The 54,841-nt window shown below is 62.3% G+C and carries 60 protein-coding genes and 1 riboswitch (2 of these 61 only partly in view); of the genes, 20 read left to right on the plus strand and 40 right to left on the minus strand.

Annotated elements, in window-relative coordinates; genetic code table 11:
• Positions 1-19: the end of an isochorismatase family protein gene (locus tag RN347_RS10020; RefSeq protein ID WP_311958102.1), read on the plus strand. It extends 563 nt beyond the left edge of the window; only the last 19 of its 582 coding nucleotides appear in the window; its start codon lies beyond the left edge, outside the window; it ends in the stop codon at positions 17-19.
• A 61-nt stretch (positions 20-80) separates the two neighbouring features.
• Positions 81-1,040, plus strand: coding sequence for a helix-turn-helix domain-containing protein (locus tag RN347_RS10025; protein ID WP_311958103.1), 960 nt, complete (start codon positions 81-83; stop codon positions 1,038-1,040).
• On the opposite strand, the gene RN347_RS10030 is transcribed toward RN347_RS10025, so the two are convergent.
• Positions 1,009-1,428 carry an MAPEG family protein gene (locus RN347_RS10030; protein WP_263586935.1) on the minus strand — a complete coding sequence of 140 codons (420 nt, stop codon included), beginning with the start codon at positions 1,426-1,428 and terminating at the stop codon, positions 1,009-1,011. The genes RN347_RS10025 and RN347_RS10030 overlap by 32 nt on opposite strands.
• 282 nt (positions 1,429-1,710) lie before the next feature.
• On the opposite strand from RN347_RS10030, the gene RN347_RS10035 reads away from it, so the two are divergent.
• Positions 1,711-2,454: a class I SAM-dependent methyltransferase gene (locus RN347_RS10035; RefSeq protein ID WP_263586934.1), complete on the plus strand. Its 744-nt coding sequence runs from the start codon at positions 1,711-1,713 to the stop codon at positions 2,452-2,454.
• Between the two features lie 34 nt (positions 2,455-2,488).
• Here the strand turns inward: RN347_RS10035 and RN347_RS10040 are convergent, their stop codons facing one another.
• Positions 2,489-2,896: a DUF4019 domain-containing protein gene (locus RN347_RS10040; protein WP_311958105.1), complete on the minus strand. Its 408-nt coding sequence runs from the start codon at positions 2,894-2,896 to the stop codon at positions 2,489-2,491.
• Positions 2,897-3,192: 296 nt separating this feature from the next.
• Here RN347_RS10040 and RN347_RS10045 point away from each other — a divergent pair, with 296 nt between their 5' ends.
• Positions 3,193-4,635, plus strand: coding sequence for a hypothetical protein (locus tag RN347_RS10045; RefSeq protein ID WP_311958108.1), 1,443 nt, complete (start codon positions 3,193-3,195; stop codon positions 4,633-4,635).
• 78 nt (positions 4,636-4,713) lie between these two features.
• Here RN347_RS10045 and RN347_RS10050 read toward each other — a convergent pair whose 3' ends face one another.
• From RN347_RS10050 to RN347_RS10075, 6 genes are all read right to left on the minus strand, one after another.
• The gene (locus RN347_RS10050) at positions 4,714-5,187 is read right to left on the minus strand and encodes a DUF1456 family protein (protein ID WP_311958109.1); all 474 of its coding nucleotides are present in this window, start codon (positions 5,185-5,187) and stop codon (positions 4,714-4,716) included.
• 9 nt (positions 5,188-5,196) lie between these two features.
• Entirely contained in the window at positions 5,197-5,619 is a 423-nt protein-coding gene (locus tag RN347_RS10055) for a tetratricopeptide repeat protein (RefSeq protein WP_311958110.1), read from the minus strand.
• Positions 5,620-5,729: 110 nt separating this feature from the next.
• Positions 5,730-6,344 carry a DNA-3-methyladenine glycosylase I gene (locus RN347_RS10060; protein ID WP_311958111.1) on the minus strand — a complete coding sequence of 205 codons (615 nt, stop codon included), beginning with the start codon at positions 6,342-6,344 and terminating at the stop codon, positions 5,730-5,732.
• 162 nt (positions 6,345-6,506) lie between these two features.
• On the minus strand, positions 6,507-7,037 hold the full coding sequence (locus tag RN347_RS10065; protein WP_311958112.1) for a GNAT family N-acetyltransferase: 531 nt from the start codon (positions 7,035-7,037) through the stop codon (positions 6,507-6,509).
• Positions 7,038-7,165: 128 nt separating this feature from the next.
• Complete coding sequence (locus RN347_RS10070; RefSeq protein WP_263586927.1) at positions 7,166-7,615, minus strand: GNAT family N-acetyltransferase; 450 nt, start codon at positions 7,613-7,615, stop codon at positions 7,166-7,168.
• A 46-nt stretch (positions 7,616-7,661) separates the two neighbouring features.
• Positions 7,662-8,405, minus strand: a complete 744-nt coding sequence (locus tag RN347_RS10075; RefSeq protein WP_263586926.1) for a class I SAM-dependent methyltransferase — start codon at positions 8,403-8,405, stop codon at positions 7,662-7,664.
• Between the two features lie 257 nt (positions 8,406-8,662).
• Between RN347_RS10075 and RN347_RS10080 the strand changes: the two genes are divergently transcribed.
• From RN347_RS10080 to RN347_RS10095, 4 genes are all read left to right on the plus strand, one after another.
• Positions 8,663-8,920: a helix-turn-helix domain-containing protein gene (locus tag RN347_RS10080; RefSeq protein ID WP_263586925.1), complete on the plus strand. Its 258-nt coding sequence runs from the start codon at positions 8,663-8,665 to the stop codon at positions 8,918-8,920.
• Positions 8,917-10,191: a HipA domain-containing protein gene (locus tag RN347_RS10085; protein WP_311958115.1), complete on the plus strand. Its 1,275-nt coding sequence runs from the start codon at positions 8,917-8,919 to the stop codon at positions 10,189-10,191. The genes RN347_RS10080 and RN347_RS10085 overlap by 4 nt, the downstream gene beginning before the upstream one ends.
• Before the next feature lie 106 nt (positions 10,192-10,297).
• Positions 10,298-11,782 (plus strand): mechanosensitive ion channel family protein, encoded by a 1,485-nt coding sequence (locus tag RN347_RS10090; RefSeq protein WP_311958116.1) that lies wholly within the window; start codon positions 10,298-10,300, stop codon positions 11,780-11,782.
• Positions 11,783-11,891: 109 nt separating this feature from the next.
• Positions 11,892-12,389, plus strand: a complete 498-nt coding sequence (locus tag RN347_RS10095; RefSeq protein ID WP_311958118.1) for a type VI secretion system-associated protein TagO — start codon at positions 11,892-11,894, stop codon at positions 12,387-12,389.
• A gap of 8 nt (positions 12,390-12,397) precedes the next feature.
• Here RN347_RS10095 and RN347_RS10100 read toward each other — a convergent pair whose 3' ends face one another.
• Positions 12,398-12,727, minus strand: a complete 330-nt coding sequence (locus tag RN347_RS10100; protein ID WP_311958119.1) for a hypothetical protein — start codon at positions 12,725-12,727, stop codon at positions 12,398-12,400.
• 18 nt (positions 12,728-12,745) lie between these two features.
• A complete protein-coding gene (gene sugE, locus RN347_RS10105; RefSeq protein WP_311958120.1) occupies positions 12,746-13,063 on the minus strand; it encodes a quaternary ammonium compound efflux SMR transporter SugE in 318 nt (105 codons plus the stop codon).
• Positions 13,064-13,303: 240 nt separating this feature from the next.
• Between sugE and RN347_RS10110 the strand changes: the two genes are divergently transcribed.
• Positions 13,304-14,500, plus strand: a complete 1,197-nt coding sequence (locus RN347_RS10110; protein ID WP_311958121.1) for a DEAD/DEAH box helicase — start codon at positions 13,304-13,306, stop codon at positions 14,498-14,500.
• Positions 14,501-14,626: 126 nt separating this feature from the next.
• Here RN347_RS10110 and rho read toward each other — a convergent pair whose 3' ends face one another.
• Both rho and RN347_RS10120 read right to left on the minus strand, forming a co-directional pair.
• A complete protein-coding gene (gene rho / locus RN347_RS10115) occupies positions 14,627-15,580 on the minus strand; it encodes a transcription termination factor Rho (RefSeq protein ID WP_311958122.1) in 954 nt (317 codons plus the stop codon).
• Positions 15,581-15,666: 86 nt separating this feature from the next.
• Positions 15,667-16,065 carry a GFA family protein gene (locus RN347_RS10120; protein WP_311958123.1) on the minus strand — a complete coding sequence of 133 codons (399 nt, stop codon included), beginning with the start codon at positions 16,063-16,065 and terminating at the stop codon, positions 15,667-15,669.
• Between the two features lie 147 nt (positions 16,066-16,212).
• Between RN347_RS10120 and RN347_RS10125 the strand changes: the two genes are divergently transcribed.
• Together RN347_RS10125 and RN347_RS10130 are read left to right on the plus strand one after the other, a co-directional pair.
• Entirely contained in the window at positions 16,213-16,485 is a 273-nt protein-coding gene (locus RN347_RS10125) for a type II toxin-antitoxin system Phd/YefM family antitoxin (RefSeq protein WP_106375433.1), read from the plus strand.
• A 28-nt stretch (positions 16,486-16,513) separates the two neighbouring features.
• Complete coding sequence (locus RN347_RS10130) at positions 16,514-16,738, plus strand: Txe/YoeB family addiction module toxin (protein WP_311960846.1); 225 nt, start codon at positions 16,514-16,516, stop codon at positions 16,736-16,738.
• A gap of 114 nt (positions 16,739-16,852) precedes the next feature.
• On the opposite strand, the gene RN347_RS10135 is transcribed toward RN347_RS10130, so the two are convergent.
• The 7 genes from RN347_RS10135 to cbiE form a co-directional block, all read right to left on the minus strand.
• Positions 16,853-17,407 carry a hypothetical protein gene (locus RN347_RS10135; RefSeq protein WP_311958125.1) on the minus strand — a complete coding sequence of 185 codons (555 nt, stop codon included), beginning with the start codon at positions 17,405-17,407 and terminating at the stop codon, positions 16,853-16,855.
• A 90-nt stretch (positions 17,408-17,497) separates the two neighbouring features.
• Positions 17,498-18,787, minus strand: a complete 1,290-nt coding sequence (locus RN347_RS10140; protein ID WP_311958126.1) for a hypothetical protein — start codon at positions 18,785-18,787, stop codon at positions 17,498-17,500.
• Positions 18,788-19,278: 491 nt separating this feature from the next.
• Positions 19,279-19,719 (minus strand): YtoQ family protein, encoded by a 441-nt coding sequence (locus tag RN347_RS10145; RefSeq protein WP_311958127.1) that lies wholly within the window; start codon positions 19,717-19,719, stop codon positions 19,279-19,281.
• 69 nt (positions 19,720-19,788) lie between these two features.
• Positions 19,789-20,553: a precorrin-6A synthase (deacetylating) gene (gene cobF / locus RN347_RS10150; protein WP_311958128.1), complete on the minus strand. Its 765-nt coding sequence runs from the start codon at positions 20,551-20,553 to the stop codon at positions 19,789-19,791.
• Positions 20,550-21,344: a precorrin-4 C(11)-methyltransferase gene (gene cobM / locus RN347_RS10155; protein WP_311958129.1), complete on the minus strand. Its 795-nt coding sequence runs from the start codon at positions 21,342-21,344 to the stop codon at positions 20,550-20,552. Before cobM ends, cobF begins: the two co-directional genes overlap by 4 nt.
• Positions 21,344-21,748, minus strand: coding sequence for a cobalamin biosynthesis protein (locus RN347_RS10160; protein WP_311958130.1), 405 nt, complete (start codon positions 21,746-21,748; stop codon positions 21,344-21,346). Before RN347_RS10160 ends, cobM begins: the two co-directional genes overlap by 1 nt.
• Positions 21,745-22,953 carry a precorrin-6y C5,15-methyltransferase (decarboxylating) subunit CbiE gene (cbiE, locus tag RN347_RS10165; protein WP_311958131.1) on the minus strand — a complete coding sequence of 403 codons (1,209 nt, stop codon included), beginning with the start codon at positions 22,951-22,953 and terminating at the stop codon, positions 21,745-21,747. The genes RN347_RS10160 and cbiE overlap by 4 nt, the downstream gene beginning before the upstream one ends.
• Between cbiE and RN347_RS10170 the strand changes: the two genes are divergently transcribed.
• Positions 22,952-23,686, plus strand: coding sequence for a cobalt-precorrin-6A reductase (locus RN347_RS10170; RefSeq protein ID WP_311958132.1), 735 nt, complete (start codon positions 22,952-22,954; stop codon positions 23,684-23,686). The genes cbiE and RN347_RS10170 overlap by 2 nt on opposite strands.
• Here RN347_RS10170 and cobJ read toward each other — a convergent pair whose 3' ends face one another.
• The 19 genes from cobJ to cobT form a co-directional block, all read right to left on the minus strand.
• Positions 23,687-24,436 carry a precorrin-3B C(17)-methyltransferase gene (gene cobJ, locus RN347_RS10175; protein ID WP_311958133.1) on the minus strand — a complete coding sequence of 250 codons (750 nt, stop codon included), beginning with the start codon at positions 24,434-24,436 and terminating at the stop codon, positions 23,687-23,689.
• Positions 24,433-25,158 (minus strand): precorrin-2 C(20)-methyltransferase, encoded by a 726-nt coding sequence (gene cobI, locus RN347_RS10180; RefSeq protein WP_311958134.1) that lies wholly within the window; start codon positions 25,156-25,158, stop codon positions 24,433-24,435. The genes cobJ and cobI overlap by 4 nt, the downstream gene beginning before the upstream one ends.
• Complete coding sequence (locus RN347_RS10185; RefSeq protein ID WP_311958135.1) at positions 25,155-25,784, minus strand: precorrin-8X methylmutase; 630 nt, start codon at positions 25,782-25,784, stop codon at positions 25,155-25,157. The genes cobI and RN347_RS10185 overlap by 4 nt, the downstream gene beginning before the upstream one ends.
• Positions 25,768-26,925: a cobalamin biosynthesis protein CobG gene (locus RN347_RS10190; protein ID WP_311958137.1), complete on the minus strand. Its 1,158-nt coding sequence runs from the start codon at positions 26,923-26,925 to the stop codon at positions 25,768-25,770. Before RN347_RS10190 ends, RN347_RS10185 begins: the two co-directional genes overlap by 17 nt.
• Positions 26,922-30,737: a cobaltochelatase subunit CobN gene (cobN, locus tag RN347_RS10195; RefSeq protein WP_311958138.1), complete on the minus strand. Its 3,816-nt coding sequence runs from the start codon at positions 30,735-30,737 to the stop codon at positions 26,922-26,924. Before cobN ends, RN347_RS10190 begins: the two co-directional genes overlap by 4 nt.
• Positions 30,737-31,837 carry a cobalamin biosynthesis protein CobW gene (cobW, locus tag RN347_RS10200; RefSeq protein WP_311958139.1) on the minus strand — a complete coding sequence of 367 codons (1,101 nt, stop codon included), beginning with the start codon at positions 31,835-31,837 and terminating at the stop codon, positions 30,737-30,739. Before cobW ends, cobN begins: the two co-directional genes overlap by 1 nt.
• Positions 31,824-33,212, minus strand: coding sequence for a cobyrinate a,c-diamide synthase (locus tag RN347_RS10205; protein WP_311958141.1), 1,389 nt, complete (start codon positions 33,210-33,212; stop codon positions 31,824-31,826). Before RN347_RS10205 ends, cobW begins: the two co-directional genes overlap by 14 nt.
• A complete protein-coding gene (gene cobO, locus RN347_RS10210) occupies positions 33,212-33,799 on the minus strand; it encodes a cob(I)yrinic acid a,c-diamide adenosyltransferase (protein WP_311958143.1) in 588 nt (195 codons plus the stop codon). Before cobO ends, RN347_RS10205 begins: the two co-directional genes overlap by 1 nt.
• Positions 33,796-35,517 (minus strand): ATP-binding protein, encoded by a 1,722-nt coding sequence (locus RN347_RS10215; RefSeq protein ID WP_311958145.1) that lies wholly within the window; start codon positions 35,515-35,517, stop codon positions 33,796-33,798. The genes cobO and RN347_RS10215 overlap by 4 nt, the downstream gene beginning before the upstream one ends.
• The gene (locus tag RN347_RS10220) at positions 35,514-36,368 is read right to left on the minus strand and encodes an ABC transporter ATP-binding protein (protein WP_311958146.1); all 855 of its coding nucleotides are present in this window, start codon (positions 36,366-36,368) and stop codon (positions 35,514-35,516) included. Before RN347_RS10220 ends, RN347_RS10215 begins: the two co-directional genes overlap by 4 nt.
• Positions 36,365-37,342: an iron ABC transporter permease gene (locus RN347_RS10225; RefSeq protein ID WP_311958148.1), complete on the minus strand. Its 978-nt coding sequence runs from the start codon at positions 37,340-37,342 to the stop codon at positions 36,365-36,367. Before RN347_RS10225 ends, RN347_RS10220 begins: the two co-directional genes overlap by 4 nt.
• A complete protein-coding gene (locus RN347_RS10230) occupies positions 37,339-38,220 on the minus strand; it encodes a cobalamin-binding protein (protein WP_409365752.1) in 882 nt (293 codons plus the stop codon). The genes RN347_RS10225 and RN347_RS10230 overlap by 4 nt, the downstream gene beginning before the upstream one ends.
• Complete coding sequence (locus RN347_RS10235; protein WP_311958150.1) at positions 38,210-40,021, minus strand: TonB-dependent receptor domain-containing protein; 1,812 nt, start codon at positions 40,019-40,021, stop codon at positions 38,210-38,212. The genes RN347_RS10230 and RN347_RS10235 overlap by 11 nt, the downstream gene beginning before the upstream one ends.
• Positions 40,022-40,156: 135 nt before the next feature.
• Positions 40,157-40,362, minus strand: a riboswitch (cobalamin riboswitch).
• A 20-nt stretch (positions 40,363-40,382) separates the two neighbouring features.
• Positions 40,383-40,850 (minus strand): bifunctional adenosylcobinamide kinase/adenosylcobinamide-phosphate guanylyltransferase, encoded by a 468-nt coding sequence (locus tag RN347_RS10240; RefSeq protein ID WP_311958151.1) that lies wholly within the window; start codon positions 40,848-40,850, stop codon positions 40,383-40,385.
• The gene (locus RN347_RS10245; RefSeq protein WP_263586888.1) at positions 40,802-41,446 is read right to left on the minus strand and encodes a histidine phosphatase family protein; all 645 of its coding nucleotides are present in this window, start codon (positions 41,444-41,446) and stop codon (positions 40,802-40,804) included. Before RN347_RS10245 ends, RN347_RS10240 begins: the two co-directional genes overlap by 49 nt.
• Positions 41,398-42,159, minus strand: coding sequence for an adenosylcobinamide-GDP ribazoletransferase (locus RN347_RS10250; RefSeq protein WP_311958152.1), 762 nt, complete (start codon positions 42,157-42,159; stop codon positions 41,398-41,400). Before RN347_RS10250 ends, RN347_RS10245 begins: the two co-directional genes overlap by 49 nt.
• Positions 42,156-42,746, minus strand: coding sequence for a bifunctional adenosylcobinamide kinase/adenosylcobinamide-phosphate guanylyltransferase (locus RN347_RS10255; protein WP_311958153.1), 591 nt, complete (start codon positions 42,744-42,746; stop codon positions 42,156-42,158). The genes RN347_RS10250 and RN347_RS10255 overlap by 4 nt, the downstream gene beginning before the upstream one ends.
• An 82-nt stretch (positions 42,747-42,828) precedes the next feature.
• On the minus strand, positions 42,829-43,776 hold the full coding sequence (cbiB, locus tag RN347_RS10260; RefSeq protein ID WP_311958154.1) for an adenosylcobinamide-phosphate synthase CbiB: 948 nt from the start codon (positions 43,774-43,776) through the stop codon (positions 42,829-42,831).
• A 20-nt stretch (positions 43,777-43,796) separates the two neighbouring features.
• A complete protein-coding gene (cobT, locus tag RN347_RS10265; RefSeq protein ID WP_311958155.1) occupies positions 43,797-44,831 on the minus strand; it encodes a nicotinate-nucleotide--dimethylbenzimidazole phosphoribosyltransferase in 1,035 nt (344 codons plus the stop codon).
• Between the two features lie 451 nt (positions 44,832-45,282).
• On the opposite strand from cobT, the gene edd reads away from it, so the two are divergent.
• The 8 genes from edd (at position 45,283) to RN347_RS10305 (ending at position 53,653) form a co-directional block, all read left to right on the plus strand.
• A complete protein-coding gene (edd, locus tag RN347_RS10270; RefSeq protein ID WP_263586882.1) occupies positions 45,283-47,172 on the plus strand; it encodes a phosphogluconate dehydratase in 1,890 nt (629 codons plus the stop codon).
• Positions 47,172-48,137 (plus strand): glucokinase, encoded by a 966-nt coding sequence (gene glk, locus RN347_RS10275; protein WP_311958156.1) that lies wholly within the window; start codon positions 47,172-47,174, stop codon positions 48,135-48,137. Before edd ends, glk begins: the two co-directional genes overlap by 1 nt.
• A 76-nt stretch (positions 48,138-48,213) precedes the next feature.
• The gene (locus RN347_RS10280; protein WP_311958157.1) at positions 48,214-49,167 is read left to right on the plus strand and encodes a carbohydrate kinase; all 954 of its coding nucleotides are present in this window, start codon (positions 48,214-48,216) and stop codon (positions 49,165-49,167) included.
• 84 nt (positions 49,168-49,251) lie between these two features.
• Positions 49,252-50,022, plus strand: coding sequence for an FCD domain-containing protein (locus RN347_RS10285; protein WP_311958158.1), 771 nt, complete (start codon positions 49,252-49,254; stop codon positions 50,020-50,022).
• The gene (gene dgoD / locus RN347_RS10290; protein ID WP_311958159.1) at positions 50,019-51,167 is read left to right on the plus strand and encodes a galactonate dehydratase; all 1,149 of its coding nucleotides are present in this window, start codon (positions 50,019-50,021) and stop codon (positions 51,165-51,167) included. Before RN347_RS10285 ends, dgoD begins: the two co-directional genes overlap by 4 nt.
• A gap of 10 nt (positions 51,168-51,177) precedes the next feature.
• Positions 51,178-52,140, plus strand: a complete 963-nt coding sequence (locus tag RN347_RS10295; RefSeq protein ID WP_311958160.1) for a 2-dehydro-3-deoxygalactonokinase — start codon at positions 51,178-51,180, stop codon at positions 52,138-52,140.
• Between the two features lie 24 nt (positions 52,141-52,164).
• A complete protein-coding gene (locus RN347_RS10300) occupies positions 52,165-52,779 on the plus strand; it encodes a 2-dehydro-3-deoxy-6-phosphogalactonate aldolase (protein ID WP_311958161.1) in 615 nt (204 codons plus the stop codon).
• The gene (locus RN347_RS10305) at positions 52,772-53,653 is read left to right on the plus strand and encodes an SMP-30/gluconolactonase/LRE family protein (protein ID WP_311958162.1); all 882 of its coding nucleotides are present in this window, start codon (positions 52,772-52,774) and stop codon (positions 53,651-53,653) included. Before RN347_RS10300 ends, RN347_RS10305 begins: the two co-directional genes overlap by 8 nt.
• A gap of 127 nt (positions 53,654-53,780) precedes the next feature.
• On the opposite strand, the gene RN347_RS10310 is transcribed toward RN347_RS10305, so the two are convergent.
• Both RN347_RS10310 and pgl read right to left on the minus strand, forming a co-directional pair.
• On the minus strand, positions 53,781-54,443 hold the full coding sequence (locus tag RN347_RS10310; protein WP_311958163.1) for a bifunctional 4-hydroxy-2-oxoglutarate aldolase/2-dehydro-3-deoxy-phosphogluconate aldolase: 663 nt from the start codon (positions 54,441-54,443) through the stop codon (positions 53,781-53,783).
• Between the two features lie 38 nt (positions 54,444-54,481).
• On the minus strand, positions 54,482-54,841 hold the 3' portion of the coding sequence (gene pgl, locus RN347_RS10315) for a 6-phosphogluconolactonase (protein WP_311958164.1). The gene runs 306 nt beyond the window's last position; 360 of the gene's 666 nt are visible here — the last part of the coding sequence; the start codon falls outside the window, past its right edge; its stop codon occupies positions 54,482-54,484.

The raw sequence follows: 54,841 nt of genomic DNA on the forward strand, positions 1-54,841 counted from the left end.
GCAAACCCGGCGTGACTAGCTTTCGACCCCTGAATTCGCCGCCCGCACGTGGGAATGCCCCACTACGGGTGGCAGTGCTGATGATGCCAGACCAAGTGCCGCTCGATCTGATCGGCCCGCTTCAGGTACTGCACTGCGCTGAGCGCCTCTCCTTGAGAATCGAGATCAGCTACCTGGGACCGAGCACGGCGCTCGAGTGGCTAGGGCCTCTTACCCTCGGCGGCATCGCGCCGCTGCCGACCGCGCTTTCGCACCACGACCTGCTACTAATCCCCGGTCAGTATCGCAGCGCGGTCGACCCGTTAGCTCAGCGGGCGTGTATCGAGTGGCTGAGAGCCAACGTTAACCAGGTCGATACCATGATGACGGTGTGCTCCGGTACGCTGTTGCTGGCCGAGGCCGGCCTGCTCGACGGCCGCCGCTGCACCACCCACCATACCCTTTTGGATCAGCTGCGCGAGAAGGCGCCTGGGGCCCGCGTGCAGGGCGATTGTATCTTCATCGAAGACGGGCGCTACTTGACCAGCGCGGGCATTTCCACGGGCATCGATACCATGCTGCACTGGTTGACCCGTATGGGCGGCCACGCACTGGGGCTTTCGGTGGCGCGCGAGATGGTTCTTTATTTGCGCCGCAGCGGTCAGGAGCCCCAGCTCGGCGCCTGGCTCGAAGGCCGTAATCACGTGGATGAGCGTATTCACCGTGTGCAGGACGCTATATGCGCCGCCCCCGCGAAGGCCTGGCGGGCGGAGGTGCTGGCGTCCCAAGCCGCCATGAGCGAGCGACATTTCCGGCGTCAGTTCAAACAGCTGACCGGCATGCAGATGAGCGACTACATCAGCGGTTTGCGGCTACAGCGAGCCAAAACCCTAATGATTGAAACCGCCTGGACACTCGACCGCATCGCCGAAGAGTCCGGCTTTGGCGACGAACGGCAACTTCGCCGCTGCTGGGCGCGCGTGGAGACACGCCCGCCCGGCGAGTGGCGCCGCGACCAGCCAATGGCGATTACAGCGCCAACAGAATTTGAATCGCCATAACGATCATACACACAAGCCCCACGCCGTAGGCGATGGTGCGCCAGGGCTGAAGGCGTGCAAGATAGGCGAGCGTATGCGCGTAGCGCGCCGCGGTGAATACCATGAACAACCACATGGCAAGCCCGGGCGACGCCCCGACCAGCACGTAGGCTACGCCCAAGGCCAAAAAGATGGGGATATTCTCCAGGTCGTTGGACCAGGCCTTACTCGCCTGCTGCACCTGAGGAAGTTCCTCCCTGGACGGCTCCTTCCCCGCCATGCGCGCGTCTTCCGGGGTCTTGAACGTCATTTTGGTAATACGGTGATACCCCTGGTACAGCCCGGTCGCCCACATCTTCACAAACAGCAGCACCGTCGCCACGGCGTACCAGTAAACGGCGTCATCCATGATGACCTCCTTGGGTCGGTTGATGGCCGCCGCGGCAAACCCCACCACGGCTCAAAGCCACTGTAAGCATAGCTGACCCTGGCACCAGCGGAGAAAACACCGCTGGTGTTTAGAGGTGATCGCCATGAACGGCTGGAACCGGCTCGCGGTCAGCATGCGCTTCACACCAAATATGGGAACGTAAGCGGCGATTGCCCATTCTGAGGGCCTTTTGACACCGCCCTTCTCAAATCCAAAGCGCTCGTTTACCATGCGCCACCCCCTTTTCGAGCGCTGCCTGTCATGTCTGCCAACGCCCTGTATACCGACCTCTCCCGTTACTACGACGTCATGTGCGAGGAGATCGACTACCCGGCGCAGAGCCGCGCCGTACAGCGCTTGAATCAGCTTTTCGGCAACGGCGGGCGTCGCCATCTGGATCTGGCCTGCGGCACCGGCCCCCACGTGCGCCACTTTCTCGACGCAGGCTTTGATAGCATCGGACTCGACCTCAACCCGCCCATGCTGGCGCAGGCCGCCAGGCGCTGCCCCGAGGCGCGTTTCAGCCATCAGGACATGGGCGACTTCGTCGTCGGTGAGCCGCAGGATCTGATCACCTGTTTTCTCTACTCGATTCACTACAACGCGGATGTCGAGCGCCTAAAGGCGTGCATCGAAAGCGCCTGGCGCGCGCTCGAGGCGGGCGGCGTAATCTGCTTCAATGCCGTGGACAAGGAGAAGATCGACAACGCCCTTTCGGTCAAACACACCGCGCGCCGGGAAGAGGAGACGTTCACGTTCAGCTCGGGCTGGCACTACCCGGGTAAAGGCGAGCGTCAGTCGCTAAAACTCTGTATCGAGAAAACCACCGCCGGACAGAGCGAGCGCTGGGTCGACGAACACGCCATGGTCGCCGTGAGCTTCAAAGAGCTTATTGCGCTGCTAACGCCCTACTTTACCGTCGAGGTGTTCGAGCATGATTTCCAGGCGATCACGCCCTGGAACGGCGAAACGGGCAACGCGCTGTTCGTGTGCGTCAAGAACTAACCATGTATGCCAAGGGCGAACCCGAGAATATCGGCTACTGCACGTAGTAGCCGCTCACCCGCCAGGCCCCATCCTCGAAGTGCGGCGTGACGGTCTCGGTCACCTGCTTGTTGGCGAAGCTGGTTTGAAAGGTAAAGATCTTGAGATCCCCGCGCGGCGCACCAGGCATGGAGGTGTCGCTGACCACGCGCAGCGGGTGGCGCGACTCCACCGGCCCCATGTCTTTTCGCGCAAGCTCAACGGTGCGCGCCAGCATATCCGGCGATAGCGGGCGCTGTAGAAGCGGCGACGCCGACTCCCAGGCTTTCTCGAACTCTCCGCTGTCGATGCTGGCAAGCCAGGCCATCACCGCGGTTTCGGCCGGGTCGCTATGGGCAACGGCGTGGGCGGGTAGTATGGATAAAGCGAAAGCCGCCATTAAGGTACGGTGCGAAGTAGGCATAAAGGGGGCTCGTGTGGAAAAGGGTGTCTTCTGTTTATCGGTCGTGCGGCGTCGGGCTTTAGCTCGTGACAACGCCTTTCAACGTGCAAAGCGTTGACCCTGTTTAATTCAGCCGGCGCAGGTGGCGCTGGCAAGCGCCGTATTTGCTTTAGCCAAGCGTTGTCACTAGGGTATTGAGCGGGCAGCGCCTCTCACGCCTTCTCGCATACCGCTTTCGGTGATCGGCGGTATGTAACCCAGCCAGCCTTCAATAATTAAAAAACGGCATATAAAACGACACTCGCAAGGAAATCATCATGTCATACCCACGCGTATGCCAGTTCAAGCGACTGGCACTCGGGCTTAGCGTCTCTGCGGCCATGCTCTCCAGCGCCCAGGCACAAACCAGTGACTCGCAAACCATCGACGAGCTGCGCGCCCAGCTCAACCAGATGCAGCAGCGCATCGAGCAGCTCGAACGCCAGCAGTCCTACGGCGCATCAAACAACGACCAATCGATGGCATCGAATCAGGGCACTTCCAGCCAGAGCGGCGCTGGCCAGAGCGGTTCCAATCAAAGCGGTTCCAGTCAAAGCAACGCCAGCAAGGACGCTTATGGTGAGGGCACCGCCACGGGCACCTCGGCCAACGGCGAAGAGGCCCAGCTCGCCCAGCAGAACCAGCAAACGCTTCAAGAGATGCAGCAGGTCGAAATCGGTGGGCTGCTCGAACTCAGCGGCAGCGTCAACGACTGGGATAGCCAGAGCAAGGATACCTCGGGCGATCTCGACTTCGGCAAGTTCGTCGTGACCGTTCAGGGTGAAACCGGCGCTATCGACTACTCGCTGGCCTACCGCTTCTACGACGACTACCATTTTTTGCAGCACGGCTGGATCGGCTACAACCCCACCGAGGAAGACTCGTTCAAGCTGGGCCTGGTGCAGACGCCCTTTGGCAACATGGATTACGGCTACCTGGGCTGGTACGGCAACCTGGGCTATCTGGCGGGCTTCAACGATAACCAGAACGCCGGCATCAAGTGGGATCACTCCGCCGGGCCCTGGGACACCTCGCTTGCGTTTTTCAAAAGCGACAGTCTGGGCGATGGCAACGAGCACTACGGCGCCAACGCCGTGGGCGATGGCGCCCAGGGCAACAGCGAAGAGAACCAGGTCGCGGCGCGCCTAGGCTACACCTTCGGCCATGACACCGATTACGCCACCCAGGTGAACGTCTCGGCGAAGGGCGGTCAGCTCTACAACCGCAACACCGAACGCAGCGGCGACAATTGGTCGGCGGCACTCGGCGTGGACGGAAGCTACGGCAACTGGCGCACGCTGGTCCAGGCTACCACCTACGAGTACAACGCTAAAAATCCCGATGAGGCGACCTCGGGCATTTCCGATAACGCCCTGCAGATCGGCGCGTTCAACTTCAACTACCTGATTCCCGCTCAGGGCGAAATCTACTCGGCGAGCGTCGGTTACAACATGGACGTGGACTGGGGCCCGGTTGAAAGCCTCTATTTCTTCAACGACTTCAGCGTGATCGACCCTTCAAACGACTTTACCAGCCTCAACGGCGGCTTCGGCGATCAGCAAAACCCGATGGTCAACGATCTGGGCGTGCAGATGACCGCCGGGCCGTTTTTCGCCTGGTTCGATATCGTCTCGAACAAGAACGGGCTGAACTACTTCGGCTCGCCGGTCGACGACGGCTGGAACACCGCATTCTTGACCAACTTTGGCGTCGAGTTCTGATCAAAGCGCCCACGCAAAAGGCCACCTGTCGAGGTGGCCTTTTTTGTATCGAGCGTCGCGCTCAGCGGTCAACGCCGGTCAGGATGCCGGCGGCGTTGGGCGGTGCTGATGCTGCAGGCCCATCAGGAAGGTGCGCAGCACCTGGTCCTTACACTCGCGGTAGTTCTTGTGGCTGGGTTTGCGAAAGAACGCGCTCAGCTCGTGGGAGCTGATCGGTAGGCCTTCACTCTCGAACAGCGCCAGAATGTCCTCGGCTTGCAGGTTCAAGGCGATACGCAGCTTCTGAAATACCTGATTATTGGTGAGTTTGGACTCCGGTGTCGGTGCCGGGCCTTCACGCTTGCCGCGCTTGTAGCTGATGAAGCCGTTCAGAAACCCCGCCAGATCCTTGTCTCGCATTGATTTGAAGGCCTCGTCGTCATCCTTTTTGAGCCAGGCAGTGACCTGCTCCTGGGACACCTCGACGTCAGCCAGCTTGAAAATGGTGACGATGGCGGTGTCCTTCAAATCGAAGGCGTAACGTAGGCGGCGGAAAATATCGTTATTGGTCAAGATTGAATCCTAACGGGGGGTCAGCGTGGTTAAAAGCGCGTCGATCTCGGCTTTCAGCTCGTCATCTTCGATGTGCGCGGCGCTGGCCTTGGCCTGGCGCAGGCTCTTGAGAGCGGCATCCGACTCATCGAGTTCCACCTGAAGCGTCGCCATGGAGTAGCCGATCGAGGCGACATAGTCTGGCAAGGGCCGGGCCGCGGCTTTATCCAGCGCTTTCTGGTAAAGCGCCAGCGCCTCATCCGACTCCTCGGTGAAGTCCGCCAGCGTCTCCCACTGCTCCGGGTGATCCTTTTCAGTGTACTCGTTGTCGATACAGATCGCCTCGAGCTCGCCATAAAGCGCCTCGAAGCTCTCACGGTCCTCGTGGTGAGCGGCCTTCATCAGCTTCTCGGCCAGCTCATAAACCGCCTTATGGATTTTGGTGTTGATCACAGCACTACCTTGAAAATCGAATGAATGGACGCGGCTGTCTTACCGGGCGGCCTTTTCGCCATTGTAACGCGCGTGGCCGCTGCGAGCTTTGCTATTTATAGTCTCACGCGTTAATGAGCGGGTCGGATAAATGTTCGGCGGGCTTCTTCGATATGAGGACGTAAAAAACACGTCTCGGCGTGATCGTTGATCATCCCCATCGCCTGCATGAAGGCGAACACCGTAGTCGGCCCCACGAATTTCCAGCCCCGCTTCTTGAGATCTTTCGAGAGTGCTACGGAGGTTGGCGAGGTCGAGACGCTCTGCGGCACGGCCACTTCATCGGCCTCGGGCTCGAAGCGCCAAAAGTACGCCGTGAGCGAGCCCTCCTGCTCGACCATCTCAACCGCGCGCCGGGCGTTATTGATCACCGCCTCGATCTTGCCGCGATGGCGAACGATGCCGGCGTCCTTGAGCAGGCGCTCGACGTCACGTTCATCGAAAGCGGCCACCCGATAAAAATCGAACCCGGCAAACGCCGCGCGAAAATGCTCGCGCTTGGCCAGGATCGTGCGCCAGCTCAGCCCCGCCTGAAACCCTTCCAGGCTGATCTTCTCGAACAGTCGCTGATCATCGGCGACCGGAAAGCCCCACTCAGAATCGTGATAAGGCTCGAGTTCGTCAGGTGCTACCGCGCACCAAGCGCAGCGGCGTTTTCCGTCCAGGCTTTGAGTAGTCTTGTCCATCAACTCGGCATCCGATCAGTCAAAACGAGTGAGCAGCTTAAAAGTGGCGGCTTGATGTGTTGTGCTTTGGCGTGCACGACGGCCTCACAGTAGCCTATAAGCAGGTGAAAAAACCTTGAAGACCCGTAAGCGATCAGCGCTACGATGCAAGTCCACTCTCTGTCATGTTTCCTTTACTAGAGCACCACTGTTCCCGCGTCTGACGATACATTCGCAACGTGCAGCCGTGATATTCCTGAATCTCGAAATGATCGAATCCTGCTTTCGCGGCGACCTTTTGCGAGCCGTATGTTCTGGCTCGATCAGGGCAACGACTGAGGGCAGCGACTTCTCGTTGAACGCTTGATCGAGCACTGCCTTTACCGCCTCGGGAGCAAAGCCCTGATTCCAGTAGCGCGCGGCCAGCCGGTATCCCAGCATGATCTCTTCAACGCCACCGATTTCTTCAGGGCTGACGCCGCAAAAACCGATCAGCAGGTTAGTATCCTTCTCCACCAGCGCCATTGGGCCCATTCCGTGGGCTGCATAGCACGTACAGCACCACTCGATGAATTGGCGTGTGGCCACTTCATCGAACACACCGCGCATGGAATATTTCATGACCTCTGGGTCACCCAGAATTGAAGTGAGAGCCGACAAATCGTTTAGAGAAAGCGGACGAAGCCGCAGCCTGTGAGTTTCAAGGTAGCGCATCCCTTTTCCTCGTATCGCTTGCGATGTTGATAAGCTATTGCTTATTAAGTTATCACATAGCGGCACGCCATTTGACAGAGCCTGGCGGGGCCACAATGATGCCACTCGCAGAGTGAGAACATCTGGTGTCAATCGAGTACACGATATAGTCTCAACGCATCCAGGTGCTGCAGGCCATTTTCGATGATCGGTTCGGAATAATTTTCCAGGAAATGATTTTTCAAGACTCGATCGACTCTGAACCCGTGGCGCTGATAATAGGTCAGTTGATAGCCGAACGCCCCGGTATTGAGTTCTACCCGCTGCATGTTCCTGGCTTTAAGCTCACCTAGCGTATAGCTCAGCAAGCCAGAGCCTATCCCCTGCTTCTGAAACGGCGGGCATACCGCGATATTGACAATTTCGGCGGTCTTCACGCCGATCGGTTTAACGATACATGCGCCAATCGTTTCACCGGCGCTGTGCACAGCGAAGCACCACGCGTTCTTCCGATAGGATGCAATGCTGCGCTCGGAGGGATCCGCTTCAAGTAAAAGCGGAAGGGGAACCTCGCCGGCGCACACCTCTTTGTAGTCCACGTTCACCTCGAACGAAATTCGCCAAGTGATTGTGCGGCAGTCTTGATTAGCGCCCGGCGTACTGCAGAATCTCGTAGGAGTAGGCGTACTGGAAGGTGCCGGTCAGATCAATACAGGAAAGGTCTTCGCGTAGTTCGGACACAATGGCGTTCAGGTCCCTGCCCTTTCGAACGGCGTCTTCAATATTCGACTGCGTGGTGAGATACCCCACCAGAGAGTCGAGCGAGAATGTTATCGGCAGCCAGCCCTTTTCGCTTGCAAGAGTGCAGAGTTCGGGGTCGTCGGTGAGCTTCATGTTTTCGTAGCGCGTACGTGGCGGTGATGGATATCGTGTCAGATAGTCGTTACGAAACCATTCATTGAACAGGTGCGATGTCGCATGCCCCAAAAATGAGAAATTGTAAACGATCCAGACAGCCCCAGGCTGGGACGCAGCTTTATAAACAGCCACCGCTTGTGCAACGTCGAACCAGTGAAAGGCCATGCACGTGGAGATAAGGTCAAAACGGCCCAGCTCGGCAAGCGCGGTGTAATCCGCTTTTCTGACCGCAAGACCACGCTCTTGTGCAATGTTCAACATTTCGCTCGATGAATCGATACCGACGACATCCCGGGCTATATCCAGCAGGGGAATGGTAGAGTCGCCAGTACCGCACGCGACATCCACCGCTCGTTCAAAACGCTCGACAGGTAGATGACGCTTCATGATCTGAAAAAGTGCCTGATGGGCTTTCGGACGATATCGATCATATCGCTGCCCAACGCCTTTATCGGCGAAATACCCGGTCATTTCGGCTTCCCTAAACAACGGCTTTTCAACCTGGTGTCATTTTCAGCATCTATTTAAATAATTAAATCTGCATGGCCCAAGAGAACAAGCCTTTTTTTGCCCTCGACGCGTTCTCTCGCCCACTCTCAAAATCTTCCCTACAAGGATAAAAACAGAGCATTGACACTTTGATGAATACGTATTTTCCCAATAGGGATAAAAACGCTACACTGACCGGTATCCGACCCATTTTTTCCTTAAAGGGAAAAATATAACTCATGAACGCTTCTGAAAATACCGCCGCCGCTATGCCCTTGACCGTTACCCGCGCAGAAGACCTGGGCCGGCTCATACGCCAAACGCGCAAACGCCAAGCGCTGACCCTCGAAACGCTGGCGGGGCTTTGCGGAGTGAGCATGCGCTTTCTGAGCGAGCTGGAAAACGGCCGAGCCTCCTGCGGCCTGGGCCGGGTTCTACTGGTATTGGAAACGCTGGGAATCGAGCTTTCGGCACAACCTACGGATATCGATACATGATAGTTGATCACTTGAACGTATGGTCCGGCCGAAAGCGGGTTGGCGCGCTGTGGCGCGGTGACGATGGACGTCTGATGGGGTTCGAATACGATGCTCAATGGCAGGCCAACGGGCACGCCATCTCCAACAGTTTACCCCTTGATCAACGCCTCTGGCCGCCCGAGACGCTGACGGCCCACCACTGGTTCGGCAACCTGCTTCCCGAAGAGCAGGCACGGGCCGCGTTGATCCGCCAGCTGGGCATTCCCGATGACGATTTTGCGCTACTGGCCGCGATCGGCGGTGATTGCGCCGGCGCGCTTTTGGTTCTGCCGCCTCACCTCACCCCTGAAGCGCTAGAGACACAATCAGAAAGCGTGCCTCTTTCACCCACCGATCTAAACGAATGGGCGGGCTTCAAACAGCGCTACGCGCTTTTTCATCCATCTCCAGGCAGTGTTCAGCCGCGCCTGTCACTGGCCGGTGCGCAGGATAAGATACCGGTCATCTGGCAAAACGAACGTTTTCACTTACCTCAGGGGTTGTCGTCTTCGTCCCACATCGTCAAATTCGCGGTCGAGGGGCGCGACCTGATCATTTATAACGAGCTGTATCTCAATACGCTCGCAAGCCTGGTAGGTCTGCCCTGCCCGGCCACGTTCGTACGCCATACGGGAAAACACGCGCTGCTGATCGTCGAACGCTTTGATCGCAGCAACGTAAACGGGCAGCGCGTGCGAATACATCAGGAAGATTTATGCCAAGCCCTGGGCCTTGCCCGTACACATAAATACCAGGAGCACGGCGGGCCGCACTTTAGCGAGTGCATACAGCGCATCAGGGAAGTCTGCAAACCGCCGGCCCCAGCGCTTACGCAGCTGCTTCGCTGGCAAATTTTCAACGCGCTCGTCGGCAATAGCGATGGACACGCAAAGAACGTGTCCCTGCTTCAGGATGATAAAGGCAAGTGGCACATGGCCCCGGCCTATGACCTGGTCGGAACGGTGGTATTGGGGTTCGATCCGCATATCGCTTTTTCCATCGGCGAACAAACCAACGCTCAACAACTTTTGCCACGTGACTGGCAAAAGCTGGCCGCACAAAGTCGCATGAGCTACCCCTTCATCAAGCGCGAAATCGAGCGGCTGCATCAACGTATTATGGCATGCAGCAATTCAAACGAGCTCAAGAGCCGCTTGTTGACGGCCGGCCTGCCCGAAAAAGCCTGGATGCGTCTTCAGCAGCAGCGCCAGCATATCGCTAAACAGTGCCGGAAGGCCGAGCGCTGGTGAACATTTAGCGCATCGATGTATTTGAGCACCCGGCCACGTTGAGCCAGAAAAACCCACTAGACTTGGCTAACACGCTCCGCTTTCGATGACGACACCAGGGATGGTCATGGCCGCTTATTTTCACCCTCTCCGCACACTTCGTGTACTTCGCTTCCCTGCCACAATACTGCTGCTGGGTATGCTGCTGAGCGCCTTCGCCTACGCCAGCGACGATGCTACTGCCCCGGTAGAGCCGAGTGGCGAATCGCCAGCAGGGCAAATCGAAACCACGCCCTCGCCGCAAAAGGATGCGGAGATCGCCCAGCGCATTGGCGGCATCTTTTCCGAGATCGACGGGCTTTCCGCAGTCGATGTTAGCGTGACCCAAGGGATCGTGACGCTCTCTGGTGAAACGGCCAACGAGCGCAAGGCGCAGCAGGCGGTGGGGCTGGCCAATCGGCTGACCGACGTGGTCATGGTGGATGATCAGATCGACCGTACGCTGGATGTTCAGGACAACGTTGCAACTGCTTACCAAGGGCTACGCGCCAAGAGCCAGAGCCTTTTGCGCGCGCTACCGCTGATCGTGGTGGGCTTTCTGATTTTTGGCGTAGTGGCCTGGTTCGGGGCGTGGCTCTCGAATCGCACGCACCTGTGGCAGCGAGTCACGCCCAACCCCTTCGTCGCAGAGCTGGTGGGGCAAACGATCAAGGTCGTGTTCATCGTACTGGGGCTGATCATGGCGTTGAGCCTGGTGGGCGCCGAGACCATCATCGGCACCCTTCTGGGGGGTGCCGGGGTGATCGGCATCGCGATCGGCTTTGCGGTCAAGGACACCATCGAGAACTACATCGCCTCACTCATGCTCAGCATCCGCCAGCCCTTTCAGGCCCGCGATCACGTGGTCATCAACGACCGTGAAGGCATCGTGGTGCGCCTGACCTCGCGCGCGACCATTCTGATGACGCTGGAAGGCAACCAGCTGCGCATTCCCAACGCCGACGTGTTCAAGGGCATCATCCTCAACTACACCCAAAACCCGGAGCGCCGCTTCGATTTCGAGCTGGGCGTGGATGCCAACGACGACCCGCTGGCCGCCATCAAGGTGGGCCTCGATGCTCTGAACGGGCTGCCCTTCGTGCTGGGCGAACCCAAGGCCGTGGGGGTCATCACCAACGTGGGGGATTCCAACATCGTGCTGGAGTTTCAGGGCTGGGTGAACCAGTCCACCACGGATTTCGGCAAGGCGCGCAGCATCGCCATTCGCGAAACCAAGCACGCGCTGGAGCACCACGGCTTCACCCTGCCCGAGCCGATCTATCGGCTCAGCTTTCGCCCCGAACTCGAAGAGTCGCTGATGCGTATTCAAAGCGGGAAGTCTAACGAGCGAGATTCGGCCCTGCCAGCAGCGGCCGCACCGGCCTTTGATACCGCCGCAGACAAGGAGAAACAGCAGGCGAAAGCGCGCGCTCAGCAAATACTCGAAGGCGAACAGACCGACGGCGTGTTCGACGCGCGGCCCGACGAGAAGCTGATGAAGAAAGTTGAAGAAGAGATCGCCCAGACCTCCAGCGAAACGGATCTGTTGAGCAAACGCCCGGCGAAGGAGTAGCGTTATCGAGTACGGCAAAGGCACCGCTCGACGTTTTATCGTTTAATATCGAGAAACCGAGAAATGATAACGCTCCCCCATCGAAACGAACGCGCTCGAAGGACAATGCATGAAGATCGATAAAACCCTGCTCGCCCTTTTAACCCTCATACCCGCCATGGCCCTCGCCCAGGACGAACCCGCCGGCTCGCAGTGGCAAACCGAAGAGCATCACGACGAGGAGCTGGATCTCCACTTCGTCGTGCTCAAGACCCACGCGACCGGACTTGCCTACCCGACGGTGGTGTTTCGCTGCTTCGAGGACACGACCGTGGCCTACTTCAACCTGTTCGATCAGGACGAAAGCGAGGCCTACGAGTACGAAAGCGTCACGGTAGCGCTCGATGATGCTGAGCCAAAGCCGGTCGATATGGCGCCGATCGACGACGGCCACGCGCTGGGCTTCTGGCAGGGCGACGAGGCCATCCCGTTCATCGAAAGCCTGTTCGGTGCGCAAACGCTGAGCCTCAACGCGACGCCGGCCGAGGGCGACCCCATCGAGCTCACGTTCAACATCGAAGGTATCGAAGAGCGCATCGAATCGGTGCGGGGTTCGTGCGGCTGGTAGCGGTAGAATTACCCGCCAAGTGATCGCGCGTTCAGCGCGGCTTCGAGCGCTGACAGCGGATACGCCTCGCCCTCTACGATAGCGATGGCCTCAGCCGGGGCCACCTCGACGACGTACTCGCGGTCGCTTTCGGGAAAGCGCGCCAGCGTCAGGAGGATTCGCCCCAGGCGCTCGTTGACCCGGCGCAGATCCCAAAGGCCGCTCGAGAGATCGAGTACGACGCGGCCCGTGGCGCGCTCCCGAATGACCGGCGAATAGACCCAAAGCGACATGCGCGGCTCGAAAGCGACGGTCGTGATTTCGTACTGCCCGTCGAGCAAGTAGTGCGGTGTTTCCATTCTACCCCCTACCCTTCGTCACGCGTGGGAAAGCTTGAGCCCCACCAGCCCCGCCACGATCAGCGTCAAACTCACCAGCTTGAGTACGCCCACGGATTCACCAAACAGCACGATGCCCAAAACCGCGGTGCCCACCGCCCCGACGCCCACCCAAATGGCGTAAGCGGTGCCGACGGGCAGGCTCTTGAGCGCGAGGCCCAGCAGTAGAAAACTCGCGGCCAGCGAGAATACCGTCCATGCGGTCGGCCAGAGTTTCGTAAAGCCTTCGGAGTACTTGAGCCCGATGGCCCAGCCGATTTCCAGAAGACCCGCGATAAACAGAATGACCCAGCTCATCTATTCCTCTTGGCCTGTTACTCGATCAATGTTCCACTGATGGATACTCAGCGTGTTCATGCCCAACGGCGCAATTATCACACGGCGGCACCCGTCATTTAGAACCACGAGGCTCGGTCGATATTGGCGAGCGCCTTTAAAGCCATCACAAGGCGATAAATCGGCACCGTAACAAGCTCTGCGCTATACTGCGCCACTTTTCTTTTCGACCCCATCCAAGACGATCCGTCAGAGCCCCTCATGCCCTTTGCAAAACTCGGCTTATCCATCCCTCTGGTTCAAGCGATTACCGAACTCGGCTACACAACGCCCACGCCCATCCAGGAACAAGCGATTCCTGTCATTCTCGCGGGCAAGGACCTGGTCGCCACCGCGCAGACCGGAACGGGCAAAACTGCGGCCTTCGTTCTGCCGCTGCTTGAACGCTTCAGCACCGCGGGCGAACTACGCGGCAAACGCATTCGCGCGCTGATTCTGGTGCCGACCCGGGAGCTGGCGGTGCAGGTCGAGGCCAGCGTGGCGCAATACGCCAAGCATTTTCCGCTGACCTCCATGGCCGCGTACGGGGGCGTGGATACTGCGCCGCAGAAAGAGCGCCTGATCGAAGGGGTCGATATTCTCGTCGCCACGCCAGGCAGGCTGCTGGATTTAGCGCATCAGCGGGCGGTGCACTTCGATGAACTCGAAGCCATGGTGCTGGACGAAGCGGACAGAATGGTCGATATGGGCTTTGTCGATGACATTCACAAGATCCTCGTGCGCCTGCCGGAAAAGCGTCAGAACCTGCTGTTCACGGCCACCATGACCAATGAAGTTCGGGCGCTGGCTTTTGACTTTTCAGACAGCAAGAAGACCGAGCTGGCAGCGGACATCTCCATTACCCCGAACGTGCGCGCCGCCGCCAGCATCGAGCAGTGGCTCATCACGGTCGATAAGGACACCAAGTCGGCGCTGCTGAGCCACTTGATCACCGAGAATGCGTGGGATCAGGCGCTGATTTTCGTCGAGAAAAAACACAGCGCCGCCAAGTTGGTCGCCCAGCTCGAAAAGCGCGGCATCAAGGCGGACTCCATCCACGGCGGCCGAAGCCAGGCGATGCGCGAAACGGTGTTGGGCCAGTTCAAATCCGGCGAACTCAAGTATCTGGTCGCTACGGGGGTTGCCGCGCGGGGGCTGGATATTGGCGAACTGAGCCGCGTGGTGAACTACGATTTACCCTTTCCGGCAGAAGAGTACATTCACCGTATTGGCCGAACCGGCCGTGCGGGGGCCACGGGTGAAGCCATCTCCCTGGTCGATATCAGCGACTTCAAGAACCTTTGCGCCATTGAAAAGCGGCTGAACAGTCTCATCGAGCGCCGGGAAGTTGAAGGCTTCCCGGTCAAGAAAGCAGTACCCGTTTCACACCTGAACCACGGTAAAAAAGCCAAGCGCTAGCACGACGCCAGAAGCTCACGCCTTGAACGAATCCAAGAGTGAGCTTCGCAACGACCGCTTTGGCGATCAGGCCTCATCACCGCCGCCCAGGAGTAAACGCTGAGCCATCAACGTTTACTCTCACCTTCAGGCGGGTGAAAACGCGTCCAGCAGCTCGGCATTGGTTGGGTATTTCTGCAATAGCTCAGATAGCTTCTGGGCGCCTTCGACGGGTTTGAGCGGGGTCAATGCGCGCCGCAGTGAGCGCACCTTTTCGATATCTTTGGCATCGATCAAAAGCTCTTCCCGGCGGGTGCTGCTCCTGGCGATATCGATGGCCGGGAAGATCCGCTGGCTGGCCACCTCGCGTGACAGCACGATCTCCATATTGCCCGTGCCCTTGAACTCCTCGAAAATTACCTGATCCATCCGGCTGCCCGTGTCCACCAGCACGGTGGCCAGTATGGTCAGCGACCCACCGTTTTCGATCTTTCGCGCCGCACCAAACAGCTTGCGCGGTATTTCCATCGCCCGGCTATCCAGCCCACCGGACATGGTGCGGCCATTGCCCCGCTGCTCGGCGTTATGCACACGCGAAAGCCTGGTGAGGGAATCGATCACGATCATCACATCGTGCCCTTCGCCGGCTTGCCTGCGCGCCGCTGCAAGCAGTTTATCGGCCATTTGCACGTGGTGGGTGTAGCTTTCATCTGACGAGGAGGCATGAACCTCTGCCGACACGCTGCGCTTGAAGTCCGTCACTTCTTCCGGGCGCTCATCGATCAGCAAGGCATACAGCTTGATCGCCGGGTGCGCCTCGGCCACGGCCTGGCAAATGTGTTTGAGCAGTGTCGTTTTGCCGGAACCGGGCGGTGCCACGATCAAGCCCCGCTGGCCCATCCCGATGGGCGTGATCAAATCCATCGCCCGCACGCTGCGCTCGGTGGAACCGGCTTCCAGCCCAATGCGTGGACACGGATGAATCGCAACGCCATTTAGAAACCGTTTTTCGGGATCATCAAGGAATTGATCTTCAACGACGTCGGCGGGTTTGGCCTCTTGCTGCCGTTTGACCTTCAAGCCTAGTGTTTTTCTCGTCATAAGATCGATGGAGCGCCTTGGGTAAGCTGGATGCATAGAGTAATGGCTGGGCTTGGAAAATGATATTAAGCCCGAGCAGCACTGCTTTAGCCATTTTCAGTGAACTGGGGCAAATCATCGGTAATCTCGAACCACGGCGCCCTGTTGCCCACGAACACATGGCGGTTTGGACGCACACCGGGATCAACATCAAGAGTACCAAGGGGAAGCGCGTAAACCTCCGGTTTTTCAGTGAACCGGGTATGAATGCTGGACCCGCAGGTCGAGCAGAACACCTTGAACTCCCCCGGCGACGACTCATAGGTTTTGAGCAGCTCTTCGCCTTTGACGGTTCGCCAGTCACAAGCCTGCACCTTGGCGCAGGTTCGAAACGCGGCCGCATGGAGCTTGCGACACATGGAGCAGTGGCAGTGGTACACGCCGGTCAGGGGGCCGGTTATTTCGTATTGGATGGCGCCGCAGAGGCAGCTGCCGGATAGGGTCATTTTTAAGCTCGTTGTTTTATAATGCTGCTAGCCTGCGCGGCTACGGAATGGAAACGAAGCTGCAATGTAGTAGACGTAGCCGTGACTGGTCTTGTTAAGGCTATTGCGATACAGTTGTACGGAGTTTCCGTACGTAATGGTGGAATTATGGATATCATCAGTGTAAACAAATTTAGAGACAACCTAAAAAGCCTTGTAGAGCAGGTTGTTAACAACCATGAACCCCTCAAGGTGACACGTCGCGCCGGAGAGGCTTTCGTCATAATGAGTGCTGAAGACTGGGAAAGAGAACAGGAAACCCTGCAGGTGCTCCAGAACCGAGACCTGATGCAGCAAATTGCGACCTCTCTCGAGACTCACAGCCGTGGCCAAGGATACACACCCAATGATGAGCAGATGAATGAGATCACTGGTATTTGAGGGCAGCACTTGGGAAGCCTATGAAACGATGCGAGAGAAAGACAAGAAGCTGCACAAAGCGCTCTGCAAAGTGCTGAAAGAAATGCTCCGCTCCGACGACCCCTCCACTGGAATAGGCAAACCGGAACCGCTGAAACACAATTTGTCAGGCCTGTGGTCACGACGCATCTCACAGAAAGACAGGCTTATATACCGGTTCGATGACACCTCCATATACGTTTTTGCCATTGGAGGGCATTACGATCAGCCTTAACGCCCTGTTAAGGGGTAAGCAACGCAATACCGAAGCCGCAGCAAACCACCTTAATCACTTAAACCAACGCATAGTGAAAATGCCATGCGTTGCGAATCCCACTTAAGCAGTTTGTTAGGCATTTTTTGCCAACTTTTCCTGAGCTTTTCTAATTTTTTCAAGTTCTTCTACGATAGGATTTCTTTCTCCTTCGCTTTGTGCAAATGGGCGTAAATCAATATGACTTCTTTCAACTACTTCCTTGTCCATATAGTTGTAAGATGCTGTGACTACAAACTTTTCGGGCAATGAATGTTTTGACTCACCAAAGATAAGCCAACCTTGACCAAGAGCAAAAAATAATTCTTGGTTTGGCGCAAAACTATCAAAAGTAGATGAAAACGCGCTTGCTTCCTTCAAATTTTTATCAGACTCATCAAACTGATAAAAGTCTTTATCCAGTTCTAGTTTTACGTTTAATGCAGGTGTCTTACCACTATTGTAGATTTTTAAATACAAGAAAGGTGTATGGGGTCTTACAACAGGTTGAACTACCAAATGGGGGCGAGACATCGCTTCGGTTTGCTCTTTCATCATCTGTACAGAACGTTCACTTATATTCGACATTTTATATGTCAAATACGCGTAAATCCCAGTGACAACGACTAGAATCGCTGTCAGTATTTCCATGATCATAATTTCTCCTGATGCTTAATGCCCGCATTTGCGGCTGGTTTGGAGCACAGCGGAAACCAGTCCGACAACATGCGCTTGTTAGTTTCATGCAACACTCGACGTCGCAAAAATAATTTGTTCCGAGATAAATCTAATTAAAGGAACATCTTTTACTAAAGTTTTATCGTCACGAAATGGCATATACTTGGATTTCTCTGACTCTTTACTATGAACTATAGAATTCCTGTTTTTGTATATTCTACCAGCAAGATTTTTGAATATCAGATCCTCGTCATCCCCTTCTAAATCAACAACTGGCGCTGAAGAAAAAGCAACCGGTGATGTTTTGTAATACGAAACTAAAGAATCATCATAGTCATTTAACTTTTGGTTTAAATCAGCCAAATCCACATGTCTTACTAGCGTTAACCTGAGACCTTCTTGCTCACTAAAAGTCATGCTATCGTCCCGCATCTTTATGGATTTTGCAATATCTTTAATTAGCGACGATATATCTTTCTTTCGTTTATACGAAAAGTCTGGATGCGTAAGCTTATTCCTAACCGTCTCCACTAAAGCCTCATTGAAAATAGACTCAAAAAAGTGTTCAACAATGTGGTAATAGGAAATATATTCCAGCATAGGGTTTTCAGTTCCTACCGCAAGCTGATAATGATGTATCAAATCTGGAATATAAGTTCTTCTTGGTGGGTCGATTTCGTCAAGGCTTGACCTTCGAGAGCGAGTGATTCTGCCTGTTCTTAGCAGCTCATCAAAATCTCGCTGTTGTACGAGTGATGTGTCTGTATTGTAAGTGATATTAAAAAGGAATGCTGATGAAAACTTATCGAATTCAGATACACTCTTTTTCGTTTCGGAGGTTAACTTTAAGGTTAAGCGACCAGCTATACATTTTTTAACCAGTTCCAGCACACAAGTCTGTTCCTCTAAAACCCTTCTCATAACTAAACTGGGCATTCCGGGACGTGATAAAGCTCTAGGCTCGCCATATTGCGCAGCATTTTTTATTAAGTAGAGGCAGAACTGATTTGATGGGCGGCCCAAAGTATAAGTAATCCTATTATCTGGGTCTCCGATTTCTAAAACAACATCCTCTCCTCTACTTCTAGGTAAAAACCTATGGAAGTGACCTTCCTCCCTAACTAATATTTCATAAGATTTATCATCAGATAACACAGTCTCTGAGGTGGCGTCGTAGGCTTTCAAGCTCTCGACTTCGCTCTCCAATTTTTCTTTGGTTAACGTAAGGCTAATATCTTCAATCGAGCTGAACCTAGGCGCGTATAAAAAAGAATCTTTGGTTTCTTCCAAGTCAAACCTAAGTATCTCTGCAATCCATAGAGCGAAGGCGTTTATATTAATATCTAAATCCATTTTATCTCCATTGGTACGGTAAGAAACTAACAGTGATTACATAGCCGGTTACATAACATCAATAAACGCCCCAGCACATTCACTGATGTTATAACGCCGATAAAAAATAATCGTAACCGACTGATTTTTTATATTTTTCTTTAAAATCCTAGGCAGCACATTCATTATTCGCATGCCCGCTCGTTATGCCCGTTTCAATCATACTCTATTCGCAAATTTATCTTCGGTCACGTGGTAATTTCATGACATTGTCCAGCAATAGGTCATAAGGCTGCGAGAAATTCAGGTAGGCGATGCTTCGGAAGAAATGCCAAGGAATGAGCTTAAGCCAGTTTTATGAAGGGAAGTGAAGTCTGCGACGATATCGGGGCAGCTGGCGCTGCCCTTCGCGCGCTGAAGCGTGCTCCTACGAGTGCTCTATACTGTTGTGGCTCATTAGGAGCATTGGCACTTGCAGGCTCCATTGGCCTGCAAGTATTTCTCAGGCCGGCTTAGTCTTTAAGCACGTACTTCAGCGTCTCAACGACCTGCTCAGTCGTCGTACACCAAGCCTGCGCTCCCGCATCCACTTCCTTCAGCGGATGAACGATATCCTCACTATGCAGCGTGATATACGGCTTGGCCAGCGCCGAGCAGTAACCCGCATCAAACGCGGCGTTCCACTGCTTGTACTTGTCGCCGAAGCGCACGACAACCAAATCTGCCTGCTCGATCAGCGTGCGGGTGCGAATGGCGTTGACCTTGGAGGATTGGTGGTCGCGCCAGAAGCCGTTTTCCGGCTTGCCCAGGTGGTCACCGGCGGCGTCACTGGCGTCGTGGTCGGTGACCGGGGCGGTGAAGAAGATGTCCAGGCCGGCGGCTTCGGCGCCGCGCTGAATTTCGTCGCGCCAGTCGGTGTGAATCTCGCCGGAGAGGTAAACGTAAAAACTCATGGCGTGCTCCTTCGTGGAAAAAGATGTGTCAATTCATTTTATGGAAAAACCTTCCATATTCCTACCGGCTTATAACAGCGGCTGGCGGGCCAGCAGGTAGCAGTCCATGATCCAGCCGTGTTTTTCACGCAATGCGTTGCGGCGCTCGATGATCTCGTTGCTTACCTCATCAAGCTTACCCTCGATCAGGCACTGCTTCTCCATTCCCAGGTACGCCCCCCACCAGATGTAAGTGCCCTGCGGCTCTATCGCGGTGAACGCCCCGCCGCTGTCGAGCATCACGGCAACGGTGGCGGCATCATTCGGCCAGCCCTTCTCGCGCAGCCGACGGCCGGTGGTGATGTGAACCGCACCCGCCAAAGCGTTGAGCGGGATGCGGTGCTCGGCGGTGAGTACCTGCAGGCTGGTGATGCCGGGGATAACGTTGACCTTGAGCGCGTGCCCGGCGTCCGGCAAGCGCTTTGCGATGCGCAGGCTGCTGTCGTAAAGCGATGGGTCGCCCCAGACCAGCAGGGCGGCGCGACCGCCGTTGGGCAGGTGGTGGTCCAGAAGCTGCGCCCATGTTGAGGCAATCGCGGCGTGCCAATCGTTCACCGCGCCCAGGTACGGCGCCTCGCCATCGCGGGTGGGCAGGTCGAACTCGACGATGCGCGTGGAGCTCTCTTTCTCCAACAGCTCGTCGCAGAGCAGGCGGCGCAGGTCGATGAGGTCCGCTTTTGATTCGCCCTTGCGCGGCAGCAGAATCACGTCCGCCGCGTTCAGCGCGCGCACGGCGGCGAGCGTCACGTGCGCCGGGTTGCCGGTGCCGATGCCGATAAAGGCGAGCTCGATCACAGCGTGCCCTCCTCGCCGCCGGCAAACGGTGAATCCGCGGACTGGGGCCGAAAACGGCGGTCGTAACCTACCGCGTACAGGCTGCTTTCCTTGAAGTCGTTGGATTCGAGGACTGGCCCTACCAGAATCAGCGCCGTGCGCTGGAGCGTGTGATCAATCAGCGATTCCACCGTGGACAGGCGAGCGCGCACCACGTGCTCGTCCGGCCAGCTGGCCCGCCAGACGATGGCCACCGGGCACTCTTTACCGTAATGCGGCGTCAGGTTTTCCACCACCTGGGCCAGGTTGTGAATGGAGAGGTGAATGGCGAGCGTTGCCCCGGTGCGGGCGAAGTGGGCAAGCGTTTCCCCTTCCGGCATGGCGCTTGCTCGGCCCGGCGTGCGGGTCAGCACCACGGATTGCGCCACGCCGGGCAGCGTGAGCTCCTGGCCAAGCGTTGCGGCTGCGGCGGCAAATGAGGGCACGCCGGGGGTGACGCTATAGGGAATAGCAAGCGCCCGCAGGCGGCGCAGCTGTTCGCCCATGGCCGACCACACCGAGAGATCGCCGGAGTGCAGCCGGGCCACGTCATGACCTTCTGCGTGGGCGGTCTGGATTTCCTGCATGATCTCATCGAGCGACAGCGGCGCGGTATTGATGATGCGCGCATCAAATGGGCAGTGCTCGAGAATTTCTTCGGGGACGAGCGACCCCGCATACAGGCACACCGGGCAGGCGGCAATCAAATCGCGCCCGCGCAGCGTGAGTAGATCCGGCGCGCCGGGGCCTGCGCCAATAAAATGAACCGTCATCATCCAACTCCTTGCAACGCTTTAGTGGCCACCGCGGCCGTGGCCTTTCTATCGTCTGAAACTGTGCGCGGGCCCAAGAGCCGCGCCCCGTGGCCCGCGGCCAGCAGCGCCACGGCTTCGGCCACGCTGCCGGTGCCTTTTTCGCGCAGGCTGTAGGCGGAATGCGTCAGCGTGGTGGCGCCGGGGAGTGCTGCGTCCGCCACGCCTATTACCGGGATGTGGCGGGCGCTTCCCAGCGCCTGAACCAGGGGCAGCATGCTGTGCGCCGCCGCCAGCCGGCCGATGGGGCCGTACTCGGCGATCAGCTGATCCAGCGCCTGCTCAAGCGACGCCTGCGTTGCCCGCGAACGAAAGCCGAACCCGGCAATGGTGCGCGCGGGGCTGGCGGCTTTTTGAATGGTCATCGAGCGCCGCGCCACTGCACGATCGGGTAGCTGGCTTTCCAGCCCCGCCGCGTGCCCATGGGGGCGGCGTGGGCCAGCTCCAGGCGCAGCAGTTCGCCGCCGGCCTGTTGCTGCCAGTGGGCAAGCAGAGCTTCGGATTCCAGCGTGACCGCGTTGACCACTACCCGCGTGCCGCTTGGTAGCACCTGCCATAAGGCGTCCAGCAGTGTTTGGGAAAGCCCGCCGCCGATAAACACCGCATCGGGCAGCGGCGCGTTCTCGAGTACCTCCGGGGCGCGGCCTTCGTTGACGCTGAGCCAGTCGACGCCCAGGTTGTGCGCATTGCGCCGCGCCCGCGCGGCGCGATCAAAATGCTGTTCGAAGCCGATGGCCTGGTTATCCGGGTGGGCCAGCAGCCACTCGATGGCAATCGAGCCAGAGCCCGCGCCGATATCCCACAGCCGCTCACCGGCTCTGGGAGCCAGGGCAGCAAGGGTGAGCGCGCGCACGGCCTGTTTGGTGATCTGGCCGTCGTGCTCGAAGAAATTATCGGCAAGGCCCGGCGTGAGCGGTAGCGCGGGGCCGGAACCTGCCACCTCGATACCCACCGCCACCGGGTGGGCGATATCTTCGGGAAGCGCGTCATCCACGCCCAGCGTGCGGATGCGCTCCTCCGCGCCGCCCAGCGCTTCCAGCACATGTAGCCGGGATTCCGCAAAGCCGAATGTTTTAACCAGCGCGGCCAGTTCCGCCACGGCGGCGCCATCGCGCAGCAGCACCAGCAGGCGCCGGCCGCTTTGAAGGTAGGGCCGAAGGCGGGTCAGGGGCTTGGCGTGCAGGCCAAGGCAAGTGCAGCGCTCAAGCGGCCAGCCCAGCCGCGCCGCCGCCAGGCTGAAGGTCGAGGGCGACGGTACGGCGCTCCACTCCCACGCCTCCAGGTGGCGCGTGAGACTTGAGCCCGCGCCAAACCAGAACGGGTCATTGGAGACCAGCATGACCACCCGGCGGCCGCGCTCGGCCAGAAGGGCGGGGATGCCCTCAATAAACGGCACCGGCCACTCGCGTATCTGCGCGTTCAGCGGGGGCAGCAGACGCAGGTGGCGGCGGGCGCCAAACACGATCTCGGCACTCTCCAACAGTTCGCGGCTTGCCGCTGTCAGGCCCGCTGTGCCACTCTCCCCCCACCCAAGCAATGTGAGCCAGCAAGCCTTGTCAACTAACGCCATGATAAATGTCCTGATTCTTGGGGGTACCAGTGAGGCCAGCGCCCTGGCTTGCGCCATAAGCAAGCGCGGTATTGCCGCCATCTTCAGCTATGCAGGCCGCGTCAAAACGCCTAAAGCGCAGCCGCTGCCCACCCGCGTGGGCGGTTTTGGCGGCGCCGAGGGTTTGGCGGCTTTTATCACCCAACAGCGCATCACCCATATTATTGATGCGACCCACCCGTTTGCCTCACAAATGAGCCTTAACGTGCTGGCCGCCGCCCGGCAAACCGGCGTACCGGCGATTGCCCTGACGCGCCCGGCATGGCGGCGTGGCGCTCATGATAACTGGCAGCACGTCGCGAGTATCGAAGCGGCGGCAAGCGCCCTGGAAGGCCCGCCCCAGCGCGTGCTGCTCGCCATTGGCCGCATGCATCTGGCCGCGTTTACCGCCACGCCCCAGCACCACTATGTACTTCGCCTGGTCGACGCGCCCACCGCCCCGCCGCCGCTTGCCCACTTCACCACCACCGTGGATAGAGGTCCCTTCACGCTGGAAGGCGATTTAGCCCTGCTCAAGCACCAGCGAATCGAGCGCATCGTATGCAAGAACGCCGGCGGCGACGGCGCCCGCGCCAAGCTCGATGCCGCCCGCGCGCTTGGCGTGCCGGTCATCATGATTGACCGCCCCCAGCTTCCCGCCCGGCTTGAAGTGCACGGCGTCGATGAGGTGCTGGTCTGGCTCGACCGCGCTTGATCAAAGCGCTGAGCGCGGCGTGTACACCAGCGGCGCGCCCTCTCGCTCGATCAATCGCGTCTGTGTTGATCCCACGATCACCAGCGTGCGCATGTCCGCCATGTCGGGCGTGGCCTCACCCAGCGTCGTCACGCGGATAGACTCGTCCGGCGTGGACACCGCCCGGGCGAAGATGATCAGGCGCTCGGGCTCGCACGCTTCACGCAGCACGTCCAGGGTGCGCTCGAACCCCACCGGGCGCGATTTGGAGCGCGGGTTGTAGAACGCCATGGCAAAATCCGCTTGTGCCGCCAGGCGCAGGCGCTTTTCGATCAGCGCCCAGGGCTTCAGGTTGTCGGATAGATTGATGCAGCAGAAGTCGTGCCCCAGCGGCGCGCCCGCGCGGGCGCTGGCGGCCAGCATCGCGGAAATCCCCGGCAGTACCTGAATATCGAGCGCCCGCCACACGGCGTCGCCCGCTTCCAGCGCCTCGAATACGGCGCTTGCCATGGCAAACACGCCGGGGTCGCCGGAAGACACCACCACCACTCGGCGGCCCTCGTGCGCCATGCGCAGCGCGGCCCCGGCGCGGCGAATCTCTTCACGGTTGTCCGAGCCGTGGCGGGTCAGGCCCTCGCGCGGGGCGACGCGCTCGACGTAGGGCACGTAGCCCACCACGTCCGTGGCCTGGTCGAGCGCGGCCGTGACTTCCGGGGTAATCATCGATTCCGCACCCGGCCCCAGCCCGACGATTTTGACCCAACCGCTCATGGGCGCCTCCCGTGTCCGTGAATCAGCACGATAGAAAAGTACGGCACTTTGTCGCCGGCATCCTTCAGCGGCACCACGCGCTGGTTCTCCATGGCGGCGTACTCGATCAGCCAGGCGTCGGCTTCGCGCCCGGCACTTTTCAGCGCCCGGCGCAGCTTGCCCAGGTGGCGGCCGATCTTCATCACCACCAGCGCGTCGGTTTGGCGGATGCGCTCGACAAGCGTGTCTTCCGGGAGTGTCGCCATCGCCACGGTGAGCACGTCATCGCCCCAGGTAATGGGGGTCCCAGAAGCGGTCCACGCCGCCGACATGCCGGTAATTCCCGGCACCACGGAAACCGGCACGCGGTTGCGCAAGCGCGTATACAGATGCATGAACGAGCCGTAGAAGAACGGGTCGCCTTCGCACAGCACGACGACATTGCACCCGGCCTCGGTCATCTCGATCAGCTGCGCCACGCTGTGTTCGTAAAACGTCGAGAGCAGTTGATTGTAGCGCGGGTCATCGAAGGGAATTTCCGTGGTGACCGGGTACTCCATAGGCATCTCGACCACGCCGGGCGCCAGCAGGCCCTCGACGATGCTGCGCGCGTGCCCGCGGCGGCCCTTCTTGCGGAAATAGGCGATATGCGTCGCACCACGGATCAGCCGGTCGGCGCGCACGCTCATCAGATCCTGGCTGCCGGGCCCGAGGCCCACCCCAAACACGCAACCCTTGCTCATTCGACACGATCCGCCAGGGCGTTGATGGCGGCCACCGTCACGGCACTGCCGCCCAGGCGCCCACGCACGATGCAGCTGGGAAGCTTTGGCGTGGCAAGCAGCGCCTCCTTGGACTCCGCCGCGCCTACAAAGCCCACCGGGCAGCCGATGATGGCCGCCGGGCGCGGGCAGTCCGGGTCTTCGAGCATGTTGAGCAGGTGAAACAGCGCCGTAGGCGCGTTGCCAATCGCCACCACCGCGCCTTCAAGGTGCGGGCGCCACAGTTCGAGCGCCGCCGCCGAGCGGGTGTTGGCCATCTCAAGGGCAAGCGCGGGGGTGCGCTCGTCATTGAGGGTGCAGATAATCGCGTTATCCGCCGGCAGGCGCTTGCGGGTAATGCCTTCGGATACCATGCGCGCATCGCACAGAATCGGCGCGCCCGCCTCTAGAGCGGCGCGCGCCTTGTTGACCACGTCATATTGAAAATGGATATGCGCGGCCAACTCGACAAGCCCCGCGGCGTGAATCATGCGCACGGCCACGGTCTCTTCCTCTGCAGAAAAGCGGGCAAGCTCGGCCTCGCGGCGAATGATCGCAAAGGACTCCCGGTAAATCGCCGGGCCGTGGGTTTCATAGGTGTAAGGCACCCAAACTCTCCAGATAAATGAAAACGTCAGACTCGCTCAGCCCGGTAGCCACCGGCGCGCTATCGGCGCGGCCGTCGGTAATGACATCAAAACGCCCGTTGCGGCCGGTCAGGCAAATGGCTGCCGGTTGCCGCCGGGCGCAGCCCTTGGCGCAGCCGGAAATATGCACGCTGGCGGCGTCCACTTCCTTCAGCCGCTCGGCCAAGGAGTGGGTGGCGACACTGGCCTGCTGGCAAAAAGGCGCGCCAGGGCAGGCGTCCATCATCAGCCGTGGGTCGTCATTCTGACCAATGACCTCGCCAAGCGCTGGCAAGGCGGCGGCGCCCGGCTGCTTGATCATTAGCCTGCGCCAAGGCGTTACCCGCAGGGCGCTCACCGCCTTCGAGGCGACCAGCGCGCGCAGCGTCTGGGCGCTTACCCGCCCAAACGGCAGGCCAGCCACCACGCCCCCCTCATGCTTGCCAATGGCCAGTTTCGCGCCGGGCGGGGCCGGGGGCGTATTCGCCACTGCCCAGGCGGGCAGCGGTGCGTGGTGCCTGGCCATACGCCCCACCGCCGCGCCGCCGCTTTGCATGAACCAGTGGGTCAGGCGAATCAAGAGCGCCACGGCGGCCTCGGCATCGGTCACCGCCGTGCCCAGTGTGTGGCCCTCCAGGCGTACCAGCAGGCCACCGTCTGCCGAGCGCTCGATGCGAAAATCCGCGGGGCTATCGCACAGCACCGGCGCGGCGCCCGCGTCGATGGCGATGCCTATCTTGGCGGGCATTTCGGCAAGTTCCGCGCCCCGTGCCTGCAACTGCCGGGCGATGGTGTGGGTGGCGTCCCCCGCTTGCCACGCCGGGGCCAGCATCAGTTGGGGCTGGCGTTCAGCATCACTGCTGTCGCTCACCAGCTGATGCTCGATGAGAAACGCCATCAGCGGTGGCCAGCTGGCCTCGGTCACGCCGCGCAGCTGGATATTGGCCCGGCGGGTCAGTTCGAGCAAACCGCTGCCGAAGCGCTCGGCGGCGTCACACAGCGCCAGTGCCTGTGTGCGGGTCAGCTCGCCCAGCGGCGGGCGCACGCGCACAAGCCAGCCGTCACCGGTGGCCATGGGCCGCCAGGCGCCGGGGCACCAGCCCTTTACTTGCGGCTCGCTCATGGGCCGCCCCGCTCTCGGGCTTCGTCCATTTCCAGCAGCAGGTCTTCAAGGGCGGCGCCGTGTTCGCCGGGCGCCTGCCACATGCCGCGCTGGGCGGCTTCCAGCAGGCGCTCGGCCATCTCTTCAAGGGCTGCCGGGTTATGGTCGCGCAAAAACTGCTGGTTGGCGGGGTCGAGCACCAGGGCGTCGCTGACCTGGGCGTACTGGTAGTCGGCCACCAGGTCGGTGGTCGCGTCATAGGCAAACAGGTAATCCACCGTGGCGGCCATTTCAAACGCGCCTTTATAGCCGTGTTCGCGCATGGCGTTGATCCACTTGGGGTTGAGCACCCGCGAGCGGATCACCCGGGCAAGCTCTTCTTTCAGCGTGCGAATCCTGGGTACCGCCGGGTTGGCGTGGTCCGCGTGGTAGATCACCGGCGCTTGACCGGCAAGCGCGCGGCTGGCATTGGCCATGCCGCCCTGAAAGGCGTAGTAGCTGTTGGAATCAAGGATATCGTGCTCGCGGTTATCCTGGTTCTGCATTACGGCGTCCAGCCCCTGAAGCTGCTGCTCGAAGGCGCCTCGCGCGGCGGTGCCGGAATCCGCAAACTGGCCGTAGGCGTAGGCCCCGGCGCCCAGGTAGGCCTCGGCCAGGTCATCGGCATTTTCCCAGCTGCGGTTCTCGATCAGCCGGTTAAGGCCCGCGCCGTACTCGCCGGGCTTGCTGCCGAAAATGCGATAGCGGGCTTCTTGCGCCGCCTGCTCGGCACTCAGGCCTTCGTCTTGCAGCGTTTTCTGACGCGCCATCACCGCATGGCAGATGGTGTTGCTGTCGCCGGGCTCTTCGAAGTTCGCCACCGCCTGCACGGCGGCATCGAACAGGCGAATCACATTAGGAAACGCATCGCGGAAAAAGCCGGACACCCGCAGCGTCACATCCACCCGCGGCCGATTCAGCAGCATCGAAGGAATCACCTCGAAATCGATCACCCGCTGGGAGCCCAGCGACCACCGGGGGCGCACCCCCATCAGCGCAAAGGCCTGGGCGATGTCGTCGCCGCCGGTGCGCATGGTGGCGGTGCCCCAGATGGAGAGCCCCAGCCGGCGCGGGTAGTCGCCGTTATCCTGCAGGTAGCGCTCGACGAACGCCTGGGCGGACTTTTCGCCCAAGCGCCAGGCGGCGGGCGATGGAATCGAGCGGTTGTCCACGCTGAAGAAGTTGCGCCCGGTGGGCAGCGTATCCAGCCGCCCGCGGCTGGGGGCGCCGCTGGGGCCGGCGGGTACGAAAAGCCCGTCAAGGCCATCGAGCAGGGACTGAATTTCCAGCGTCACGCCGCGCTGCATGGTCGCCCACAGCGTGCGGGCAAAGCGCAGCTGCTCCGCCGTGGCGGGGTAATTTGAGGTAAGGGCTTCAAGGGGGCGGTCACCCAGCACGTACTCATTGACCCAGCGCTCGGCCAGAAGCTCCAGGCGCTCGCGGGTGTCCGCGCCGGTGCGCCAGGGGGCACCCAACTGCTCGGCAAGAATAGCGGGCCTGGCGCCCTGCCACGGCTCGCTGCCGGCGGCCAGCGGGTCGATATCGAGGGCCAGGTCGCGGGCCAGGTTGTGCAGCAGGCCGCGGCTTGCCACGCCCTCGCCTCTCGGCAGGCGCAGCAGCGCCACCAGTGTGCCCGCGCGCTTTTCACGCGGTGGCGGCGTGCCCAGAATGTGCAGCCCGTGGCGGATCTGGGCTTCCTTGATATCGCACAAGAAGGTATCCAGGGCGTTGAGTATCTCGGCCTCGCACTCACCGTTCACCGCGTGGGCGAGCTCCCGGTCGATGCCGGTGTCGCGCAGGTGCGCAAGAATCTGGCTGCGAATCAGCGCCTCGCGTCGCGGGTCCATATCCAGCGCCTGGTAGTACTCGTCACACAGCGCTTCCAACTCCGCCATGGGGCCGTACAGCTCGGCGCGGGCCAGCGGCGGCATCAGGTGGTCGATGATCACCGCCTGGCTTCTGCGCTTGGCTTGTGCCCCTTCGCCGGGGTCGTTGACGATGAACGGATAGAAGTGCGGCAGCGGCCCCAGCGCAATATCCGGCCAGCACTCGGCGCTGAGCGCAGTGCTCTTGCCCGGCAGCCACTCGAGATTACCGTGCTTGCCCACGTGAATCACCGCGTCTACCCGGTAGTGTTCGCGCAGCCACAGGTAGAACGCCAGATAGCTGTGCGGCGGCGCCAGCTCCATATCGTGGTAGGACTGGGTCAGGTCCTCGATAAAGTCGCGCTCGGGCTGAATGCCTACAAAGGTGTCCCCAAGGCGGATACCCGAGATCATCAGCCGCCCCTGGCGGCACTTGGGGTCGTCATGCGGCGCGCCCCAGCGCGTCCAGATGGTGTTCTGGAGCGTAACGGGCAGGGTTTGAAACCAGGCCAGATACTCCTCAACGCTGATGCTTTGCCAACAGGCGCGCTGATCGAGGCTGCCGTGGTCGTTGGTGACTGCGCCTTGTAACCGGCGGATCAGCTCGTCGCCGTCCGCGGGCAGCTCGTCCACCGGGTAGCCGGCACCCTGCAGGGCGCTCAGAATATTCAGCGTCGAGGCGGGCGTATCCAGCCCTACCCCGTTGCCGATGCGCCCGTCGCGGTTGGGGTAGTTGGCCATGACCAGGGCGATGCGTTTTTGCGCGTTGGGCGTTTCACGCAGCCAGCAGTAGCGCCGCGCCAGTTTTGCAACGAACGCCGCACGCTCCGGGTGCAGGGCATGGTGAGTAATCGTGAGCTGGCAGCGCTCGTTAAAAAAGGCCTCGGCCTTGAAGCCCACGGCCCGGGTGATCACCCGCCCGTCCATTTCCGGCAGCACGATCTGCATCGCCACATCGCGGCTGTGCAGCCCGGCGGCCATGCCCTGCCAGTCCTCCACCGTGCTGCTGGCCAGCATCGCCTGAAGCACCACGGGACGGCCAATGAACAGGCTGTGCATTTCATCGCCCAGCCCGTCGGTTTCATCGGCGTTGCGGTTCACCGAAAAGCTGGTGGTGTTGATGATCAGCGAAGCGCCGGTCTGCTCGATGAGATGATTGGCAAACTCGATGCACGGCCCCTCCTTCAGCGAGGCCACGGCCACCGCCAGCGGCGCCAGCCCTTCGGCCTCGAGTGCGGCCAGCATGCCGTCGATCACGCCGGTGTTGGCGCCCTGTAAATGGCTGCGATAGAACAGCAGCAGGCACACCGGCCGGCCGTCTTCGTACTGCTTGCGCCACTCGCTGAGGCTGGCCGCCGGGCGGCTCGATTCACGTTCCTGCGGGGCGTAAATCACTGCCGCCGGAATCACCTTGGGCTCCTGCCAGGCAAACGCACGGCTTAGGCAGTGGCTGGCAATAAAGCGCAAAAGCCCTTCGGCGTTATCTACGCCGCCTTCACGCAGGTAGCGCCACACGCGGTAGGCGTCATCGAAGCCGATGCTCGAGTCTTCCAGCAGGGCGTCATCCGGCGCGTCGCAGCCCGGCACCAGTATCAGCTGGCGCTCCGGCTTCGCCGCCGCCCAGGCAAGCAAGCGCTCATGGCCATACTGCCAGTAGCCCTTGCCACCTAACAGCGACACCACCACCAACCGGGCCTTTTCCAGCACCCGATCTTCGTAGAGATCATACGCCGCCGGCTTGATCAGGTTCATCCAGTTGGCCAGGCGCACCGAAGGGTACGCCTCCCCCAACCGCTCGGCGGCCTGAGCCAGCGCCGAAAGATTGCTGTCGGCGGCGGACAGGATGACGATCTCGGCGGGGCTTTGTTGAAGATCGACGATGCCTTCATCGTCGACAAAGCCTCCGGGCTTGGCGGCAAATAGATGCATTAAGGTGTCGCCGCAGTCTCGGCAGCGGCCAGCGCCTCGTGCAGCTCGGCGCTATCAAGCCCGCGGCCGATAAATACCAGCTGGGTCTGGCGCGGCTCGTCTTGGCGCCATAGCCGGTCGAAGTAGCCGTCAAGACGCTCACCCACCGCCTGAATCACCCGGCGCATGGGCTTGCCGGGGATAGCGGCAAAGCCCTTGGCGCGGTAGATCTCGTGGCTTTTCAGCAGCGCCTGCAAATTGCTTTCAAGGGCGGTGGCGTCTACTTCGCCCAGGGTAATCACGCAGGAATCGAAGTGGTCGTGGGCGTGGTCGTGGTGCGCGCCTTCGGCATGGTGCTTGTCGTGATGATTGGTAATCTTGTCGATATGCGCTTCACTGGCGGCGCCAATGCCCATCAGGGCTTCCAGCTGGGCCGTATCAGTGGCCTGGGTCTGGTCGATAAACAGCGTCTTGACCGAGGCCGGTACCCGCGCCTGCACCAGCGCTTCCACCCGGGCCTTTTCATCGACGCTCAGCAGATCGGTTTTGGTCACCAGGACTAAATCTGCCGCGCTTAACTGATCGTCAAGAAGCTCTTGCAGGCTGGGGTCATGGTCCAGGCTGTCATCCGCCAGACGCTGGGCGGCGACCTTGGCTTCGTCGCTGGCAAAGCGCCCGGCGGCAACGGCGGGGCCGTCGATCACGGTAATGATGGCATCCACGGTGCAGTGCTGGCGGACGTCCGGCCAGTTGAACGCCTGCACCAAGGGTTTTGGCAGCGCCAGGCCGCTGGTCTCGATCAGGATATGGTCGATATCGCCGCGCCGCTCGACGAGCTTTTTCATCACCGGCAGAAACTCTTCTTCCACAGTGCAGCAGATACAGCCGTTGGCGAGTTCATAGATGCCGTCGTCACCCGCGAGCGCCTGGCCTTCACCGGGCTCACAGTCGAGGGCGCAGCTGCGCAGCAGGCTGGAGTCGATATCCTGCTCGCCGAATTCGTTGACGATCACGGCGATCCGTTTGCCGGTGATCTGGCGCAGGATATTGGCAAGCAGCGTGGTCTTGCCGCTACCCAGAAAGCCGGTCACAACCGTGGCGGGAATTTTATTTAACTGCATGAAAGGATTCCTCAATATGGGAGCTTGCGGCCGTGGCCTGCGCTGAATCGTTGCCGGGAGCGTGGCTGAAAAGACGCGCCACCGCGGCCGGGTTATTCGGGAAAAACAGGTGCAAGTAGGTCGCGGTCAGGCGCCCGGCACGGTAGATCGGCTCGCCAGGTGCGGGGTGGCGCTGACGGCGACCGTAAGCGATGGGCTCAGGCGTTTGCCCGGCCATGGAACGGTGGTGGGCATGGCCGCGAATGGGCCCTTCGGGCAGCTCGGCGGTCTGCATACCCTGGCAGCCTCGGCGCCCGCGCATGGCGCCGTGCCCCGGCAGTAAACCGAGCATGGGGTGCGTGTTCTCCGCATAGTCGGTGAGCGTTTCCAGGCTATACAGCATGCCACCACACTCGGCGAGAATAGGGTTGCCCGCGCGAAAGAAGCCACTAATAGCATCGCGCATGGCGGTGTTCGCCGCCAGCGCCTGCGCGTGAAGCTCCGGGTAGCCGCCGGGCAGCCACAGCGCATCGCACTCGGGCAGGTCGGCATCGGCAAGCGGTGAGAAAAAGCGCACGCGCGCGCCCATCTGCGCCAGTACATCCAGGTTGGCCTGATAGATAAAGCTGAACGCCGCATCGCGGGCCACGCCTATCGTCTGCCCGGCCAGCACAGGCGAAACGGCGGGAAGTGTTTCGGTACAGGCGCTGAAACTGACCGGCGAAAGCGTGGCCAGCGCGTCCAGCAAGCCCGCGGCTTCCAGCGCCTGCGCCGCGGCCTCAAAACGAACTTCCAGCTCAAAACGAATCTCTTCGGCCTGCACCAGCCCCAGGTGGCGCTCGGGAAGTGTCAGTTCAGGGTCACGGGGTACGGCGGCCAGGAACGGTAGGGTGTCAGGCAGTGCGCCTTCAATCAGCTCCCGGTGGCGCTGGGAGCCGCAATTGTTGGCAATCAGCCCGGCAACATGGATATCGTCACGAAAGCCAGCAAGCCCCGTTACCAGCGCGGCGGCGGTTTGGGCCATGCCTTTGACATCCATCACGATGGCCATGGGAATGCCAAACAGCGCGGCCAGGTCGGCGCTGGATGGCTCGCCGTCATGAAGGCCCATGGCGCCTTCCACCAGAATCAAGTCGGCCTCGATAGCGGCTTCATAAAAGCGCTGGCGGCAGTAGTCAACTCCTGCCATCCATAAGTCGAGCTGATCCACCGGCTGGCCGGAGGCCTGGGCGAGAATCTGCGGGTCGAGATAATCCGGGCCGGTCTTGAACACCCGCACCACCTTGCCCTGATTGCGCAGCAGCCGCGCAAGCCCGGCGGTTAGCGTGGTTTTGCCCTGGCCTGAGGCGGGGGCCGAAATAAACAGCGCGGGGCAGCTCGCAGAAGGTTGGCTCATCAGTATTCGATCCCCGCTTGCGCCTTGACGCCGCCGCGAAACGCGTGGCGCTCGTCTTGCACGATGCTGATGGTGTCGGCGATCTCCTGAAGCGGTGTGGCCATGGTGCGCCCGGTGATGATCACGTTCTGGTGCGCCGGGCGGCGCTGTAACGCCTCGACCACAGGGGCGGTATCCAGGTAGCCGTACTTGAACATGTAGCTCATTTCATCGAGCACGATCAGCCCGTACTCCGGGTTCTCGAGTAACCCCTTGGCCACGGCCCAGGCGGCCTCTGCGGCCTCGATATCCCGCTCGCGGTCCTGGGTTTCCCAGGTGAAGCCGTGGCCCATGATGTGCCAGTCGAGCCCTGGATGGTCGCGAAAGAACAGGTACTCGCCGGTTTCCCGACGGCCCTTGATGAACTGAATGACGGCGCAGCGCTGGCCGTGGCCCAGGGAGCGCGCCATGGTGCCGAAGGCGGAGCTGCTTTTGCCCTTGCCGTTACCCTTCAGGAGAATCAGCACGCCGCGCTCCTGCGTCGCCTGGCTGATGCGCTCATCGACCACGTCTTTCTTGCGCTGCATGCGGCGTTGATGGTCCGTCATGAAAACTCCTTGATTGGCAGTGTGCAGTAGCGTGCGTCAAGCTCCCGGGCAAGCCTTGCCCCCTGGCCGCGCTTGACTCTGGCGCCTTCGGTATCCAGCACCAGGCAGTCGCCTGGCGGCGCCAGACCCACAAGGGACTCCCGGGTGCGGCCGTCGGTAATCAGGTAGGTATGAATGGCAAGGCCCGGCTCGCGGCGCTGCCACTGGCGCACCAGCTGGCCTGCCTGAACGATCATGGCGCGCAGCGGCGTGCCGCCCCCGCCCTCCGCCGAATCGAGCCGGGCCGCCAGGCTCTTGGGCGCGCGCTGGCGGGGCAGCAACGAGGTGATGGTGTCGTTGCCGAAGCCAAACACCGCCATCTGCTCGCGCCCCAGATACGCCTGGCGAGCAAGTGACTCGACCCAGCCCTTGGCACGGCCCAGCAGGCGCTGGCCCAACGTCGAGCCAGACGTATCCAGCAGCACCAGGTGCACCTTCGGCTGCCCGGCCCGCGACGGGCGGTAGCGGAGTGTTTGCCAGGGCCAGGCGCCGCGGTTGGCGGCAAGCGTGGCAAAGGTGTCCAGGCGCGGCGCGGGAGGCAGCGTGCGTGTGTGCGCCCCTTGCCCCCACTGGTGGCCCTTGCGGGCGCCGCCTTCGGCAGCGCCGCGCTTGCTACCCGGCAGCATTGGAGCTTCAGGTAGGGTCGCCGCTTCCGTCTGCCGGGTTTGGTTAACGGGAGGCATCGCGCCCCACTGCCCCGCCTCGCCCGGCTGCCCCGCGCCGCTGCCTGCTTGAGCCTTGCTGCCAGTGGGCGGCGAGCCGCCGCCGCTCTGTTCAGAGGGCGGAGCAGGTGGCGGATTGTTTGAGGCGGGCGGCGTCTCTTCCCGGGTGCGCCGGTGTGAAAGCACCCAGGGGGCGACGGTGTCGATATCGGTTTGGTCGATGGCCTTCTGGCCCTGCCAGGCGGCGTGGGCCTGGGCGGCGCGGTGCCAGGTCACGTCAGCGCGCAGGCCCTCGACGCCCGCCGCCTCGCAGCGTCTGGCGATCTGCTCGTATACCCAGTCCGGGGCGCTTACCGCGTCGAGCCGCTGCCGGGCGCGTTCGATGCGCTGGGTCAGCGAGCGCTGCTCGGCGTCAAAATCCGCCGCGTAGCCTGCGGGGTCACGGTCGAACGCTTCGCGCTGGCGCACGATGGCGATGCGCTCTTCCACGCTGATCGAGGCCGGCTGCTCCAGGCAGAGGCCGAAGCGGTCCAGCAGTTGCGGGCGCAGCTCGCCTTCATCCGGGTTCATGGTGCCGATCAGGCCAAAACGCGCCGGGTGAGAGTGGCTCAGGCCGTCGCGCTCGACGATATTGACGCCGCTGGCGGCCACATCGAGCAGCAGATCCACCAGGGTGTCGGGCAGCAGGTTGACCTCATCGACGTAGAGCACGCCGTTGTGCGCCTTGGCCAGAAGCCCTTCGTGAAAGGCGGCCTCGCGCTCGGTGAGCACTTTCTGAATATCCAGGCTGCCGGTCAGGCGCTCCTCACTTGCCCCGAGCGGCAGCGTGACAAACGGCGACGGGCCAAGGCTCGTGGCCGGCAGGATGGCGGCCAGCGCCCGGGCCAGGGTGGATTTGGCGCTGCCCCGCGGGCCGCTGATCAATACCCCGCCGATGCGCGGGTTGACGGCGTTGAGCAGCAGCGCCGTCTTGAGCGCGTGCTGGCCGACCACGGCGGCAAAAGGGAACGGGGTCATGGGTGCCTCCAGGCACTGTCAGAAAGATCCGTGGAAGGTGCGGCGCGTTCCACGCGCGGCATGTAGACCGGCGCGCCGTCCATTTGCGCAACGCTCAGGCGCTGACGATAAAGCCGCTCCAGAGCGCCCAGCGTCATCACCTCGTCGCATCGCCCGGCGAGGGCCTCGCCGTCCGGGTAGAGCAGCAGAACGTGGCTGCACCAGCGTGCGGCCAGGTTGAGATCGTGCAGGCACATCATCACCGCACGGCCCTGGCGGGCCTCGACGCTTATCAGCGCCATCACCGCGCTTTGATGGTGAAGGTCCAGGTGGTTGGTCGGCTCATCCAGAAGCCACACGGCAGGGTTCTGGGTCAGCACGGTGGCCAGCGCCACGCGCTGGCGCTCGCCGCCGGAAAGTGTGGAGACCGGGCGCGATGCGAGCGCTTCAAGATCGAGCGCGCTCAGGGCCGACCGCAGCCGCTGGATATCCTCGAGACTTTCGCTCTGCCAGAGCGACAGGTACGGGTGGCGGCCCATCATCACGGTCTCGGAGACCGTGGCGGGGAAACCGTCCATGCGCTCCTGAAACAAGAGCCCCAGCCGCCGGGCGATAGACCGACGCCTGAGCGAGCCAAGCGGTTGCCCATCCAGGCATACGCGTCCCGTGCGCGGCGCGGTGAGGCCCGCCAGGGTGTGCAAAAGCGTCGTCTTGCCCGCGCCGTTGGGGCCGAGCACCCCCCACACCTGACCAGGTTCGAGCGCGAACTCCATCGCTCCACCTGCGCTTCTGCCGGGGATGGCGAGCGTCAGGCCCTCTGCCTCGAGCCGTGGCGCTTTCGCCTCGGGCGCTTTCGCACCACGCCGGTTCATGGGCGGCTCCGGTACAAGAGCAGCAGGAAGGTGGGCACGCCGAGCAGCGCGGTGATGACACCGACCGGCAGCTGCTCCGGGGCAATCAGCGTGCGCGCGAGCGTATCGGCCAGCAGCAACAGCGTGCCGCCAGCCAACGCGCAGGCGGGCAGGATACGGCGCTGGTCGTTGCCCAGCACCAGGCGCAGCATGTGCGGCACGACAAGTCCCACGAAGCCGATGCTGCCGGCGGTGGTGACCGCCACGGCGGTCAGAAGACTTGCCAAAAGATAGATGCCCCACTCGAAACCACGCACGGTCACCCCCAGGGCGGCGGCCTGCAGCGAACCACGGGCGAGCACGTTGAGGCTTCTCCCCAGCGGCCATAAAAGCGCGCAGGTCAGCAGTAAAACAACAAGCGGCGGCCAGGGCGTGCGCGCGTAGGCAAGATCGCCCATCAGCCAGTAGAGCATGCCCGGCAGGCGCTCGGCGGGGCTCATGGCGAGCATCAACGTGACCAGCGCCCCCCAGCCCGAGGCCACGACCACGCCGGTGAGCAGCAGTCTCGCCGGCGTCCAGCCGCCGCGGCCCTGAGCGAGGCCAAACACCAAAAGCGTTGAAAGAAGCGCCCCGGCAAACGCCGAGCCGGTCACCAGCAGCCCCCCCAGGCCCGCCAGCATCGCGCCAAGCGCCCCGATGCTGGCCCCGCCGGAAAGCCCGAGCACGTAGGGGTCGGCGAGCGGGTTTCGCAAGAGCACCTGCATCAGCGCCCCCGCCACGGCGAGCAGCCCGCCCACGGCAAAGGCGGAAAGCGCCCGGGGCAAGCGAAGATCGAACACCAGGGTGTGAGCGAGGCTTTCGCCCTCCCCGAACAGCGCCTGCATGAGTTTTGCCACCGACAGAGAGGAGCTGCCGGTGGCGAGCGCCAACAAAAGCGCGGCCAAGGCAAGCGCCGTCAGCGCCACGGGCCAGAAACTCAGGGAGCGGCCATTCACGGCGCATCTTCCCGGGCCGTCGCCAGATGCCCGCAAAGAAGCCTCGCCCCTTCGGCCAAACGCGGCGTGGGCCGCTGAAGGAGGGACGGCGGCACGAAGTAGAGGTGATCGTTTTGCACCGCACGAAGCTCGGGGTACCGGGTCCAGTGATCGAGCCAGTCGCGGTTCTCCTCGCCCATGCCGCCGGCCACGATCACGGCCGGGTCGGCGGCGAGCACCGCCTCGTCATCGAGGCGCGGCACCAATCTTCCCAGCTCGCCAAACACGTTGCGCCCGCCGCACAGGCGGATCACCTGGCCAATCAGATGCTCGTCGTTGACGCTCATCAGCGGTGAGTCCCACACCTGGTAGAAGGTATCGACCGACGCTTCCCCCGCGTACTGCGCCCCGAGCGCGGCCATGTCGCTTAAAAAGCGCTCTGCCACGCGGCGGCCTTCCGCTTCGGTGCTGGCAAGCGTGGCCAGGCGCTCGATGGCGCCGGCCACGCCGTCGACGCTGCGCGGCTCGATATAAAACACCGCCATATCGAGCGCTTCCAGCGTTTCGAGCTGCTCGGCGGGGTTGCCGGTCACCCAGCCGATGGCCAGATCCGGTTCGAGCGCGACCAGCGCCTCGAGATCCAGCCGGGTATGGCTGCCGACCGAGGCAACGTCTCGAGCCTCGGGCGGATAGTCGCTGTAGGAGACCACAGCGACCACGCGATCACCCGCGCCGGCGGCATAGACGAGTTCCGTCGCGCCAGGCGAAAGCGCGGCGATACGGCTTGCAGGCGCGCTCAGGCATACCTCGCGATCCAGGTCATCGAGCGCGCACACTTCGGCCCGAGCGGCGCTAACGCAAAGCGCCGCCGCCAACCCCACAAGCCATTTATTGACCAAAGTTGACGCTCAGAAACGCCGCGCGCCCGGCGTTGATGTAGTCGGCGCCGTCAAAGGAGCGCGTGGTGACGTAGTCCTGATCCAGGGCGTTTTCCAGCGTCACCCGGGCGCTCCACAGCGGTGCGAATTCCCAGCCGGCGCGCAGGTTCACCAGGCCATAACCGGCCAAGCGATCCTCGTTAGCCGCATCCCGGTAGCGGTGGTTCTGGGCAATCCAGGAGCCGCCGGCCGAAAACTCGCCAAGCTCGCGGTCCACGTCCAGGCGCAGGCTCTGGGTGGCGCGGTTCTGCAAACGGTTGCCGGTGGCGCGATTTTCCGGGTCGGTGTAGGTCAGCGCGGCGGCAACCGTCCAGCCGCCATGCTCCACGCCGCCGGAAAGCTCGGCGCCGCGAATGCGCGAGGTCGGCACGTTGAACTGCTCGCCTTGCCCTGCGATCAGGTTGTCGATGTCGGTCTGGTAGAGCGCGGCGTCCCAGAAGACGCTGGCGTACTGGCCGCGGGCGCCGAGCTCCACGGTTTCGGAGGTCTCGGATTCCAGATCCGGATTGCCGAAGTCCGGGTAGTAAAGCTGGTTATAGGTCGGCGCATTGAAGGCGGTGCCGACGCTCGCCCGCAGGGTATGGTTCGCGTCGAGGTCGAAGCCGAGCGCCACGCTTCCAGTCACCTCGTCGCCGTAGCTTTCGTTGTGATCGAAGCGGGCGCTGGTTTGCAGGGTGAACGGGGCGAAATCGAAAAGCGCTTGGGTGAAGGCGGCGGTGTTGTCGCGGCTTGTCTCGTCGTAATCGACGGTGCTGTCGATGTGGTCTTCGCTCTGCTCGACGCCGGCAATGAACTCGTGAGCCCCCACGGTGAAGGTGTTTTCAAGCCGCGCGGTGCGGATGGTCGTATCGAAGGTGGAGCCGCCGAACTCGTCGACGTTATCGCTTTCGTCGCGGGCCTCGGAAAGTGTCACCCGCGAGCGCCAGGCATCCCCCACCGGAAGCTCGGCATAGATGCCGGCGACCTGCTGGACAAAGTCGTTCTCGCCGCCGTCGTATTCGTTGTTGCCGCGTGCGCGCAGCGCCAGTACGCCGGCCTCGCCCCCGTTATCAAAGGTGTGCGACACCCGGGCGAGTGCCGTGGTGTTGTCATAGCCCTTGTCGTCACCGCTGCGGCGCACCGGCACGCCGTCGGTGTTGAAGTGGCTCGCCGCGAAGCTATAGCGGGTGCCGCCCTCTGACCCGCTGAGCCCTGCGCTTGCGCGCGCCGTGCCGAAGGAGCCGCCGCCAAACGAAAGCCGGGGCTGCGGGCCGTTGCCCTCCTCCGGGGCGTGGGTGAAGAGCTGCACGACACCGCCGATGGCGTCCGCCCCGTAAAGGCTTCCTTTTGGTCCGCGCACGATTTCGGCGCGCTCAAACAGGCGCGGGTCGATACTTCCCCAGGCCGCCCCGCCGCTGGTGGCCGAGCGCAGGCGAATGCCGTCGATCAGCAGCACGTTCTGGCTGCTGCCGGTACCGCGAAGAAACACGCTCGCATTCTTGCCGAAGCTGCCGTTACTGGAAACGTCGACCCCGGGCTGGCCACGCAAGAGGTCCGTGACGCTGACAGGGTCCTGCCGGTGAAAAGTGGCCTCATCGAGCACGGTGACGGATGAAAGGCTTTGATTCGCGGTGCGCGGGGCAAGGGCCGCGGTTACGACCACCGGGTTGAGCGCCTGCTTCTCCTCGGGAGTGTTCGAAGACACCGTTTGGGCGTGAACGGCCAGCGGCAGTGCGGCGAGCGTAAAGGCGGCAAGCCCCAGGGTGGGTCGCGCGTAGGTCATGATAAGCCCCTTGAGCCGTGCTCACCCGCACGGCCGATTTTTTTATGGCCGCGCGGCGAAGGAGCAAGGGGAAATGCGGGGTCGAGTGCCCCGTATCAGCCCTGAGCACGCCCTCCGCGACTCGGCATTGATGGTAGTGAAACCGTGGTTTTGGGCCGGTCTCCGGGCTGACGAGCAAAAAGGCGAGGCCTTTTTCAAACGGCGGCCTTCCCATGTCGCGCGCGACACAGTGGCGTAGTGGCCGTTGTTGACTCGATTACCGTTGCGGGGGCAGCGCTGGAATGGACACCAGCTTCCCGTTTAACCGACGCAAGGTCGGCACCCAAAAGTGAGCGTAAACTAGCAAGCCGTTAAGGCCAGGTCAATCGCACTCGGCCAGGCTCGCTTGCGCAATGCTGGGCGCGGCCAGGCGCTGCACCAGGCCGTGACGCACGTACCAGACACGCTCGGCGTGGCGCGCGGCGTCCTGGCTGAACCAGCCGTTGAGATCGCGAAGGCGGCGCTCTTCGCGCGCCATGGGTACCAGCCCTCGGCCGACCTCGCTCAGGATCAGCACGATCGTGGCGTTGCACGCCTTCGCGGCACGGCAAAGCGCGGCCAGATCCTCGCGCCACTGGGCGCGCAGGTGGTCGCTGTCGGTATCAAAAGCGCCGTCGCGGGCCACCCAGTCGAGCACGCCGTTGATCACCAGCGGCGTGTCGGGAATCAGAATCGAGTGGCAGTCCGCCAGCCGCTGGCCCGGGGCGAGGGTCCACCAGGCGGCGTTTTGAAAGCGCGTTTTTACGGCGTCGCGCTTGCCTGCGCGGGCACCGCCGATGAAAAGCTGCATTGCCACTCTCCTTCTCTAGCGCGATGGGACAGGTTCAGGCGCCGGCCGGTGGCCTGGGTCACCGTGGCCTCCCAGAAATCCACGGTTTCAAAACGCCGTCTCAGTTCACGAATCACACCGCCGTGGGTGACGGCCAGCACGCGCCGGTGGCCCAAAGCGCGCGCGTTGTCGGCAAGCGTCGACAGCCAGCCGTCAAGGCGCGTGCGCAAATCCCCGGCGGATTCGCCGCCAGGGATTTTAAGCTCTCCAACGCTATCAATCCATGCCCTGTAGCCCGGATTGTCCTTGAGTTCGTCGTAAACCTTGCCTTCATACTCGCCGAAATCGAGCTCGCGAAGTCGGGGCTCCAGATAAACGCTCTCAGTCGCAGCGTCGGGCCGGGCCCACTCGAGGGTTTGACGACAGCGGGTCAGATCGCTTGCGTAGATCGCATCGAAATGCTCATCCTCCAACGCTTTTTTGAGCGCATTGAGCCCCGGCTCGGCGTCGGGAAACAAAAGCGCGATATCACGCTGGCCCTGGTAGCGCCGTTCAAGGTTCCAGGCGGTCACGCCGTGGCGAACCACCACCAGCTCCACATCAAGATCACTAGCCAAAGCTCGACTCCTTCTATTAACGCGCCAATCATGTCGCCGTTGATGCCCTTGAAGGCGCGAAGCACCCCGGCGCGAAACAGCACGGTAAACAAAAGCGCCCCGGCCAGCCAGCCAAGTAAGGGCGGATAAAAAAACGCCACGCCCAAAAGCGGCACCAGCGAAAGCGCCACGTCCACAGGGGCCAGCGAGCGCTTGAACGCGTAGGCGAGCCCGCTGGGTTGGACGCAAGGGCTCAGCACCAGCATGGCGGCGCCGGCAAAGCGGGCAAGCGCCGGCACGATCAAAAACCAGAGCGCGGGCGCGCCGATATCAACCAGCGCCCAGAGCAGCACCGCCTTCCAGGCGAGCAGGAAAAAAAGCGCCAGTATCCCGAAGCTACCCACCTGCGGGTCCTTCATAATTTCCAGGCGCCGCGCAAGCGGCTGATTGCTGCCAAGGGCATCGGCCAGGTCCATCGCGCCGTCCAGATGCAGGCCGCCGCCGAGCGCCACCCACAGGCTCAAAAGCGCCAGTGCGGCGATGGGCGCCGGCAGCGCTAATGCATCAAACGCCAGCGCAAAAAGCCACAGCAGCGCACCGATGAATAGCCCAACCAATGGGTAGGCGCGCAGCGCCCAGCGCCGGGTCGACGCATTCCAGGGGCACTCGATCGGCAGCGGTACGCGGGTCAGAAATTGAAACGCCAGCACGGCGCCGTAGAGGGCGTTTTTCACGGCGATGACTCTTCGCTGTTTCGGGACGTGGTGTCCAGGTGGGGATGAACGTCGAGATCAGCCTTCCACTCGATGGCGCACCCAGCGATTACTTCGATCACCGAGTCCGCTTGCTGAGCCAGCAGCCGGTGCAGGCGCTGCAAAAACGTGACGAAGCGCCAGACGCCCGGGTCCGACGGCAGCGGCGCTTCGTTGAGATCGTTGGAGACGATGACCAGGTACAGATTTCGAGTGCGGGCATCGTCCAGCAGCTTTTTTAGGCAGCGCAGGCCCTCCCGCTCGGCCTCAAACGGCTCGAACGCTTGGCCAAACAGCAGCTGGCTGGCCCAGAGAGTGAGGCAGTCGAGCAGCACCGCTTGGCCGTCGGGCACGCTAGCCACCGCCTCATCCGGATAGAGCGGCGCCTCTAGCGTGACCCAGCGGGCGTCACGGCGAGCCTGGTGGCGCGCGGCGCGCTCGCTCATTTCGCCGTCGTCCTGGCGGGCGGTGGCCACGTAGTAGCAGCGCTCGCCCCCCGCCGCCAGCGTGAGCGTTTCGGCCAGTTGGGATTTACCCGAGCGTGCGCCGCCGCTGACGAAAACGATCATCGAACGCCCGAGTATGAGCAGCGCATAACATTACACGGCGCGAGCCTTTCGCCCACGCCGCCGGCCGGCTTTTTTGGGCTTTTCATATTGCCTCTCCTGCCGTACCCAGCGCGATCATCATGAGTAGAAAAAGCCCCCAGGCGCCGTGCATCAGACCAATGGTGATATCGATGTGGCGCGCCGTTAGCGCGACGCGCCCCGGCCCCAGCGTGGCGCGGTGCGAAAGCTCGCCGCCATAGACGTTCACGCCGCCGAGCTTCACGCCCAAAAGCCATGCCACCATCGCCTCCGGCCAGCCCGCGTTGGGGCTGGGATGGCGCGGCGCCTGGCGCCGGGTGTGGGTAAAGGCGCCAGCCACCGCCAGCGGCTCGCGCCCCAGGGAATTCCAGAGCGCCCCCGCCGCCCACAGGCACACGGCGGTTAGCCGCGCCGGCAGCCAGTTGGCGACGTCATCGAGTTTTGCCGAGACGTAGCCGAAATCAGCGAAGCGTGCGTTTTTGTAGCCCACCATCGAGTCCAACGTATTCACCGCCTTGTAAGCCAGCGCCAGCGGCGCGCCGCCAATGAGTGCGAAAAACAGCGGCGAGGTGATGCCATCGACGGTGTTCTCCGCCACGGTTTCGACCGCGCCGCGGGCGATTTCGGGCTCGTTTAGCGTGGCGGTATCGCGCCCGACCACGCGCGACAGCGCCTCTCGCGCCGCCTCGAAATCCCCCCTGGCGAGCGGCGCGGCGATGGCTCTGCCTGCGTCCGCCAGCCCCTTGATGGCAAGCGTGGTGGCCAGTAGCCAAAGCTCCGCCGCGACCTTCAGCCAAGGATGCACCATGCTCAGCAAATTGAGAAGAAGCGTTGCGAGCCAAAACGTGCCGGCAACGACCAGAAGCGTCAATAGCGCCCCCTTGAGCCGCCGCGCGTACCGTCCGCCGCGGTTGAGCCGCGCTTCCAGCACCGTGATCACCCGTCCCATGCCGACCACCGGATGCGGCAGCCCGCGTGGGTCGCCCACCACCAGATCGATCGCCACTGCCAAGAGTATTAGCGTTACGCCCACTAGCGCGTCACCCCGGCATTCTCAAACGTGGCCATCTCGCTGATCATCGCGCAGGCGGCTTTTAACAGCGGAAAGGCGAGTGCGGCGCCGCTGCCCTCGCCCAAGCGCATGTCGAGTTCGAGCAGCGGGGTCGCGGCGAGCGCCTCGAGTGCGACGGCGTGACCGGGCTCGGCGGAGCGGTGGCTGAAAATCAGAACCTCGCGCACCGGCGGGCAGAGCCGCACCGCCGCCAGCGCCGCGACGGTGGCAATGAAGCCGTCGACCACTACCGGCAGGCGGCGCTCGGCGCTTGCCAGCATCGCCCCGGCCATGGCGGCAAGCTCGAGCCCGCCAACGGCGGCCAGCACCTCGAGCGGCTCGCTTCCCGGGGCCCGGGCGACAAGCGCCTTTTCGATCACGTCGATCTTGTGCGCCAGACGCGCTTCGACAAGGCCGGTACCGGCGCCCACCAGCGGGCCGACGGGCCGGTTCAAGAGGGCGGCGAGCACCGCGCTGCTGGCGGTGGTGTTGGCGATCCCCATCTCCCCCAGAATCAGGCACCTGCAGCCGGCGCGCGCGGCGCGCTCGACGGCGTCGACGCCCACCTGCAGGGCCTGGTCGAGCTCGGCGGCGCTCATCGCGTTTTCGCGGGCGAAATTGCGCGTCCCGCGCCGCACTTTGGCGTCCACCACGCCCTCGGCGCGGACATCACTCGCCACGCCAACGTCGACAACCTCGATACGCGCCTCGATCTGGCGGGCGAAGACGTTGATCGCCGCCCCGCCCTGGGCGAAGTTGGCGACCATCTGTGCGGTCACTGCCTGGGGAAAGGCGGACACACCCTCCTCGGCCACGCCGTGGTCGGCGGCGAAAACGACGATGCCGGGCGGGTCGACGTGGGGCGTGAGCGTATCGGTGATATGACACAACGACACCGCCAAATCTTCCAGCCGGCCAAGGCTTCCCGGCGGCTTGGTCAAGGTATCGAGATAGGCCCGCGCGCGCGTTTGAAGGGTGGTATCGAAAGGCGTGATACGCGAAAAGTCGCGGGGCATGGCGAGCTCCGAAAGCAAATGGGTAAACGAGTAAGCAGCTATAATAAGTGGGTATAAAAAAGCACCCATCGAGCCGAGGGCGACTGCCAGACCATGGTAACAAAGCCCGAGGGCGCTGGCGCCTGTTCCCGACATGACCCTCGGGGGCTGGATCGCGGCTTACCCTTCACCTTTTACGCCCTTTTGGGCATGCTGAACCTTTCGAGCATGCTGATGAAAAACGCTCGTGGGCTGGCCAAAAGCTTGGGCTGCGAGCGCCAGGTACGCTTCACCGCCCTTTTCATCGACCGCGCGGGCGCTTTAGTAGGAAAGTTACCAAAATCGCGACTAAAATCCGCGCCAAAAGGTTTAATGCTGCTCCATACAGTCTTAAACTGGCCTAAAAGCATGTAAAATTACTACATAGAATTACTACATAGCATGCCCTGACTAACGCCTAGCCGAGGTTTCCATGACGTCCACCACTTCCGCCCCGTTGAACGACACCGTCGCCAAGGTGACACAGCGCATTCGCGAGCGCTCCAGGGAGCGCCGGGCGCTTTATGAAAAGCGCATGGCTGACCAGCACCAGCGCGGCGTGCATCGCGCCGAGCTCTCCTGCGGCAATCTGGCCCATGGCTTCGCTGCCTGCAGCCCGCAGGAGAAGGATTCGCTGAAGCTGATGAATAGCGCCAACCTGGGGATCATTTCGGCTTACAACGACATGCTCTCGGCGCACCAGCCTTTCGAGACCTTCCCCGCGACCATTCGCCAGGCGGCGGGTGCGATGGGCTCGACCGCGCAGTTCGCCGGCGGCGTGCCAGCGATGTGCGACGGCGTCACCCAGGGCCAGCCGGGCATGGAGCTTTCGCTTTTCTCCCGCGACGTCATCGCCATGGCCACCGCCGTGGGGCTTTCGCACAACATGTTCGACGCCGCGCTTTACCTGGGCGTGTGCGACAAGATCGTGCCGGGGCTTTTTATCGGGGCGGCACGCTTTGGCCACCTGCCGGCGATGTTCGTACCGGCCGGGCCCATGCCGTCGGGCTTGCCCAACAAGGAGAAAGCGCGGGTGCGCCAACTCTTCGCCGAGGGCAAGGTGGGCCGCGCGGAGCTTCTGGAAGCGGAGTCCGAGTCCTATCACAGCCCCGGCACCTGCACCTTCTACGGCACCGCCAACTCCAACCAGCTGATGATGGAGGTGATGGGCCTGCACCTGCCGGGCACGTCGTTCGTCAATCCGGGCACCGAGATGCGCGAGGCGCTGACCCGCTTTGCCACCGAACAGGCGATTCGCAATACCGAGCCCGGCGGCACGTATCGCCCGTTCTACAAACAAATCGACGAGCGCGCCATCGTCAACGCCGTGGTCGGGCTTCTCGCCTCCGGCGGCTCCACCAACCACACCCTGCACCTGATCGCCATGGCCGCCGCCGCCGGCGTCACGCTGACTTGGGACGACTTCACCGAGCTTTCCGCGGTCACGCCGAGTTTAATGCGCGTCTACCCCAACGGCCAGGCGGACATCAACCACTTCCAGGCCGCCGGCGGCATGAGCTATCTGTTTCGCGAGCTGCTCGGCGCGGGCCTTCTGCACGGCGACATTCCCACCGTGTTCGGCACCGATCTGACCGCCTACACCCAGGAGCCCTTCCTGGAGGACGGCAAGCTCGTCTGGCGTGAAGGGGTTGATGCGAGCCTGGACGAAGACGTACTGCGACCGGTGGCCACGCCTTTTGCACCTACCGGGGGCTTGACCGTACTCGACGGCAACCTGGGCCGCGGGGTGATCAAGATCTCCGCGGTCACCGAGGAGCACCGCGTGCTCGAGGCGCCGGTGCGCATTTTTGATGACCAGAACCAGATGAAAGGCGCGTTCGAAGCCGGCGAGCTCGACCGCGACGTGGTCGTGGTCGTGCGCTTTCAGGGCCCGAAGGCCAACGGTATGCCGGAACTTCACAAGCTCACGCCCTACCTTGGCGTGCTGCAGGATCGCGGCTTCAAGGTCGCGCTGGTGACCGACGGGCGCATGTCCGGCGCCTCGGGCAAGGTGCCCGCGGCCATTCATATCAGCCCGGAAGCGCTCGACGGCGGGCCGCTGGCCAAACTGCGCGACGGCGATGTGGTCTTTCTTGATGCCAACACCGGCGTGCTCGAAGCCAAAGTGGACCCAGCGACCTGGGCCGAGCGCGGCCTCGCGCACGCCAACCTGGATGCCTACCACGTCGGGATGGGCCGCGAGCTCTTCGGCGGGTTCCGCCATCTGGCGATGCGCGGCGAGGAAGGCGCCGGCGTGTTCGGCGGTTTCGAGGCAGACGACTTGGCCCGCCAGCAGAGCCAGATCAGCGAGGAGGACGCCTGATGCGACCGGCGCTGATCGGCGATATCGGCGGCACCAACGCCCGCTTCGCGCTGGTCATTCCCGGCGACACGGCGCCCTATGACATGCTGAATCTGCCCTGCGCCGACTACGCCGGGCCCATCGAGGCCATTCGGGATTATCTCGAGCGGGTGGGTGCCATCGATGAGATGGCCCCTGTCGAGGCGTGTCTCGCCTTCGCCTGCCCGGTTCACGCCGAGCGGGTGAAGATGACCAACAACCACTGGGCGTTCGACAAAAGCGACGTTCAGGCAGCGCTCGGCCTTTCGCTTTTCAAGGTGGTCAACGACTTCACCGCCCAGGCGCTCGGCGTACCCCACGTCGATGAGACGCATCTTTTCGAGGTGCAGTCAGGCCGCGCGCAGCCACACTCGGCGCGGCTGATCATCGGCCCGGGCACTGGGTTGGGCGTGGCCGGCGTTTTTCCCGGCCGCCACGCTTGGATTCCGCTGCCCACCGAAGGCGGCCACGTCAGTTTCGCGCCGATGGACGAGCAGGAGCTGGCGCTTTTACGCTTTTTCCAGAAGCGCTACGGCCGCGTCAGCGTCGAGCGCGTGCTGTGCGGCCAGGGGCTTTTCGAGCTCTATCTTGCCTACTGCGAGCTGGAGAGCGCCGCGCCACGCTTTGAAACCCCGGCCGAGATCAGCCAGGGCGCCGACGAAGGCGATCAGCTTGCGCGCACCGCGCTGCTGCGCTTTTTGAAGATTCTGGGCAACGTGTGCGGCGACGCTACGCTGACCATGGGGGCACGCGGCGGCGTCTATTTGTGCGGCGGCATTCTGCCCCGGCTGCTCGACTGGCTGCCCCAAAGCGAGCTCAAAAGCGCCTTCAACGACAAGGGACGGATGCAGGCCTACAACGCCGATATTCCCATTCAGGTGGTCACCCACCCCTGGACGGGGCTACTGGGCGCCGCCGAAGCACTGCATAACGAAGAGGTTACTTAGCCACCTCTGTCGGGCACGAACAAGCGCCCGGGTCTTAATAAAACAATGAGCGCAAAGCGCGTATGAGGAGGTGTGCATGACACCAGTCGTGACCTTTGGCGAGGCGCTGGTCGATATGCTTTCAAGCCGATTAGGCGACGAAGCAGGCCCGGAAACGTTTACTCCCTATGCCGGCGGCGCGCCCGCCAACGTGGCGGTGGCCTGCGCACGGCTGGGTGTGAAGAGCCGGTTTCTTGGCATGGTCGGCGATGACAGTTTCGGGCGCTTCATTACCGCCGAACTCGCCCACCACGGCGTGGAGACTCAAGGCATCGTCACCACGCGTGAAGCGCGAACGGCGCTGGCGTTCGTTTCACGAGACGCCGAGGGCGAGCGCACCTTCGACTTCTACCGCCCGCCAGCGGCGGATCTGCTGTATCGCGAGGCGCATCTTCCCAGAGACACCTTCGCACGCCCGTTGATCTGGCACGTGTGCAGTAACAGCCTGACCGAGCCCGCCATTTTCGACACCACCCTTGCCCTGACTCGCCGGGCGCGCCGCTCAGGCGCTCTGGTCAGCGTGGACGCCAACCTGCGTCACAACCTGTGGGCCGGGGGGATGGCCTCGATCGAGCGCGTGATTAAGCTGCTCGACGAGGCCGCGCTCATCAAGGTCTCCCGCGAAGAGCTCGACTACCTGCGCGGCGACCAGCCCCCGGCCCGGTGGCTCGACGCGCGCCTGGCCGCCAGTGCCAACGCGATACTGGTGACCGACGGCCCTCACGAGGTCGTGCTTAAAACCGCCCACTTCGAGCATCGCCTCACCCCGCCGCCGGTCAAGGCGGTGGACACCACCGCCGGTGGCGACGCCTTCATGGGCGGCTTTCTGGCACGGCTCTGCCGGCTCGACAACCTCGAGCGCGCGCTACAAGACCCTGACGTGCTGATCGAAGCCCTTACACTGGCCTGTCGCTGCGGCGCCCACGCCGTTACCCGCCCCGGCGCCTATTCAGCCCTACCCACCTGCCAGGATATCGACGGCCTGGACTAGACCAACGTCGGCTTACCTTAATGTCAGACATTTAGTAGGCTCCCGAGCATTGGCTTAATCAAGGCATTGCGAAGGAGCTTTTTGATGTCGCTTGACGCCCTGCCCGAACACCTCGGCGATGCCGGCGACCTGGCAAGGCTGCTTGCTCGCGCACTTTTAAGCGGGCAGTGGCCGCCTGGTGCAGCGTTTCCCAAAGAGCTCGATATTGCCAAACACTTTGCCATTAGCCGTAACCAGGTGCGTACCGCCCTGGCGCGGCTAACGGCCGCTGGACTTTTGGAGCGCACCGCCGGGCGCGGCAGTGTCGTTCGCGCCATCGACGAGTGGCACCTTATGGACCCGGCGGTGAGCAGCTGGATGACCGGGCTTAACCGGCTCGACCCGCAGCTGATTCAAGCCATTTATGCCTTTCGCCTTTCCGCGGAGCCGGTAGTCGCGGCACTCGCCGCCCAAAAGGCGGGCCCGGAGGACATTCACCGCCTGAGCCAGGCTTTTAAAGGCATGCAGCAAAGCGCGCAGCAAGACCGCGCCGCCCATGCCGAGTTCGACGTGCAGTTTCACGACGCCATTTACAACGCAAGCCACAACCTGGTGTGGCGGCAAATGGGCCATCTGCTGCGCCCCAGCATCATGGCGCTCGTGGAAGGTTCGCAAAATCAGCTGCTCACACTGGACGATAGCTTAACGCGCCACGCTCGCCTGCTCGAGGCGATTGAAACCGGCGATGCCCACGCGGCCAGCGCCGCGGCGCGCCAGGTGCTGCAGCGTACCGCCAAGGACCTGGGCCTGGACGATGAGTACCTGGCTAAAAACCTGGCCCCTGGTTCCAACCGTTTATCAAAGGAGCGCCCATGAAAATCACTCGACTCAAGACCTGGCAGGTACCGCCACGCTGGCTGTTTCTCAAGATCGAAACCGATGAAGGCTGCTACGGCTGGGGCGAGCCGGTCATCGAAGGGCGTGCGTCCACGGTGGAGGCCGCCGTGCACGAGCTTGCCGACTACCTGATCGGCCAGGACCCGCACCGTATCGAGCACCTGTGGAACACGCTTTACCGCGCCGGTTTCTACCGCGGCGGGCCGATTCTGATGAGCGCGATCGCCGGCATCGACCAGGCACTGTGGGATTTGAAAGGGCGCGACCTGGGCGTGCCGGTGCACCAACTGCTGGGCGGCGCGGTACGCGACAAAATGCGCATGTACGCCTGGACCGGCGGCGACCGACCCAGTGACGTCGGCGCCGGGGCCCGCGCGCTGGTCGACAAGGGCTTTACCGCCTTCAAGATGAACGGCACTCCGGAGATGCAGATCGTCGATTCGCACAAGAAGGTCGATGAAGCCGTGGCGCGGGTACGTGAGGCGCGCGAGGCCGTGGGCCCGGACGTCGGCATCGGAATCGACTTTCACGGCCGCGTGCACCGGCCGATGGCCAAGGCGCTTTTGCGCGAACTCGAGCCGTATCACCCGATGTTCGTCGAGGAGCCGGTGGCACCAGAACATCTGCCGTGTCTGAAAGAGATCGCCGGCGGGCTCGGCTATCCGCTGGCCACCGGCGAGCGGCTGCACACCCGCTTCGAGTTTCGCGATCTTTTACAGGACGGCATGATCGATATCGTTCAGCCGGACATCTCCCACTGCGGCGGCATCAGCGAAGGGCTCAAGATCGCCGCGCTCGCCTCGGCTTATGACGTGGCGCTGGCGCCCCACTGCCCGCTCGGCCCGTTGACGCTGGCCGCCTCGCTTCAGCTCGACGCGGTGAGCCACAACGCCTTCATTCAGGAGCAGAGCATGGGCATTCACTACAACCAGGGCAACGACGTGCTCGACTATTTGGTCGACAAGAGCGCGCTTCATATCGAAGACGGTTTCTGCGCTATTCCCCAGGGTCCTGGGCTTGGTGTCGAGATCGACGAAGAGTTCGTCGAGGAGCGTGCCAAAACCGGCCACCGCTGGCGCAACCCGGTGTGGAATCACGAAGATGGCTCGGTCGCCGAGTGGTAAGGAGAACGACATGACCAGTGATACCGTCAACATACGAAAGCATCTTGCGTGGATCGCCGCGGACTGGGGCTCCTCCAACCTGCGGCTATGGGCGATCAACCGGGAAGGCCGCGTCATCGCCGCCGTAAAAAGCGACCGGGGCATGCTCTCGCTCACCCCGTCCGAGTATGAACCCGAGCTCATCCGGCTCATTGAGGATTGGCTGCCCGAGCGCCCGGTCGACGTGGTGGTGTGCGGCATGGCCGGCGCCCGCCAGGGCTGGCGCGAAGCGGCCTACCTGAGCACGCCGACGCCGCTCGACCGGCTAAGCCAGGGCGCGGTCGCTCCGGTACTTGCGACCTCGGCGCTGCGGGTGCACCTGCTGCCCGGCGTAAGCCAACGTGGCGCCGACGAGTTCGACGTAATGCGCGGCGAGGAGACACAGCTTGCCGGGCTGATCGAGAAGACACCGGGCTTTAGCGGGCTGGCCTGCCTGCCGGGCACTCACGCCAAGTGGGCGCGTCTCGAAAACGCCGTGCTGACGCGCTTTGCCACCTTCATGACCGGCGAGATTTTCGAACTATTGGCGCGTCACTCAGTGCTGCGGCATTCGATAGGCGATGCCAACGACGCCGATACCCGCGACACCTTTCAAACAGCGGTACGAGAAAGCGCACGCGAGCCTGAGCGCTATACCCAGCGCCTTTTCGGGCTACGCGCCCGAGATCTGCTCGATACCGCCCTGCCCCAGGGCGAAGCGCGTAAGCACCGGCTTGCCGCCAGGCTCTCGGGGCTCACTATTGGGCTGGAGCTTGCCGGTGCCAGGGCGCTGATGGAGCCTGGTGAAACCGTCACGCTGAGCGGCGGTCAGGCGCTCTGCGCGCGCTACGCCCTCGCTTTCGAGGCCATCGACCAGCCGGTGGCACTCTTTGACGGCGACACCGCGGTGCAGGCGGGTCTTGCGCTAGCGCATCGTTCACTGTCCGCCGGCTAACATCCAACTCATCAGGAGGTTGTCATGACGCTGCCCTTGATCGGCATTCTTCGCGGCGTAACGCCCGCCGAGGTCGAAGCCATCGCTATGGTGCTGCTCGAGGCGGGCATCACCCGCATCGAGGTTCCGCTCAACTCGCCAGCACCCTTTGAGAGCATCGCGCTGCTCGCCGAGCGCTTTGGCGACCGTGCCCTGATCGGCGCCGGCACGGTGCTCACCCCCGCTCAGGTGAAGGCGGTACACGCCGCCGGCGGGCGGCTGATCGTCTCTCCCAACGCCCGCCCGGCGGTGATCGAGGCCGCCCAAGCGCTCGACATGCAGAGCTTTCCCGGCATCGTGACGCCTTCCGAGGCGTTCGACGCGCTCGATGCCGGCGCCACCGGGCTCAAACTCTTTCCTGCGACGCAGGTTGGCATCGAGGGTATGAAGGCGGTGCGCGCGGTGCTGCCCCAGGGCACGCTGCTCTACGCGGTCGGCGGCATCGGCGAGAACAACTTCGCCGAGTGGCGCGCCGGTGGCGTCGACGGCGCGGGGCTCGGCAGTGCGCTTTACACGCCCGGCCAAAGCGCCGAGCAGGTGGGTCGCCAGGCCCAAGCGCTGGTACGCGCCTGGCAGGCAGCAGGAGGCGAGCATGAATAAGACGATCAAGGCCGAGCTCGCCGTGGAGTGGCCCTGCGAGCTCGGCGAGGGCCCGCAGTGGCAGGCCGCAAGCGGCCGACTCTACTGGTGCGATATTTTAGGCCAACGGCTTCACTGGCTGGCGCCGGCGACTCGAGAACACGCAAGTCTTGCGCTCGAGCGCATGGTCTCCTGCGCCGCCCCGGTCGACGACGGCCGCCTGCTGCTGGTGGGCGAAAACCAGCTGACGCTGTTCGACCCGAAAAGTCAGACGCAAACACCACTGATGGATTTCGAGGCCGATAACCCGGTGACCCGCAGCAACGATGCTCGTATCGACCGGCATGGAAGCCTCTGGCTCTCTACCATGGGCAAGAGCGCCGAGCCCGGCGCCGGTAGCCTCTACCGCCTTCACCGGGGCAAGCTCCATACTCTGCGATCAAAGCTGACCATCCCCAATGCGATCTGCTTCTCGCCAAAGGGCGACACCGCCTACTTCGCCGACACCGCTCAAGGCGTGGTGCTGCGCTGGGCGCTGGATGCCGAGGGGTTTCCCATCGGCGAGCCGATCACCTTCGCCGACTTTACCAATCACGACGGCAGCCCCGACGGCGCAGTGATCGATGAGCAAGGCGGCATGTGGCTGGCGCTCTGGGGCGCGGGGAAAGTGGTGCGCCTGGACGAACGTGGGCGCATTACCCGGGAGATCACGCTCCCGGTCAGCCAGCCCTCCTGCCCCGCCTTCGGCGGCCAAGCGCTCGATACGCTCTATATCACCACGGCGCGTGAGGATTTAAGTGAGAAGGCGCTGGCCGCCGCGCCATTATCAGGGTCGCTGTTCAAAGCCACTGTGGACGTTGCCGGGCTAGCCGAGCCGGCGCTTCGCCTGGTTTGAGGCATGACTGAACGTAAAGGGCCTCGCATAAGCGAGGCCCTTTGGGCGAGGCAAAACGTACTGCGACTCAGCTTTAACACATCGTGGCGAAGCCATTCATGCCTCGAGCCATCGCCAACCGCTCATCCTAGTGGTGAAAACGCTCCGCCGCTTGCTGGGCGAGCTTTTTAATCCCGTCCCAGTCTTCAGCGTCGACCATTGCTTTCGGTGTCAGCCAGGAGCCGCCGATGCACATGACGTTGGGCAGTTTCAGGTACTCCTCGGCGTTGTCCAGGGTGATGCCGCCGGTGGGGCAAAAGCGCGCCTCGGCAATTGGACCGCCAAAGGCCTTGATCGCCTTGGCGCCGCCGCTCGATTCTGCCGGGAAGAACTTGAAGCGGCGGTAGCCGTACTGCCAGCCGGTCATCAGCTCGGAGACGGTGGAGACGCCGGGTAGCATCGGTACCGGGCTCTCTACACCATAGCGGTAGAGCGCCTCGGTCGTGCCGGGGGTGACGACGAAATCCGCGCCGGCCTCTTCGGCCTGGCGATACTGGGCGGGGGTAAGCACGGTGCCCACACCGATGCTCGCGCCCGTCAGCTCCTTTTTCATGCGCTTGATGGCCTCGAGCGCGCAGTCGGTGCGAAGCGTCACTTCCAGTACGTTGATCCCACCGTCGATCAGCGCGCGGCCCATGGGCACCGCGTCTTCGATACGCTCGATGGTGATCACCGGGATGACCTCGGCCTTGAGGCAGATGCTGTCGAGCTCGGCGGTACGGCTGGACGGAAGCTGTTTATCGATTGTCATAAAATCTCCAAACCCTAACGCGGGCGTGCAGTGGGGGGTCAGGGTGCCCAGTAGATGGCCAGCGGGCAGCTTAAAAAGGCGCGGATAGGCAGCTGTCGAACATCGTCGCCGCCCATGGCGCTGCCGAGTACGGCGCGCTTGTCGTCGCCGGTGATGTGTAGAAAGTGGCGCCGCGCCTGGTGCAGGCGGTCGGCGCTCAGGGTAATGCGCGGCTGCGGCTGGCTGGGCGTGCGCACCGCGACCAGCGCCTCATCGGTGGTCATGGCAAGACCAAGCTCGGGGCTATCGGGAAAGAGCGAGGCGGTGTGGCCATCGCCGCCCATGCCCAGAATGACGACGCTTGCCGGCCAGGCGAGCGGCTCGAGGCGCCGAGCGACCTCTTCCACGCCTTGCTCCGG

It is taken from the genome of Halomonas sp. PAMB 3264 (assembly GCF_031954245.1).
In the GTDB taxonomy this organism is placed as follows: domain Bacteria; phylum Pseudomonadota; class Gammaproteobacteria; order Pseudomonadales; family Halomonadaceae; genus Vreelandella.

Bases quoted from the DNA above. Each gene is read 5' to 3' on its own strand.
- RN347_RS10215 (WP_311958145.1), bottom strand. From the start codon at position 35,517: ATGACCCCGTTCCCTTTTGCCGCCGTGGTCGGCCAGCACGCGCTCAAG.
- cobN (WP_311958138.1), bottom strand. From the start codon at position 30,737: ATGCATCTATTTGCCGCCAAGCCCGGAGGCTTTGTCGACGATGAAGGC.
- RN347_RS10040 (WP_311958105.1), bottom strand. From the start codon at position 2,896: ATGCCTACTTCGCACCGTACCTTAATGGCGGCTTTCGCTTTATCCATA.
- RN347_RS10285 (WP_311958158.1), top strand. From the start codon at position 49,252: ATGTCGCTTGACGCCCTGCCCGAACACCTCGGCGATGCCGGCGACCTG.
- RN347_RS10030 (WP_263586935.1), bottom strand. From the start codon at position 1,428: ATGGATGACGCCGTTTACTGGTACGCCGTGGCGACGGTGCTGCTGTTT.
- dgoD (WP_311958159.1), top strand. From the start codon at position 50,019: ATGAAAATCACTCGACTCAAGACCTGGCAGGTACCGCCACGCTGGCTG.
- cobI (WP_311958134.1), bottom strand. From the start codon at position 25,158: ATGAGCAAGGGTTGCGTGTTTGGGGTGGGCCTCGGGCCCGGCAGCCAG.
- RN347_RS10060 (WP_311958111.1), bottom strand. From the start codon at position 6,344: ATGGACAAGACTACTCAAAGCCTGGACGGAAAACGCCGCTGCGCTTGG.
- RN347_RS10190 (WP_311958137.1), bottom strand. From the start codon at position 26,925: ATGAGCGAGCCGCAAGTAAAGGGCTGGTGCCCCGGCGCCTGGCGGCCC.
- RN347_RS10295 (WP_311958160.1), top strand. From the start codon at position 51,178: ATGACCAGTGATACCGTCAACATACGAAAGCATCTTGCGTGGATCGCC.
- cbiE (WP_311958131.1), bottom strand. From the start codon at position 22,953: ATGGCGTTAGTTGACAAGGCTTGCTGGCTCACATTGCTTGGGTGGGGG.
- RN347_RS10300 (WP_311958161.1), top strand. From the start codon at position 52,165: ATGACGCTGCCCTTGATCGGCATTCTTCGCGGCGTAACGCCCGCCGAG.
- RN347_RS10125 (WP_106375433.1), top strand. From the start codon at position 16,213: ATGGATATCATCAGTGTAAACAAATTTAGAGACAACCTAAAAAGCCTT.
- RN347_RS10100 (WP_311958119.1), bottom strand. From the start codon at position 12,727: ATGGAAACACCGCACTACTTGCTCGACGGGCAGTACGAAATCACGACC.
- RN347_RS10220 (WP_311958146.1), bottom strand. From the start codon at position 36,368: ATGAACCGGCGTGGTGCGAAAGCGCCCGAGGCGAAAGCGCCACGGCTC.
- RN347_RS10045 (WP_311958108.1), top strand. From the start codon at position 3,193: ATGTCATACCCACGCGTATGCCAGTTCAAGCGACTGGCACTCGGGCTT.
- RN347_RS10075 (WP_263586926.1), bottom strand. From the start codon at position 8,405: ATGACCGGGTATTTCGCCGATAAAGGCGTTGGGCAGCGATATGATCGA.
- RN347_RS10280 (WP_311958157.1), top strand. From the start codon at position 48,214: ATGACACCAGTCGTGACCTTTGGCGAGGCGCTGGTCGATATGCTTTCA.
- RN347_RS10140 (WP_311958126.1), bottom strand. From the start codon at position 18,787: ATGGATTTAGATATTAATATAAACGCCTTCGCTCTATGGATTGCAGAG.
- cobM (WP_311958129.1), bottom strand. From the start codon at position 21,344: ATGACGGTTCATTTTATTGGCGCAGGCCCCGGCGCGCCGGATCTACTC.
- RN347_RS10085 (WP_311958115.1), top strand. From the start codon at position 8,917: ATGATAGTTGATCACTTGAACGTATGGTCCGGCCGAAAGCGGGTTGGC.
- RN347_RS10080 (WP_263586925.1), top strand. From the start codon at position 8,663: ATGAACGCTTCTGAAAATACCGCCGCCGCTATGCCCTTGACCGTTACC.
- RN347_RS10305 (WP_311958162.1), top strand. From the start codon at position 52,772: ATGAATAAGACGATCAAGGCCGAGCTCGCCGTGGAGTGGCCCTGCGAG.
- rho (WP_311958122.1), bottom strand. From the start codon at position 15,580: ATGACGAGAAAAACACTAGGCTTGAAGGTCAAACGGCAGCAAGAGGCC.
- cobJ (WP_311958133.1), bottom strand. From the start codon at position 24,436: ATGAGCGGTTGGGTCAAAATCGTCGGGCTGGGGCCGGGTGCGGAATCG.
- RN347_RS10145 (WP_311958127.1), bottom strand. From the start codon at position 19,719: ATGAGTTTTTACGTTTACCTCTCCGGCGAGATTCACACCGACTGGCGC.
- RN347_RS10170 (WP_311958132.1), top strand. From the start codon at position 22,952: ATGATAAATGTCCTGATTCTTGGGGGTACCAGTGAGGCCAGCGCCCTG.
- RN347_RS10130 (WP_311960846.1), top strand. From the start codon at position 16,514: ATGCGAGAGAAAGACAAGAAGCTGCACAAAGCGCTCTGCAAAGTGCTG.
- RN347_RS10255 (WP_311958153.1), bottom strand. From the start codon at position 42,746: ATGATCGTTTTCGTCAGCGGCGGCGCACGCTCGGGTAAATCCCAACTG.
- RN347_RS10090 (WP_311958116.1), top strand. From the start codon at position 10,298: ATGGCCGCTTATTTTCACCCTCTCCGCACACTTCGTGTACTTCGCTTC.
- RN347_RS10035 (WP_263586934.1), top strand. From the start codon at position 1,711: ATGTCTGCCAACGCCCTGTATACCGACCTCTCCCGTTACTACGACGTC.
- cobT (WP_311958155.1), bottom strand. From the start codon at position 44,831: ATGCCCCGCGACTTTTCGCGTATCACGCCTTTCGATACCACCCTTCAA.
- cobO (WP_311958143.1), bottom strand. From the start codon at position 33,799: ATGACGGACCATCAACGCCGCATGCAGCGCAAGAAAGACGTGGTCGAT.
- RN347_RS10135 (WP_311958125.1), bottom strand. From the start codon at position 17,407: ATGGAAATACTGACAGCGATTCTAGTCGTTGTCACTGGGATTTACGCG.
- cobW (WP_311958139.1), bottom strand. From the start codon at position 31,837: ATGCAGTTAAATAAAATTCCCGCCACGGTTGTGACCGGCTTTCTGGGT.
- RN347_RS10205 (WP_311958141.1), bottom strand. From the start codon at position 33,212: ATGAGCCAACCTTCTGCGAGCTGCCCCGCGCTGTTTATTTCGGCCCCC.
- RN347_RS10095 (WP_311958118.1), top strand. From the start codon at position 11,892: ATGAAGATCGATAAAACCCTGCTCGCCCTTTTAACCCTCATACCCGCC.
- RN347_RS10235 (WP_311958150.1), bottom strand. From the start codon at position 40,021: ATGACCTACGCGCGACCCACCCTGGGGCTTGCCGCCTTTACGCTCGCC.
- RN347_RS10160 (WP_311958130.1), bottom strand. From the start codon at position 21,748: ATGACCATTCAAAAAGCCGCCAGCCCCGCGCGCACCATTGCCGGGTTC.
- glk (WP_311958156.1), top strand. From the start codon at position 47,172: ATGCGACCGGCGCTGATCGGCGATATCGGCGGCACCAACGCCCGCTTC.
- RN347_RS10120 (WP_311958123.1), bottom strand. From the start codon at position 16,065: ATGACCCTATCCGGCAGCTGCCTCTGCGGCGCCATCCAATACGAAATA.
- RN347_RS10240 (WP_311958151.1), bottom strand. From the start codon at position 40,850: ATGCAGCTTTTCATCGGCGGTGCCCGCGCAGGCAAGCGCGACGCCGTA.
- RN347_RS10310 (WP_311958163.1), bottom strand. From the start codon at position 54,443: ATGACAATCGATAAACAGCTTCCGTCCAGCCGTACCGCCGAGCTCGAC.
- RN347_RS10065 (WP_311958112.1), bottom strand. From the start codon at position 7,037: ATGCGCTACCTTGAAACTCACAGGCTGCGGCTTCGTCCGCTTTCTCTA.
- sugE (WP_311958120.1), bottom strand. From the start codon at position 13,063: ATGAGCTGGGTCATTCTGTTTATCGCGGGTCTTCTGGAAATCGGCTGG.
- edd (WP_263586882.1), top strand. From the start codon at position 45,283: ATGACGTCCACCACTTCCGCCCCGTTGAACGACACCGTCGCCAAGGTG.
- RN347_RS10025 (WP_311958103.1), top strand. From the start codon at position 81: ATGATGCCAGACCAAGTGCCGCTCGATCTGATCGGCCCGCTTCAGGTA.
- RN347_RS10110 (WP_311958121.1), top strand. From the start codon at position 13,304: ATGCCCTTTGCAAAACTCGGCTTATCCATCCCTCTGGTTCAAGCGATT.